A 54843-nucleotide genomic window follows, 5' to 3' on the forward strand; every position below is an offset into this window, starting at 1 on the left:
ACGCGCCCATTCTGCAAATTGGCTCAACTGGGAGCCATCAGCACACTCAAAGTCGCTTTAAGCAGAGCATCCCTAGCACCTGACCCCTCGGTCACCGGACGGCCCAACAGCTGTGCTGTTGGGTACGCTCCAGCCTGCGGCTTCTGCCCGCCGGTTACGTCGAACGTTGGGCTGGGCTTGACTCTGCGTTCCGGTGGAACGCGCGTGCGGTGCGCCCCTCAGCTTGGTCGGCGCCTCTGATTTTTCTGGGGAATGCCACGCCTGGTATGTCCTTCCGCAGACCGCCGATCAATGCCCCGCGCTGGCAACCCCCGGCGGCTCCCCCTTTGACTCCGCCGCAGGCACCATCACCACTGGCGGCACACCCTGCCAGCGCCGCACCACGCGCTGGAACACCAGGGCATTGGGAATCTGCAGCCAGCACGGCTGGCCCCGCACGGCGTCGTGGTCGAGCAGCGTGGTGTAGAGCAGGTTGATGTCCACCACCTGGCCCTTGGCGCCGGGCTTTTCGGCGGTGTCGAGCACCTCGATGTGGTCGCCGATGCGAAACGGCCGCACGGTGAGGATGAGCAGCGCGCAGAACAGGTTGGACAGCACGCTCCACGCCGCGAAGAAGGCCACCGCGCCGACGGTGGCAAAGCCGGTGAAGGCGGTCCACAGCACGGTGGCCGAGACGCCCAGGCGCTCAAGCACCAGCAGCAGCGCGCTGCCCATGATGAGCCAGCGGATCAGCCCGGTCAGGGGCGCCAGCAACTTGCTGGGCAGTTGGTAGCGGGCGCTGGCGCGGCGCACCAGCCGGCGCAGCAGGTACTGCAGCACCCAGGCGGCCAGCAGGATCAGCAGGATCTGCAGGCTGGGGACGATGAAGTCCAGCCAGTCCTGCACCCAGTCGGGCAGGCGGGATTTGAACTGCTGCAGGTGCGACGCCATGCCGGTCGTCGGTAGCGGCCCGCTCACTCGCGCCGCAGGGCGGGGAACAGGATCACGTCGCGAATGCTGGGGCTGTCGGTCAGCAGCATCATCAGCCGGTCGATGCCGATGCCGCAGCCGCCAGCCGGGGGCATGCCGTATTCGAGCGCGCGCACGAAGTCGTGGTCGAAGTACATGGCTTCGTCGTCGCCGCTGTCCTTGGCGGCCACCTGCGCGTGAAAGCGCGCGGCTTGGTCCTCGGCGTCGTTCAGTTCGGAAAAGCCGTTGCCGAATTCGCGCCCGGTGATGTAGAGCTCGAAACGCTCGGTGACTTCGGGTCGCTGGTCGTTGGCGCGCGCCAGCGGGCTGATTTCGGTCGGGTGCTCCATGATGAAGGTGGGCTGCCAGAGCTGGTCTTCCACGGTTTCCTCGAAGTACAGCACCTGCAGGCTGGCCAGGCTGCGCGCCGAGAGTCGGTTCTTTTCCTCGTTCATGCCCAATTTTTTCAGCGCGCTGATGAGCCAGGCAGTGTCGTCCACATGCGCGCCGGCCTCGGTGTACTGGAAGATGGCTTCGCGAATGGTCAGGCGCGCGAACGGTTGGGCCAGGTCGACCGCCCGGCCTTGGTAGGACAACTGCAGCGTGCCCACGGCCTTCTGCGCGGCATCGCGCACCAGTGCCTCGGTAAAGCCCATCAGGTCCTGGTAGTTCCAGTACGCCGCGTAGAACTCCATCATGGTGAACTCGGGGTTGTGGCGCACCGAAATGCCTTCGTTGCGGAAGTTGCGGTTGATCTCGAACACGCGCTCGAAGCCGCCGACCAGCAGGCGCTTCAAGAACAGCTCGGGCGCGATGCGCAGGTACATCTCCTGCTCAAGCGCGTTGTGGTGCGTGACGAACGGCCGGGCGTTGGCGCCGCCCGGAATCGGGTGCAGCATGGGCGTTTCGACTTCCAGGAAATCGTGCTGCACCATGAAGTCGCGAATACCGCTGACGGCTTTGCTGCGCGCGACAAAGCGCTGGCGCGCGGCCTCGTCGGTCATCAGATCGACATAGCGCTGGCGGTATTTCACTTCCTGGTCGGCAATGCCGTGGAACTTGTCGGGCATGGGCCGCAGGCTCTTGGTCAGCAGGCGCAGCTGGGTGACCTGAATCGACAGTTCGCCGGTACGCGTTTTGAACAGAGTGCCTTCGGCACCGATGATGTCGCCCAAATCCCAGTGCTTGAAGGCGGCGTACAGGTCTTCGCCCAGCGCGTCGCGCGTGACATACAACTGGATGCGCCCGCCGTGGCTGCCCAGCGACCCGTCCTGAATGGTGGCAAAACTCGCTTTGCCCATGACGCGCTTGAGCATCATGCGGCCGGCCACGCTGACCGTTACGGGTGCTGCCGTGAGCTGTTCGGCGTTGCTGTCGCCATGCAGCGCGTGCAGATCGGCCGCGTGGTGCAAGGGCTTGAAATCGTTGGGGAAGGCCACGCCGGCACCTTGGGCCTGGGCTTCGCGCAGTGCGTGCAGTTTCTCGCGCCGCTCGGCGATCAGCTGGTTCTCGTCAGGAGCGGTAGGGGCAGAGTTTTGGTCAGACATGGACAAAGCACAGAAGGTGGAGCAGGCTGGCTGCAAGGGGCGGGGCGCATGCGCCGAACCGCGTATTTTAGATTTGCTGGAGCGCGCCGGGGCGAAGGCTGTGCGCACGACCCGAATACGCTCAAGCGTCGGGAGCGATTCCTGTGCGATCCAGCATATCGCTCACCAGCTCCAGGCGCAGCAAGGGGTTGTCCAGCTCCATCATTTGCTGCTTGAGCGACAAGGGCATGGGCAGCAGTTCGCACCAGCGGTTGGCGACCCAACCGCTGTCGTGCAACCGCTTGGGCGTCGGCACGCTGACAGCACCAGGGCCGTGGCGCTCGCGCAGGGCGGCGAGCACCGGGGCCAGGGCGGTTGCGGTGGCGGCCAGGTGCTCCGGCACGGGAATAGGCAGGTCGTCGGGGATCTGCTCCACGTCGGCCACCCACAGGCCGTGCGGCAGCAGGGAGTGGCGCTGAATGCGAAAGCGTGCACTGCCGAGACACCGTGCCAGCAGCAGACCCGGCTGGGGAGACTCCAGGCTTTCGATGTGCGCCAGGGTGCCTACATGGCACAGTTGCTCGGGGCTGGCGCCTGCGCGGCGCACCTCGGTGCCGCTTTGCAGGCACACTACGCCGAACGGCGCCCCGGCCTCGTGGCACTTGCGCACCATGGTGAGGTAGCGCACCTCGAAGATGCGCAGCGCCAGCGTGCCGCCAGGGTAGAGCACGGCTTCCAGCGGAAACAGGGGCAGTGAGGTGAGCGAGAGCGGTGCGTTCATCGGGGTGGCTATCATCGTACGTCAGAGATTTACCGACCGAACCACATGCTCTACCAGATTGTCTCGTTTTTGCTTGATGTGGCCGGTGGCCTGCTGACCGGCGCCTGTCTGCTGCGCCTGTACATGCAGTGGCAGCGTGTGCCCTTTGGCAACCCGGTAGGGCGATTGGTGTTTGCACTGACCGACTGGCTGGTACTGCCGCTGCGCCGCGCTGTTCCTGCCGTGCGCGGTATCGACTGGGCCAGCCTGCTGGCGGCTTTGCTGGTGCAATTGGTGCAGTACCTGGTTCTGTGGATCATCCTTGGTGCCGGGGCCGGCTGGGCCTGGCTGCCGTGGCTGGCGCTGTTTGGGCTGCTGCGCGTGGCGGTGAGCGCGGTGATGGGGCTGGTCATCGTCCACGCCGTGATGTCCTGGGTGCAGGCGCGCTCGCCAATCGCCAACGTGATCGACCGCCTGGCCGAGCCCATCCTGCGCCCGGTGCGCCGTTTGCTGCCGCCGCTGGGCGGAGTGGATCTCTCGCCGCTGGTGCTGATCGTGCTGCTGCAGGTGCTGCTCATGGTGCTGGGCAACCTGCAGATATCCTTGTGGCGCTAAAAATATTGGTTGAAATGGCCCGCAGCGCTTATGTGTAAAGCGCTTATAGCTATTAATAGAGTAGCAAGAAAACCGCCAAGGATGGCGGTCTTTTTAGGGGTGGCGTTGCTGCCTCAGGCTACCGCGTCCGCCGGCAGGCGCTGCAGAACGGCCAGACTTTGGGCGATGGTGTTGCGCAACTCGCGCCGGTCGCTGATGAGGTCCACGGCACCTTTTTGCATCAGGAACTCGGCGCGCTGGAAGCCTTCGGGGAGGGTGACGCGCACGGTGGATTCGATCACGCGGGGGCCGGCAAAGCCGATCAGCGCCTTGGGCTCGGCGATCACGATGTCGCCCAGAAAGGCAAAGCCTGCGCTCACGCCGCCCATGGTGGGGTCGGTCAGCACGCTGATATAGGGCAGTTTTTTCTTCGCAAGCCGGGTCAGCGCTGCGTTGGTCTTGGCCATCTGCATGAGCGAGAGCAGGCCCTCCTGCATGCGTGCGCCGCCCGTGGCAGTAAAGCAGATGAAGGGCACTTTCTGCTCGATGGCGGTTTCCACCCCGCGCACGAAGCGTTCGCCGACCACGCTGCCCATGGAGCCACCCATGAAATCGAACTCGAAGCAGGCGACGACAACGTTGATGCTTTTGACCGCGCCGCCCATGACGATGAGTGCGTCGGTCTCGCCGGTGTTCTCCAGCGCTTCTTTCAGGCGCTCGGGGTATTTGCGGCTGTCCTTGAACTTGAGCGCATCGACGGGAATGACCTCTTGGCCGATCTCGTAGCGGCCTTCCGGGTCAAGAAAGGCGTCAAGACGGACGCGGGCGCCAATGCGGTGGTGGTGGCCGCACTGTGGGCAGACATTCTGGTTCTGCTCCAGGTCGGCCTTGTAGAGCACGGTTTCGCAGCTCGGGCACTTGATCCACAGGCCTTCGGGCATTTGCCGGCGCACATTGGGGTCGGTTTGCTGGATCTTGGCGGGGAGGAGTTTTTCTAGCCAGGACATGGGGTTCCTTTCAATCAATTTGCCGTTTGCGCGCTGCCGTGCCACCCGCGCTGCCCAAGCCAGGGCCGCCGCGCAAGGGCCGCCCCGCCGCGCTGGCGGCGTCCCCCTTCCGCAGCGCGCCGCGCTGCAAGAGAAGGGGGAAGCGGCGCAGCCGCTCAGGGGGTTGGTTCTTATTATGCGTCGAGCGCCTTGCGGATTCCGCGCAGAAAATCGACCGCCACGGGCACCACTTTTTCATGGGGCTGGCCGTCGAGCAACTGGATGATGCGGCTGCCAATCACCACGGCATCGGCCACTTTGCCGATCGCCTGGGCGGTGGCGGCATCGCGGATGCCGAAGCCGACGCCTACCGGAATGCTGACGTGCTTGCGGATGCGCGGCAGCATGGCTTCGACAGCCGCGGTGTCGAGCGTGCCCGAGCCGGTGACGCCCTTGAGCGACACGTAGTACACGTAGCCGCTGGCCACCCGCGCTACCTGGGCCATGCGCTCGGAGGTAGAGGTAGGGGCCAGCAGGAAGATCAGGTCCATGCCCTGCGCGCGCAGTGCCGTGGCAAAGGCTTCGCATTCCTCTGGCGGGTAATCAACGATGAGCACGCCATCGACGCCAGCCGCCGCCGCGTCGCGCACAAAGGCGCCAGCGCCATGGATCTGGTTGTAGCGCTCCACAGGGTTGGCGTAGCCCATCAGCACCACTGGCGTGCTCTGGTTCTCTTCGCGGAACTCGCGCACGTAGCCGAGCACTTGCTTGAGGCCGACGCCCAGCGCCAGGGCCTTCTCGCCCGCCTTCTGGATCACCGGGCCATCGGCCATGGGGTCGGAGAACGGCACGCCCAGCTCAATCACGTCGGCGCCGGCGCTGACCATGCCGTGCATCAGCGCGGGGGTGATGTCGGCAAAGGGGAAGCCGGCCGTGACATAGGGAATGAGCGCCTTGCGGCCGCGTGCGGCAAGCTGCTCAAACGTGGTGGCAATGCGTCCTGGGTTCATGGTTTTCCTCCCGCGCCCTTGACCGTCAGGCCGCGCATGGACGGCCGGTCGTAGAAGTCTTCGCCCGACAGGTCGGCCACGGTGCCGATGTCCTTGTCGCCCCGGCCCGAGAGATTGACCAGGATGGACTGGTCCGGCCGCATCTCCTTGGCCAGCTTCATGGCGTAGGCGAAGGCGTGGCTTGATTCCAGCGCCGGGATGATGCCTTCGGTGCGGCACAGGTGGTGGAAGGCGGCGAGCGCCTCGGTATCGGTGATACCCACGTATTCGGCGCGGCCGATCTCCTGCAGCCAGGCGTGCTCGGGGCCCACGCCGGGGTAGTCGAGCCCTGCGCTGATGCTGTGTGTCTCGGTGATCTGGCCGTTTTCGTCCTGCAGGATGAAGGTGCGGTTGCCGTGCAGCACACCGCTGGAGCCGCGCTGCAGGCTAGCCGAATGCTTGCCACTGTCCAGGCCTTCGCCGGCTGCTTCGACGCCAATCAGGCGCGTTTTTTCAAACGGGATATAGGGGTAGAAGATGCCCATGGCATTGCTGCCACCGCCCACGCAGGCAACCACCACGTCGGGCTGCTCGGCGGCGATTTTTTGCTCGGCCAGCATGGCTGGCATCTGCGTCAGGCACTCGGTGCCGATGACGCTCTGGAAGTCGCGCACCATCATGGGGTAGGGGTGCGGGCCGGCCACGGTGCCAATGATGTAGAAGGTGTTGTCCACATTCGCCACCCAGTCGCGCATGGCTTCATTCAAGGCGTCTTTCAGAGTCCTGCTGCCCGAATCCACCGGCACCACGGTGGCGCCCAACAGCTTCATGCGGTAGACGTTGGGGCTTTGGCGCTTGACGTCTTCGCTGCCCATGTAGACCACGCATTCGAGTCCATAGCGGGCGCAGATGGTGGCCGTGGCCACGCCGTGCTGGCCGGCGCCGGTCTCGGCAATGATGCGCGGCTTGCCCATGCGCTTGGCGAGCATGGCCTGGCCGATGACGTTGTTGATCTTGTGCGCGCCGGTGTGGTTGAGGTCTTCGCGCTTGAGGTAGATCTGCGCGCCGCCCAGCTCCTGGCTGGTGCGCGCTGCGTGGTACACGGGCGAGGGCCGGCCGACGAAGTGGTTGAGTTCGTAGGCGAATTCGGCCAGAAAGTCCGGGTCATGCTGGTAGCGCGCATAGGCTTCCCTGAGCTCTTTCAGGGCAAAGGTGAGCGTCTCGCTGGCGAAGCTGCCGCCGTAGCTGCCGAAATGGCCCGACGCGTCGGGCTGCTGGTAATCAAACATGGGTGTTCCTGGCAAGGTGCTCGTCGGCCGCACGCACGGCGGCGACGAAACGTTGGATCTTGTCGGCGTCCTTGATGCCCTTGTGGGTTCCTCCCCCAGGGGCATCGCATTCGACGCCGGAGCTGACGTCAACCGCGAGCGTGGTGCAGCGCGGCCGGAGCGCCAAGATCCCATCGCCCACGTTTGCAGGCGAGAGTCCACCACTTAAGACGAGGTGAGCGTTTACGCTTGGAGGAAGAAGTGACCAATTGAATGCCTTGCCGCCACCGCCGTACGCTTCGACATGGGCGTCGAGCAAGATGGCTTGGGCGCGGGAGAATTGCTGAGCATATTCTACGAGGGGGAAGCGTGCCCCGCCTTCGCCCAGGGGAATGCGTGCGGCGCGCAGGAAGGCCCGGGCGCCTTGGCCGCTGGCAGCCCAGCAGTCTTCCGGCGTTTCGTCTCCATGAAACTGAAGCGCAGCGCCTGCTACATAAGCGCTTGCAGCTATCACATTGGTAGTACTTTCATTGACGAACAACAGCACAGGTGTGACAAACGGCGGCAGGCGCGCCGCCAGCTCTGCGGCACGCGCTGGCGTCACGGAACGCGGGCTCGGTGCATACATCACAAAACCGATGGCGTCGGCTCCGGCGGCGACAGCCACGTCCACGTCCTCTTCGCGCGTCAGTCCGCAGATCTTGATGCGCGTGCGGGCCGGGGTGGGTGTGGGGGCAAGCGGTGCTTTCATGGCAGCCAATCATACGCAGCGGTTCGTGCGGGCAGGCCCCACGATGGTGCGTACACCGGCCCCAGAAAATACAGCCCGTCGGGCGAAAAGGTCGGCGCCGCCACCTTGCGCGAGCGCGCCTGCAGCACCTGTGCCATCCATTCAGGGGGCTGGCTGCCCTGGCCAACAGCAATCAGGCAGCCCATGATGTTGCGGATCATGTGGTGCAAAAAAGCGTTGGCTTCGAATTCGAAGCGCCAGTAGCAGCTTGCGCTGTCGCTCCCGGCACTTCCCACTGGCATGCTGCTGCGGGTGATGCGGATGGGCGCCAGGGTCTTGACGGGAGAGAGCGCCTGGCAGGCAGCGGCGCGAAAAGAGCTGAAATCGTGCTCGCCTTCCAGCAGGCGCGCTGCAGCAACCATGGCCGCACCATCCAGCGGGCGGAATACCCAGCCGACCCGGCCGGCCTCGACACTGGGGCGTACCGGCGACTGCAGCAGCACGTAGGCATAGCGACGTGCCGTGGCGCTGGCGCGGGCGTGAAAGCCGTCAGGCACGGCGCGCGCCCATTGCACGGCGATGTTGGAGGGGAGAAAAGTGTTCGTGCCGCGCACCCAGGCAGCGACTGGACGCTGCACCGGCGCATCGAAATGCACCACCTGCATCAGGCCGTGCACGCCGGCGTCGGTGCGGCCTGCACACAGGGTGGTGATGCGGGCATTGCCCTCGCCGGCAAAGCGCGCCAGCGCGGCCTCCAGGTGGTCCTGGATGGTGTTGCCCGAGGACTGGCTTTGCCAGCCGCTGTAATGCTGGCCAGCGTAGCTCAGGCCCAAGGCGATCCGGGAGCCCAATACCGCGAGCCCGCTCAGCTCAACTCGCTCAACATGCGTTGCGCGCGGGCCTTGAGTTCACCGCTGGACTCGGCGATGACTTCCTCAATCAGGGTGCGTGCACCGTCGTTGTCGCCGATGGCATCGAACTCATGGGCAAGCGCCAGCTTGGTGGCCAAGGGGTCTTCTTCTTGGGCTACTGAGGCTTCGTGCGTTGCTTCCACTGCCTCTGCCTTTGCTTCAGCCTTGGTGTTCAGGTCCAGCGACAAGTGATCCAGGTCGAAATCCATCAAACCGGAATCCGAAGGAATGAACGGTGCCTCGGCTGGCGCCAGTGCTTGCGGCTGGGTGTCCATGGCAGGTAGATCGAGTGGGAAATCATGCAGATCTTGCTCTTGCTCTGGTGCAGCGGCTTCGGGCGCTGGCTCCACTTTCTCGGGCGCCTCCCAGGCCAAGGTGCCAGAACCAGTGGGCGGGGACCAGGCCGGCTCTTCCTGTGCAGGTGCAGCAGCCGTATCCAGCGGAGTGCGTGCGGTCGCACTTGCCACAGCTGCTGCCGCCGCTGCGGCGGCGAAGCTGCCGGCCACTGCTGGCGCCGGTGCGGGTGCCTCTGTCAGTGCATCGTCGGGCAGATCAAGGTCCAGGTCCAGGTCCAGATCAGCGGGCAGCGATGGGGGTCCTTCGGAGGGGCCAAAGGTGCTGACAAAGTGGCTCGGAGGGGTCAACTCAGGGGCAGGGGTTTGCTGTCCACCTGGGTGGTAGAAGCTGTTTTCTGGATCCAGGTCGCGGCCAAGTTCCGTAACGCGGTTCCAGTCGGCACCTTCTCCGTTGGTAATGCCAAAAATATCCTTGGCCACGGCTTCCAGCGATTTGCGGTCTTGTCGCTTGGCGTAGATTTCGGCCAGCTTGGCGTGGACGGACACCCGCTCCGGGTTGTGCCGGATCGCCTCCTTGAGGATTTCTTCGGCTTGCAGGTCACGGCCGTAGGCGAGGTAGACATCGGCTTCTGCCACTGGATCCACGTCGCCGCCCGCGTCCAGCTGGCTGGGCGAATATGCCATGGAGGAGCCGGTGGAATCGGTGCCTGCTGTATCGACGCGCTGGCCGCCACTGGCGCCGAAGAAGGAGTCGGGCTGCAAGCGACTTTCGAGGAACGAGCTGTCGACGCCTGATTGGTTGCGACGGCGCTGGGCGATGCGGTAGCCACCGTAGCCAAGCAACAGCAGCAGTGTCAGCGCGCCTGCGGGAATCAGGGGCTGCTCCAGTAAACCCGCGATGAAACCAGGTTCTTCTGCAGGCGCTGGAGCAGGAGGCACAGCGGCGGCCTTCGACGCTGCCGGCGCAGGGGCGGCAGGTGCCGAAGCAGGCACCATTTCGCTGGCGGCGATCGTGCTGGCCGCAGCGGGTGGGGAGGCTTCAGCGCTAGCGCTAGCGCTAGCGGTGGCGGCAGGCGCTGTCGCCTGCGGAGCGGGGGCCGATGCTGCGATGGCCGGACCAGATGCGCTTGCCGGGGTGGCGGCTGGTACGGCTGGGGGAACCGCAGCCGTGCTTGTCACGGCTGGGCCTGCTCCCGTTGCTGTGGACGCGGCAGGTGCGCTGGGCACTGCGCCAGCGGCAGAACCGGAAGCACTCGCCAGCTTGTTGAGATCGCTGATGTTCTTGGACAGCTCTTCCACCCGTGCGGACGTTTCACTGGCCTGCTTGCGCGTCGCCAGTGCTTCCGGCGTGGCCTTGGTGCCTTTGACGGCGCCCTTGGAGAGGGTGAGTTTGTCGGGTGAGGTGCTTGTCGTCTTTTGCTCCTGCACCTGCGTTTGCACGCGCCCGCTTTCGCTGCGCCCGGCACTGGTGGTTTCGGCAGTGGGTGCTGCAGCGGCCAGCTTGTGGCGGAAAGCGTTGAAATCACGGCTTTGCGCTGCGATGGTCTGGCGCGCCTCGGCTGCTGGAGTGGCTGCTGCCTGGCTCGCGCTTGGCAGATCCAGCACCACGCCGGCCTTGAGTCGGTTGACGTTGCCGCCAATGAACGCTTCGGGATTGGCGCGCAGCATGGCCACCAGCATCTGGTCAAGCGACACATCGTGCGGACGGTGGGCACTGGCAATACGGCCGGCGGTGTCGCCTGCCTTCACGGTGACATTGCCTGACGATTCGGCTGTGGCAGGCGCAGCCGAACGCGGCGGCGCTGCCGGGCGCGTGGGCACTGCCGAGGCTTGCGCGGAGGGTGCGGCTGGAGCCAGTGCACGCACCTGGGGAGCCGCCGTCACGCTGGGTGCGGGCCGACGCATGGCCGGTGGATCAAACAGCATGGTGTAGCTGCGCGTGATGCGGCCGGTCGCCCAAGTGGCATCAATGATCAGGTCCACGAAAGGGTCGTTGACAGGCGTGTTGCTGCTCAGGCGCAGCACACTGCTGCCATCCGGCCTGCGCTGCAGCGCCATATGCACCTGTCCCGCAGCACTTGAATATTCCATGCCCTGGGCACGGAAGGTTTCGGGTGCTGCCGTAGTGACTTTCAGCGAATCGGCTTCTGCCGGCGTGATGCTCGGCAAGGCGATTTCTGCACGCAGGGGCTCGCCCAGTGCCGATTGCACCGTGACGGGCCCCAAGGCAAGTGCGAGTGCGTCGGGCGCATACAAAGCCACGGACGCGAGCGCGGCAGCCGCCAGCGCAGAGTATTTCCAACGGTGCATGGTTGCCATTAGCGGATAGGAGTGGGGGACGTTGCCGAACGGGATATCGTTTTTCATGGTCTGAATGCCCAATCCGCTCCGGCATAGAAAATAGGTAAAAGCACCATAGCAGCAATGTTTTGCAGTGACAAGCTAAGGCAATGGGGAAGCTTCTGGCAGGCAAGCCGAAGGGTTCCCAGCACGCGGGGCTGTTGTCTCGCCACAACGAGCGCCGCGTGCCCTGACCGTGCTTTGTACCCGTTCAGGCATCCAGCAGGATGCGCAGCATACGCCGCAGCGGCTCGGCCGCACCCCACAAAAGCTGGTCGCCGACGGTGAATGCTCCAACGTATTCCGGCCCCATGGCCAGCTTGCGGATGCGGCCCACGGGAATCTGCATCGTGCCGGTGACGGCCACAGGCGTGAGAGCCTTGATGGTGGCTTCGCGGGTGTTGGGCACCACCTGCACCCATTCGTTGTCGGCAGCGATCATGGCTTCAATATCGGCCACGGGGATGTCTTTCTTCAGCTTGAAGGTCAGTGCCTGGCTGTGGCAGCGCATGGCGCCGACGCGCACGCAGAAGCCATCGACGGGAATCGCAGCGGAGTCGAAGCCCTCGCCCATGCCCAGAATCTTGTTCGTCTCGGCCATGCCCTTCCATTCTTCCTTGGACATGCCGTCGCCGAGGTCTTTGTCGATCCAGGGAATCAGCGAACCCCCCAGGGGTACGCCGAAGTTGGCCGTTTCGGCGCTGGTGAGCGCGCGTTGCTTGGCGATGACCTTGCGGTCGATCTCCAGAATGGCGCTCTTGGGGTCGTCCAGCAGTGCCTTGACCTCGGCGTTCAGTGTGCCGTACTGCGTCAGCAGCTCGCGCATGTGCTGGGCGCCGCCGCCCGAGGCCGCCTGGTAGGTCTGCGTGCTCATCCACTCCACGAGCCCTGCCTTGTAGAGCGCGCCCACTCCCATCAGCATGCAACTGACCGTGCAGTTGCCGCCGATCCAGTCTTTGCCTCCCCGCGCCAAGGCGTTCTTGATCACGGGCATGTTCACCGGGTCCAGCACGATGACGGCGTTCTTCTCCATGCGCAGGGCGGATGCGGCGTCAATCCAGTGGCCAGCCCAGCCTGCAGCGCGCAGCTTGGGGTAGACCTCGTTCGTGTAGTCGCCCCCTTGGGCCGTGATGATGATGTCGCAGCGCTTGAGGGCGTCGATGTTGAAAGCGTCTTGTAGCGTGGCTTCGTTCTTGGCCTGTGCGGGGGCCTTGCCGCCGGCATTCGACGTGGAGAAAAACAGCGGCTCGATCAGGTCGAAGTCTTTTTCTTCGGCCATGCGGTCCATCAATACCGAGCCGACCATGCCGCGCCAGCCGACGAGTCCTACCAACTTGCTCATTTCAACGCCCCTATCAAGTTAAAAAAACAGTGCAGACCAGACTGTTTTGCCCCGGCTCGTCTGGCCAGGGAGGGCGCACGACGAACCGGAGCTGGATCAGCCCTTAATGGTCGTGGTTTTGGTGGTGCTTGCGCGCGTTGCTACATCGGCCAGGGTGGCGGATGTGGGGTTCAATGCGAACGGGCAAGCGGCGAGCATGGGGCTGAATTGTACTGGATGGTGAATTTCACCCGGCAGACGACCCGCCGGGTTTTGGAGCCGGTTAGCCCAGTGCCGTCACCACCGCATCCCCCATCTGCGCTGTGCCCACCTTGGTGGTGCCTGCGCTGTAGATATCCGGCGTGCGCAGGCCTTGGGCCAGCACGCTTTGCACGGCGGCCTCAATGCGCTGGGCGGCGGCTTCCTGGTTCAGGCTGAAGCGCAGCATCATCGCGGCGCTGAGGATGGTGGCCAGCGGGTTGGCCACACCTTTGCCGGCGATATCCGGTGCGCTGCCGTGGCTCGGTTCGTATAGGCCCTGGTTTTTGGCATTCAGCGATGCCGAAGGGAGCATGCCAATCGAGCCGGTGAGCATGGAGGCTTCGTCCGAGAGGATGTCGCCAAACATATTGCCGGTGACGATCACGTCAAACGCCTTGGGCGCCTTGACGAGTTGCATGGCCGCGTTGTCCACGTACATGTGCTGCAGCTCCACGTCGGGGTATTGCTGGCCGACTTCGGTCATCACGTCTTTCCAGAACTGGAAAGTCTCCAAGACGTTGGCTTTGTCCACGCTGGTCACGCGTTTGCTGCGCTTGCGCGCCGCCTGGAAGGCGATGTGGGCGATGTGTTCGATCTCGGGGCGGCTGTAGCGCATGGTGTCGAAGGCTTCTTCGGCACCGGGGAAGTGGCCGTCCACGGCGGTGCGGCGGCCGCGCGGCTGGCCGAAGTAGATGTCGCCGGTCAGCTCGCGGATGATGAGGATGTCGAGGCCTGCAATCAGCTCGGGCTTGAGGCTCGACGCCCCCACCAACTGCTCATAGCAGATGGCAGGGCGGAAATTGGCAAACAGGCCCAGGTGCTTGCGCAGGCCCAAAATGGCTTGCTCGGGGCGCAGGGGGCGGTCGAGTTTGTCGTATTTCCAGTCGCCCACGGCGCCAAACAGGATGGCGTCGGACTCCTTGGCGAGCTTCAGGGTGGACTCGGGCAGAGGGTGGCCGTGCGCCTCGTAGGCAGCGCCGCCCACCAGGGCCGATTCCATCTCGAAGGGGAGGCCCAGCGCATCCAGGACCTTGATGGCCTCGGCGACGATTTCTGTGCCAATGCCGTCACCCGGCAACACCGCGATTTTCATCATGAGAATACTCTTATTTTGATAGCTGTAAGCGCTTGATGGATAAGCGCTGTAGGCCTATTTTGTGTGTAAATTTTCAGGACGCCATCGAATGCGCCAGCCAGGGCTTGGTGGCCAGGCGCTCGGCTTCAAACGCCTTGATCTTGTCCGACTGGCGCAGCGTCAGGCCGATGTCGTCCAGGCCGCCCAGCAGGCAGTACTTGCGAAAGGCCTGCACTTCAAACGCAATTTCTTGTCCCTGCGGGCGCACGATCACTTGGCGCTCCAGGTCGATGGTGAGCTGGTAGCCGGGGAAGGCCAGCACCTCGTCGAACAACTGGGCCACCGTGGCTTCTGGCAACTGAATCGGCAGCAGGCCGTTCTTGAAGCAGTTGTTGTAAAAGATGTCGGCATAGCTGGGCGCGATCACGCAGCGAAAGCCGTATTGGTCCAGCGCCCAGGGCGCGTGCTCGCGGCTTGATCCGCAGCCAAAGTTCTTGCGCGCCAGCAGGATGGAGGCGCCTTGGTAGCGCGGGTGGTTCAGCACGAAATCGGGGTTGGGCTTGCGGCTGGCCGGGTCCTGGCCGGGCTCGCCGTGGTCAAGGTAGCGCCATTCGTCAAACAGGTTGACGCCAAAACCCGTCTTCTTGATGGATTTGAGGAACTGCTTGGGAATGATGGCGTCGGTGTCGACGTTTTCGCGGTCCATGGGGGCGACGAGGCCCTTGTGGGTGTTGAATTTCTGCATGCTGGGCTTTCTTATTTGGCGGCGCGCTCGATGGCGCTGCCGGCTCGGCCAATGTCCTGGCCCATGCCCTTGACCGTGTTGCAGCCGGCAAGAAAGAAGGCCAGGGCGAGCGTGAGGAGGGTGGCGGTGGTTTTCATGGTGATGCTCCTTAGGCAATAGCGCAGTCGGACAAAACGACAAGCAGCTTAGGCGAACTTGCGAATATCCACGAAATGGCCGTGCACGGCAGCTGCGGCGGCCATGGCAGGGCTGACCAGGTGCGTGCGCCCGCCTGCGCCCTGGCGGCCTTCGAAGTTGCGGTTGGAGGTGGATGCACAGCGTTCGCCCGGCTCCAGGCGGTCGGCGTTCATCGCCAGGCACATGGAGCAGCCGGGTTCGCGCCATTCAAAGCCGGCGGCCTTGAAGATGGCGTCCAGCCCCTCGCGCTCGGCTTGCTGCTTCACGAGGCCCGAGCCCGGCACCACCATGGCGAGTTTCACGTTGCCCGCCACCTTGCGGCCGAGCTTCTTCACCACGGCAGCAGCTTCGCGGATGTCCTCGATGCGGCTGTTGGTGCACGAGCCGATGAACACCTTGTCGATGGTGATGTCGTCCATGGCCTTGCCGGGCTGCAGGCCCATGTAGGTAAGTGCCCGCTCGATCGCGCCGCGCTTGCTGGCGTCCTTTTCCTTGTCGGGGTCGGGCACGTGGCCGTCCACGCCCAGCACCATTTCGGGCGAGGTGCCCCAGGTGACTTGCGGAACGATGTCTGCCGCGTTCAGGGTAACCACTGCGTCGAACGCAGCATCCGGGTCGGAATGCAGGGTGCGCCAATAGGCCACGGCCTGGTCCCATTCGGCGCCGCCGACAAAGCGCCCGGTTCTTGCGTCGTAGCCTGGCGCCAGGGGCTTGCCGCGCAGGTAGTCGATGGTTTTTTCGTCCACCGCCACCAAGCCGGCGCGGGCACCGGCTTCGATGGCCATGTTGCAGACCGTCATGCGGCCTTCCATGCTGAGCGCGCGAATGGCTGGGCCGGAAAACTCAATCGTGTAGCCCGTGCCGCCCGCAGTGCCAATCTTGCCGATGATGGCCAGCACGATGTCCTTGGCGGTGATGCCGGGCGCCACCTGGCCGTTGACCTGCACCAACAGGTTCTTGGCCTTCTTGGCCAGCAGGGTTTGCGTGGCCATCACGTGCTCGACCTCGCTGGTGCCGATTCCGTGGGCCAATGCGCCAAAGGCGCCATGGGTGGAGGTGTGCGAATCGCCGCAGACGACGGTCATGCCGGGCAGCGTGGCGCCGTTTTCCGGGCCGATGACGTGCACGATGCCCTGGCGCTGGTGCATGAACGGGAAGAACGCCGCCGGGCTGATCTGCGCCATGTTGTCGTTCAGCGTGGTGATCTGCTCCTTGCTGATCGGGTCGGTGATGCCGTCGTAGCCCTGCTCCCAGCCGGTGGTAGGGGTGTTGTGGTCAGCCGTGGCAACTATGGAGCTCATGCGCCAGACCTTGCGCCCGGCCTGGCGCAGGCCCTCGAACGCCTGGGGGCTGGTGACTTCGTGCACCAGATGGCGGTCGATGTAGAGGATGGACGTGCCGTCTTCTTCGGTGTGGACGACGTGCTCGTCCCAGATCTTGTCGTACAGGGTGCGTCCCATGGGGTGCTCTTCTTTCAGGTGGGGAGATGAATTTTAGGTTTTGTCGCACTCGTCCGCAGCAGCTGGGGCCAGGTGCTGCGCGAGCAAGTGGGCCGTGACCGGCAGGGCGCCAAAGTCGCGCGCCACCAGCGTGAGGGCGCGCTCGGCCCAGGGCTCCAGCAGGGGCACGGCCCGGAGCTGGCCCACGCCGCGCAGCAGGGCAAAGGCGCGATCGGGCAGCAGGCCGATGCCCAGGCCGTTGTCGATCATGCGGCACATGGCGTCCACGCCTGTCACCTGGATGCGCTGGCGCAGCGTGCGGCCCGCGGCGGCGGCCGCTGTGCGCATCGCCAGGCTGATGCTGCTGTTGGCGTGCAGGCCGACGATGTCGTGGTCGAGGATTTCGCTGAACTGCACGCCGTCCCGCGCCGCCAATGGGTGCCCTGTTGGCACGGCCAAGACGAGCCGGTCGCTGCGGTACGGTCGGGTTTGCAAGTCGGCGGCTGTGCTGCTCGGGCCCAGATGACAGATTCCCAGATCGGCCGCACCCTCGCTGACGGCATGCTGCACGGCGCTGCTCAGGTGTTCCTGCAGGTCGATCTTGATGTGGGGATGGGCGCGTGCAAAGCCGCCCAGGTCTTCCGGCAAAAAACCCACGATGGCGGAAATATTGGCATGCACGCGCACGTGGCCGCGCACCCCGCCCGCGTATTCGCCCAGTTCGCCCTGCATGCGTTCCAGGCCGAACAGGACAGTGCGTGCATGGTGCAGCAGGCTCTCGCCGGCGGGGGTCGGCCGCACGCCGCGGCTGTGGCGGTAGAGCAGGGGGGTTTCCACGGCGGCTTCCAGGTCCGCCAGCCTTTTGCTGACGGCCGAGGCCGCCAAGAACTCGCGCTCCGCCGCCCGCCCGATGCTGCCCAGCTCGCATACCGCAACAAAAAGCTGCAGCGAGGTCAGGTCGATACGGCGCGCAAAGTTGCGCTCGGAGCGGGACATGGACGCAAAGACCACTTGAAAAACGAAGTCTTTGTATTTTCTTCGAATAAATATTCCTTAGACATCGCAAAACGCGATGTCTAAGGAATTCAAATACGCGCGGGCCGAACCGCACCTACAGCGAATGAACGGCGCCTTGCTCGGGCACCAGCGCTGGCCAGCGCAGTTCGTGGGCGATGCGTTCGCGCAAGCGGTCGGCAGCGGCCATCTCACCATGCACCACGAACACCTGGCTCGGGGCGTGGTCCAGGCGGCGCAGCCAGGCCAGGGTCTGATCGCCATCGGCATGGGCGGAAGCTGAGGTGATCTGTACCACCTGGGCGCGGATAGCCACCTCCTGGCCATGGATGCGAATGCTTTTCTCGCCGGCCGCGAGGCGGGCGCCGCGGGTTCCGGGGGCCTGGTGGCCGGTGAGCACGATCAGGTTGCGGTGGTCGCCCGCATACAGCGCGAGATGGTGCAGCACGCGCCCGCCCGTGGCCATGCCGCTGGCCGACAGAATCACCATCGGCCCGTGGCGCTTGGCCAGCGCCTTGGAGTCTTCGGTGGTCTGCACCATGGTCGCGCTGTGCGACAGCGCATGCACTTCATCCGTGCTGAGGCGGTGCTCCTGCGGGTGATGGGCAAACAAGGCCGTGGTGTTGACGGCCATGGGGCTGTCAAGAAACACCGGTAACTGCCGGGGCAGTAAGCCGCGCTCTTTGAGCAGGTTGATGGCGTGCAGCACCGACTGCGCGCGGCCCACAGCAAACACCGGCACCACGGCCACACCCCCACGCTTCGCGACGGGCGCCAGCGCTGCGCCCAGCTCGTCCACCATGTTCACCGGAGGGTGCTGGCGGTCGCCATAGGTCGATTCGATGAGTACCGTGTCGGCTTGCGGCGGGGCCTCGGGTGGCGCCATCACGAGATCGTCGTCCCGGCCCAGATCGCCGGAAAAGAGAATGCGATGGCCGCCGACTTCCAGCAGGATGCTGGCGGCGCCCAGGATGTGACCGGCGGAACTGAACGTGGCGCGCCAGCCTGGCACCGGCTCGAAGCTGCGGTGCAGTGCGTGGGTGTGGAACTGGCGCAGGCAGTGCTGCGCATCAAGCCGCGTGTACAGCGGCAGCGCAGGCGAGTGCTTGCTCAGGCCGTGGCGGTTGAGATACGCCGCGTCTTCTTCCTGTAAATGGCCGCTGTCGGGCAGCAGAATGCCGCAGAGATCGCGGGTAGCGGCAGTGGCATGGACCGCGCCGTGAAAGCCATCACGCGCCAGCAGCGGCAGGTAGCCGCTGTGGTCCAGGTGCGCATGGGTCAGCAGCACCGCGTCGATGTGCGCCGGGTCGACGCTCAGAGGCTGCCAGTTGCGCAACCGCAGCTGTTTGTAGCCCTGGAACAGACCGCAATCCACCAGGACACAGCGCCCATCGTGGCGAACGAGGTATTTGGATCCGGTAACGGTGCTGGCGGCACCGAGAAACGTGATGCTGGGGGCCATGGGTGCTCCGATGCGTTCTGGAGCCCCATGGTAGCCAACTTAACTGAAGAAGCTCTTGAGCTTGTCGGTCCAACTCTCGCCGCTAGGCGAGTGGCGGGCGCCGCCCTTTTTCAGCGATTCTTCGAGCTCCCGCAAGAGCTTGCGCTGGTGCTCGGTCAGCTTGACCGGGGTCTCGACCGCAATGTGGCAGTACAGGTCGCCGGGGTAGCTGGCGCGCACGCCCTTGACGCCCTTGCCGCGCAGGCGGAACTGCTTGCCGGCCTGGGTGCCCTCGGGGATGTCGATGGCCGCTTTGCCGTCGAGGGTGGGCACGTCGATTTCGCCGCCCAGCGCCGCGGTGATGAAGCTCACCGGCACCTGGCAGTGCAGATCGTCGCCGTCGCGCTCGAAGATGTCGTGCTTCTTCATGCGGATTTCGATGTACAGGTCGCCGGGCGGCCCGCCATTGGTGCCGGGCTCGCCGTTGCCGGTGGAGCGAATGCGCATGCCGTCGTCGATGCCGGCCGGAATCTTCACTTCCAGCGTCTTCTGCTTCTTCACGCGGCCCTGGCCCTGGCAACTGGGGCAGGGCTCGGGGATGATCTTGCCCGTGCCGCGGCAGTGCGGGCAGGTCTGCTGCACGCTGAAGAACCCCTGGCGCATCTGCACGGTGCCGGAGCCACTGCAGGTGCCGCAGGTTTTGGCGCTGGTGCCAGGCTTGGCACCGTTTCCGTGGCAGGTCTCGCAGGCTTCCCACGAAGGGATGCGGATCTGGGCGTCTTTGCCACGTGCGGCTTCTTCCAGCGTGACTTCCATGGCGTAGCTCAGGTCGCTGCCACGGTAGACCTGGCGCCCGCCCTGGCCGCGCCCGCGCCCGCCCTGGTTGAACATGTCACCAAAGATATCGCCAAAGGCTTCGGCAAACCCGCCAAAGCCCTCAGCGCCCGGACCACCGGGGCCGCGCATGTTGGGGTCAACGCCCGCGTGTCCGTACTGGTCGTAGGCCGCGCGCTTCTGCGAATCCGACAGCATTTCGTAGGCCTCTTTGGCCTCCTTGAAACGGTCTTCTGCTGCCTTGCCCGTATCGCCCTGGTTGCGGTCGGGGTGGTGCTTCATCGCCAGCTTGCGATAGGCCTTCTTGATCTCATCCTCGGAGGCGTTCTTGGGAACGCCAAGGACTTCGTAAAAATCTCTTTTCGACATGGAGTTGTCAGCCCGGTTGGAACAGGAACGCCGCGCGAAAGCCTTTGGGGCTCCCAGCACGGCGGCTTGGTCGGGGCGGCTGCGCCCTGGCGCGCAGCGCCTGGGCTTAGCCCTTCTTCACTTCCTTGACTTCGGCATCCACCACGTTGTCGTCGTCCGCGGCTGCAGAACCTGCACTTTGCTGGGCCGAAGCGTCCGGGCCACCAGCGCCCTGCGCTGCCTGGGCCGCCTGCTCATTGGCGTACATCTTCTCGCCCAGCTTCTGGCTGGCGGTCATCAGGGCCGTGGTTTTCGTCTCGATATCCGCCTTGTCTTCGGTCTTGAGGGCTTCTTCCAGGGCCTTGACTGCCGCAGTGATGGCGTCTTTTTCGCCAGCATCAAGCTTGTCACCATGCTCGGCCAAGCTCTTGTTCACGCTGTGCACGGCCGCCTCGCCCTGGTTGCGGGCCTGCACCAGTTCGAGTTTCTTCTTGTCGTCTGCCGCGTTCACCTCGGCGTCCTTGACCATTTGCTGGATTTCGGCTTCGGAGAGACCCGAATTGGCCTTGATGGTGATCTTATTTTCCTTGCCCGTGCCCTTGTCCTTGGCGCCTACGTGCAGGATGCCGTTGGCATCGATGTCGAACGACACTTCGATCTGCGGCGTGCCACGCGATGCTGGTGGAATGCCTTCGAGGTTGAATTCACCCAGCAGCTTGTTGCCCGCGGCAATCTCACGCTCGCCCTGGAACACCTTGATGGTCACGGCTGGCTGGTTGTCGTCGGCGGTGGAGAAGGTTTGTGCGAACTTCGTCGGAATCGTGGTGTTCTTGCTGATCATCTTGGTCATCACACCACCCAGGGTTTCAATGCCCAGCGACAGGGGCGTCACGTCCAGCAACAGCACGTCCTTGCGGTCGCCCGACAGCACCTGGCCCTGGATCGCCGCGCCCACGGCCACGGCTTCGTCGGGGTTCACGTCCTTGCGGGGTTCCTTGCCGAAGAATTCCTTGACCTTCTCCTGCACCTTGGGCATGCGGGTCATGCCACCGACCAGAATGACGTCGTTGATGTCGGACACGCCGATGCCTGCGTCCTTGATGGCGGTGCGGCAAGGGGCGATGGTGCGTTCGATCAACTCGTCCACCAGACTTTCGAGCTTGGCGCGGGTGAGCTTGATATTCAGGTGCTTGGGCCCCGAGGCGTCTGCCGTCACGTAGGGCAGGTTGATATCGGTCGCAGCCGAGTTGGACAGTTCGATCTTGGCCTTTTCAGCGGCTTCCTTCAGGCGCTGCAGGGCTAGTACGTCCTTCGACAGATCCACGCCCTGGTCCTTTTTGAACTCGGAAATGATGTAGTCGATGATGCGCTGGTCGAAGTCTTCGCCACCCAGGAAGGTGTCGCCGTTGGTGGAGAGCACTTCAAACTGCTTCTCGCCATCGACATCGGCAATTTCAATGATGGATACGTCGAATGTGCCGCCGCCCAAGTCGTACACCGCGATTTTGCGATCGCCCTTGGACTGCTTGTCGAGGCCAAAGGCCAGTGCCGCAGCCGTGGGTTCGTTGATGATGCGCTTGACGTCCAAGCCTGCAATGCGGCCGGCGTCCTTGGTGGCCTGGCGCTGGGCATCGTTGAAGTAGGCTGGCACGGTGATGACGGCGTCGGTCACGGGTTCGCCGAGAAAGTCTTCCGCGGTCTTCTTCATCTTGCGCAGAATGTCTGCGCTGATCTGTTGTGCCGAGAGTTTCTTGCCGTGCACTTCCACCCAGGCGTCGCCGTTGTCGGCCGCCACGATGGAGTAGGGCATCAGATCGATGTCCTTTTGCACTTCTTTTTCGGTGAACTTGCGTCCGATCAGGCGTTTGACGGCGTAGAGCGTGTTCTTGGGGTTGGTCACGGCCTGGCGTTTGGCCGACGCGCCCACCAGCACTTCACCGTTTTCCAGATAAGCGACGATGGAAGGCGTAGTGCGCGCGCCTTCGCTGTTTTCGATCACGCGGGTGGTGTTCCCCTCCATGATGGAAACGCAGCTGTTGGTCGTGCCGAGGTCAATACCGATGATTTTTCCCATTTTTTTCTCCGCGAGGCAGTTAATTGGTGTGAATGGCTGCTATTTGTGGCCTGCGTCGCCGGCTTCAAGCGGGCAGGCGCACTTTTGTGCTTATTTGGGCGCAGTGACCGTTACCAGAGCGGGGCGCAGCACCCGATCGGCAATCAGGTAGCCTTTTTGCAGCACTGAAACGATGGTGTTGGGTTCCTGGTTGGCAGGCACCATGCTGATGGCTTGGTGGCGATGAGGATCGAACTTTTCGCCCGCCGGAGGCGTGATCGCCAGCACCCGGTTGCGCTCCAGCGCCGAGTGCAGTTGGCGCAAGGTGGCTTCAGAGCCTTCGCGCAACTGCGCCGCGGTGGCGTTTTGAATAGCGAGCGCGGCGTCCAGGCTGTCGGCCACAGGCAGCAGGCCTTCGGCAAAGTTCTCGATGCCGAATTTGCGTGCCTTGGAAATTTCCTCTTCGGCGCGGCGGCGGGCATTTTCGGCTTCCGCCTTGGCGCGCAGGAACTGGTCCGCCAGATCTGCGCTTTTCGCCTTCAACTCGGCCAGTTCGGTCTGCAGGCGCTGCAGTTCGTCGTTGGCGTTGGCTGCCATCGCGGCTTCAAGCTCTTCGGGGGGGAGGTTCGGGGACGGCGTGGCGGGATTGTGGTTGTTGTCTTGCATGTCGGTCGTCTCAAATGCGAAGGAGCGGATGAAAGGTAGGTATGCCGGCGCACGTGGGGGCGACGGGGCCTAATTCAAGGATTTTGCATGACGCGGTATGTGGTGGCGTGTTCCAGCAGCAGGTGTCGGCTGCGTACTATAATTGCCGGCTTTGCCTTGCCACACTGCTACGGACGCAGCGGGTGGCTTTCAACCACAAGGAGTATGCATGCGTCATTACGAAATCATTTTGTTGATCCATCCGGATCAAAGCGAGCAGGTTCCTGCCATGCTCGAGCGCTACAAGGGCATGATCACCGCCGGCGGTGGCCAGGTGCACCGCGTGGAAGACTGGGGCCGCCGCCAACTGGCGTACCTGATCAACAAGCTCGCCAAGGCGCACTACTTGTGCATCAACATTGAAGCCGATCAGGCTGTCATGGCTGAACTGGAGCATGCCTTCAAGTTCAACGACGCCGTGCTGCGCCACCTCACCGTGCTGAAGAAGAAGGCCGATACCGGCCCTTCGTCGATGATGAAGACCGTCGAGCGCGAGGAAGCCCGCAAGGCCAGCCAGGCCGAATACGCTGCCTCCAGTGAGCGCGGCGAGCGCCCTGACCGTGGTGAGCGCAGCGAGCGTACCGAGCGCGCATAACGCTACGCACAGCGCTTGGCCCGGGCAGTGGAGAACCACGTCGCCTTGACCGCCTGCATCGCCGAGGCCCAGCCTTTGCGATTCACGCCCGCCGGTCTTCCCGCCATCGAATTGCGGCTTGAGCACAGCTCGCAGCAGCAAGAGGCAGGACAGAATCGAGATGTCAAGGCAGCGATGAAAGCGGTGGCTTTTGGTGCGATGGCCGAGCGATTGGCCAAGCAGCCCATAGGCAGCCTCTGGCGCTTCAACGGCTTTCTGGCCACGCCTCGCAATGGCAAGCATGCTGTGCTGCACGTTCAGGATATTCAACCCGATTAATTTTTAAGAGGTCCGAAAATGGCCGCATTCAAGAAATTCAACAAAGACAAGCGCCCCAAGCGCAATACCCAGTCGCTGCTGTTCAAGCGCAAGCGCTTCTGCCGTTTCACCGTCACTGGCGTCGAAGAAATCGACTACAAGGATGTGGACACGCTGCGCGACTTCATCGCTGAAAACGGCAAGATCATCCCCGCGCGCCTTACTGGCACGCGAGCGATCTTCCAGCGCCAGCTCAACACCGCCATCAAGCGCGCGCGCTTCCTGGCCCTGGTGCCTTACAGCGACCAGCACAAGATCTAAGGAGCACCCGTCATGCAAATCATCCTGCTCGACAAGGTTGTGAACCTTGGCAACCTGGGCGATCTCGTCAAGGTCAAAGACGGCTACGCCCGCAATTTTCTGATTCCTTCGGGCCGAGCCCGCCGTGCCACGGCTACCGCCAAGGCCGAGTTCGAAGCCAAGCGCGCCGAACTGGAAAAGGCCGCGGCTGAAAAGTTCGCCGCCTCGCAAGCCGAAGGCGCCAAGCTTGAAGGCAAAATCGTCAAGCTGACGCAAAAAGCCGGCGTGGACGGTCGTCTGTTTGGTTCGGTCACCAACGGTGATATCGCCGAAGAGCTGAACAAGCAAGGCTTCAAGGTGCTCAAGTCGCAAGTGCGTATGCCCAGCGGCCCTATCAAGACCATCGGCGACAGCACCGTGAGCGTGAACTTGCACCACGATGTGGCCGTCGAAGTGACGGTCTCGGTCTACGGCGAAACCGCCTGATAAGCCGGTTTTTCGTCTCTCAGAAAAAACCGCCTTCGGGCGGTTTTTTCTTTTTCTGAATGGACGGCGGAAGGTGAAGGGGCTGGTGGCTACCGGGTTGCGGGAGCGCGCGGGGGGCGCGGGCGTACCCCAGGCTCGACTTCGAGGTCGAGCATGTGCTCGCCCCGCTGCACGCGCAGGCTGGCCATTTCGCCAGGCTTGAGGGCTGCGACCGCACTCAACAGTCCGGCCACGCTCGTGACGGGTTTGCCTGCGACTTCGGTGATGACATCGCCGGGTCGCAGCCCGGCACGCGCTGCCGGCGCATTCTGCAATACCCCGGTGATGATCACGCCCGAAGGGGCCTTGACGCCGAAGGTTTCCGCCATTTCAGGCGAGAGCTCGCCTGGCTCGACGCCGATCCAGCCGCGCGTCACCTGTCCGTGGGCTGTGATGTTGGCGAGCACCATCTTGGCGGTGGACACCGGGATAGCAAAGCCAATCCCCAGGCTGCCGCCCGAGCGCGAGTAGATCGCCGTGTTGATGCCTAGCAGGTTGCCATTGGCATCGACCAGTGCACCACCGGAATTGCCGGGGTTGATGGCGGCGTCTGTCTGGATGAAGTTCTCGAAGGTGTTGATGCCCAGCTGGCTGCGCCCCAGCGCGCTGACGATGCCACTGGTGACGGTCTGTCCCACGCCAAACGGGTTGCCGATGGCGAGCACCCGATCACCGACCTGGGCGGCATCCGAGTTGCCGAGCACGATGACCGGCAGCTTATCGAGCTCAATCTTCAGGATGGCCAGATCGGTGTCTGGATCGGTGCCGATGACGCGTGCGCGTGCCTTGCGGCTGTCGCTCAGGGTGACGTCGATCTCGTCGGCCCCTTCGACCACATGGTTGTTGGTCAGGATGTACCCCTCCGGGCTGACGATGACACCGCTGCCCAGGCCAGCCTGCGGCTGACTGCCTTGGTTGCCAAAGAAGAACTGGAACCATGGGTCGTCGCTGCGCGGGTCGCGTACCGGCGCCTTGCTGGTGTTGATGCTGACCACCGCGGGCGCGGCTTTGCGGGCGGCTGCGGCAAAGCTGCCGGGCATGGGCGCCGTTGTGGTACTTGTAGGCGCCTCAACGAGCGAAATACTCGTCCGCCCTGGGAAGGACACGCCGTGCAGCCACCCTGGCTGCAGGGTGGCGACCACAAACCATGCAGCAAGCAGGACCGTAATGGTTTGTGAGAAAAGCAGCCAAAGGCGTTTCATGAAGGAAAGGCAGTAAGTGAAAGAAGGCAACCCAGCCCGTGTTGAGCGCTGCCACGCTATTGTCGCGCAGTGCGCGCCACAATAGTGCCATGAGCATATCGCGCGAGAGCTTGCTGCACGCCTTTGATACCCTGCTGCAGCCCGACCGGTTCAAGGACTATGGCCCGAATGGGCTGCAGGTGGAGGGGCGGCCGTCCATTGAGCGGGTGGTCAGTGGTGTGACCGCCAGCCAGGCTTTGATCGATGCCGCCATTGACGCTGGTGCGGACGCCATCTTCGTGCACCACGGGCTCTTCTGGCGTGGCCAGGATGGGCGCGTCACCGGCTGGATGAAGCAACGTCTGCAACGCCTGCTGGCGCATGACATCAATCTGTTTGCCTACCACTTGCCGCTTGATGCGCACCCTGAACTGGGCAACAACGCATGCCTGGGAAAAGCGCTTGGGTGGAGGACGGATGCCCATTTTGGCGACCAGGAACTTGGCTGCCTGGCGAGCGTGCAGTATGCGAGCGCAGCAGCCTTGTGTGTCCATGTGGCCCAGGTGCTTGGCCGAGAGCCGGTGTGTGTGCCTGGCCATCAAGGCGCAGTGACCCGGGTGGGTTGGTGCACTGGCGGCGCGCAAGCTTATTTTGAGGCAGCGGCCGCAGCCGGTGCGCAGGTGTACCTGACGGGTGAAATTTCCGAACCGCAGGCCCATCTTGCGCGCGAAATGGGAACGGGATTCATTGCTGCGGGCCACCATGCGACGGAGCGCTACGGGGCGCCGGCCGTGGCGGCCCACGTAGCGCAGCAACTGGGCCTCACACACCGCTTCATTGACATTGACAACCCCGCCTAAGCGGTTCCAACCGCATTTTGTAGACTATCAAATTAATAGCTTATAGCGCAATACCAATAAGCGCTACAGGCCATTTTTCTTCATATTTCCATGGACACACGTCTACCACTTGCCATTACCCAGGGCGACCCAGCGGGTATCGGGCCTGAAATCATCGCCAAGGCTTTCCGCGACGCGCCCGAGCAGATGCGCGGCGCGTTTGTCGTTGGCGAGCTTGGCACCCTGCGCCGCGCAGCTGCCTGCGTGCGCCGGCCAGGCATTCCGGACTTGCCCGTGGCGGTCCTCCAGTCCGCGCAGGAGGCCTGGGATATGCCGCCGCGCTGCCTGCCTGTGCTGCCCCTGGCCGGGCTGCCGGCGGCCATCCCCATCGGCAGGGTGAGTGCCGAGGGCGGCCGCGCCGCAGCAGACTGCGTGGTGTGGGCCGCTCAGGCGGCGCTGCGGGGCGATATCGCCGGTTTGGTCACGGCGCCGCTGCACAAAGAGTCGCTGCATGCGGCGGGAGTGGGCTTCCCTGGCCACACCGAGCTGCTGCAGGCGCAGGCAGCCGCGCACGCTGGTGTGCCACTGAGCGACATGCCGGTGCGCATGATGCTGGCGAGCGATGAGCTGTGCACTGTGCTGGTGAGTATTCACATGGCGCTACGGGACGCGATAGCTGCTGTTACGCCGGACAACCTGTTGCAAACCCTGCGCATTGCGCATTCCGCGCTGTTTAAAAGCCTGGGACGGGTCCCGCGCATCGGTGTGGCAGGCCTGAACCCGCATGCGGGTGAGGGCGGTTTGTTCGGGCGCGAGGAAATCGAGGTGATTGCCCCAGCCATCGCACGGGCGCGCAGCGAGGGCATAGACGCAACGGGCCCCTGGGCGCCCGATACCGTGTTCATGCGCGCCCGCCACACGCCTGCGCGGCCAGGTGAGTTCGACGCTGTGGTGGCGATGTACCACGACCAGGGCCTCATTCCCGTCAAGTACCTGGGGGTCGATAAGGGCGTGAACGTCACACTGGGGCTTCCCTTGGTGCGCACCAGCCCGGACCACGGAACAGCGTTCGACATTGCCGGCACCGGCCAGGCCGACCCCGCAAGCCTGATTGAGGCAGTGCGCTGGGCGCGCCGCCTCTCAAGTACCTGATATCTCAGGCGCCTGGCGTGCGGCCTTTCAAGCTGTCGCGAATTTCGCGCAGGAGCACGATGTCCTCAGGCGTCACGGCAGGCGCTGGTGCAGGTTCCGGATGGCTGCGTTTTAGGCGGTTGATCTGCTGAATCATCAGGAAAATGATGAAGGCCAGAATGAAGAAGTTCACGGCCACGGTAATGAAGTTGCCATAGGCCAGTACAGGAACACCGGCCTTCTTGAGCGCGTCGAGAGTCATCGCCGTGCCGGTTGGGACCGTACCCAGAACGACAAAGAGATTGGAAAAGTCGAGCTTGCCGAACACCAGCCCGACTACCGGCATGATCAGATCGCTGACCACCGAGTCGACGATTTTTCCGAAAGCCGCTCCAATGATCACGCCTACCGCCAGATCGATCACATTGCCCTTGATCGCAAACTCGCGAAATTCTTTCATCATTCCCATTGAATTCTCCCGTGGTTTTGGATACTTCGCAGTATCTCCTGAAGCGCGCCGTTCGTGCTGAAGCTTGCCAGGGGTCAAACACTGTGCGGTCTTCACTGAGCGTGTGCGGGGTTGGACGTTTTCACTCCGCTACAATTTCGGGCTGTCTCCCCAACCCCAGCGATGTACATCGAGGACCCCCATGAGTGACACTCCAATCGACTCCAGCAAGCGGACGTGGCTGATCGCGACCGGCTGTGCTGGCGCGGTGGGTGGCGTAGCAACCGCCGTTCCCTTCGTGAGTTCTTTCCAGCCATCCGAGAAGGCCAAAGCCGCAGGCGCTGCAGTTGAAGTGGACATTTCTGCCTTGAAGCCGGATGAAAAAATGGTTGTCGCGTGGCGTGGCAAGCCCGTGTGGATCATGCGTCGCACGCCGGAGCAGGTCGCCGAACTTGCCAAGAACGACGACAAGCTGGCGGATCCCAAGTCGCTGCGCAAACCCGACGAATTCACGCCCCCTTACGCCCGCAACGAGCAGCGCTCGATCAAGCCCGAGTATTTCGTGGCAGTCGGCATTTGCCCGCACCTGGGATGCTCACCCTCCGATCGATTCACCCCAGGCGCGCAGCCATCTTTGCCCGATGACTGGCCGGGTGGCTTCCTTTGCCCTTGTCACGGTTCCACCTTTGATCTGGCTGGCCGCGTGTACAAGAACAAGCCCTCGCCAGACAACCTGGAAGTGCCTCCGCACATGTACCTCTCGGATACCCGCCTGCTCATCGGCGAAGACAAGAAAGCTTGAGGGACTGAACTATGGCTGTGTTCAAGGAAATTTCCCCCAACGCTTCGGCGGGCGCCAAGCTCACGAACTGGTTTGAGAACCGGTTCCCGACGGCATTCGATGCTTACCGCGTCCATATGTCGGAGTACTACGCCCCGAAGAACTTCAACTTCTGGTACATCTTTGGCTCGCTGGCCCTTCTGGTGCTGGTGATCCAGATCGTCACCGGTATTTTTCTGGTGATGCACTACAAACCGGACGCCGCGCTGGCGTTTGGCTCGGTCGAGTACATCATGCGTGACGTGCCATGGGGCTGGTTGATTCGCTACATGCACTCTACGGGCGCATCGGCGTTTTTCATCGTCATCTATTTGCACATGTTCCGCGGCCTGTTGTACGGCAGTTACCGCAAGCCGCGCGAGTTGGTCTGGATCTTTGGCTGTGCGATCTTCCTGGCACTCATGGCCGAGGCCTTCATGGGGTATTTGCTGCCCTGGGGTCAGATGTCGTACTGGGGTGCCCAGGTGATCGTGAACCTGTTCTCCGCCATTCCTTTCGTCGGCCCCGATCTGGCACTGCTGATTCGGGGTGACTACGTGGTGGGAGACGCCACGCTCAATCGCTTCTTCAGTTTCCACGTCATTGCTGTGCCGCTGGTTCTGCTGGGCCTGGTCGTGGCGCACCTGCTGGCGCTGCACGATGTGGGTTCGAACAACCCTGACGGCATCGAAATCAAGGGTCCGAACGCACCGCGCGACGAGAAGGGCCATCCGCTCGACGGCATTCCGTTCCATCCGTACTACACGGTGCACGACATCCTGGGGGTCTGCCTGTTCCTGATGGCGTTCTCGGCGGTGATCTTCTTTGCGCCGGAAGCGGGGGGCTATTTCCTGGAATACAACAATTTCATTCCCGCCAATCCGTTCCAGACGCCAGCGCACATTGCACCAGTGTGGTACTTCACGCCGTTTTACTCAATGCTGCGCGCTGTCACCACCGAAATGGTGTACGCGCTGATCGCTTGTATCGTCGCAGCCGCCGGTTTTGGCGTCATCAAAGGGAAGTTGCCCAGTATTTTCAAGGGCGTCATTGTGGTGGCCGCTGCGGTGGCGATTGTGCTCATGCTGAATATCGATGCCAAGTTCTGGGGTGTGGTGGTGATGGGTGGCGCTGTGGTCATTCTTTTCTTCCTGCCTTGGCTTGACCAGAGCCCGGTCAAGTCCATTCGCTACCGTCCAAGCTGGCACAAATATATGTTTGGTGTGTTTGTATTCATGTTTATGGTCCTTGGTTATCTGGGCATTCAGCCACCGGGTGCCTGGGGTGCATGGGCGGGCCAAGATCTTGCTCAGCGCGTGTCTCAGGTGTTCACACTCGGGTACTTTGGCTTCTTCCTGCTCATGCCTTGGTGGAGTCGCCTGGGTGAGCCCAAGCCTGTGCCCGACCGCGTAAACTTTGCTGCGCATTGAGCCAGGAGATGCAGATCATGAAAAAAATCATCCTCTCGTTCATTGCAGCACTCGGTCTTGTGGCGGGTGTGGCCCATGCATCTGGTGGTGCCCTCGCCTGGGACAAGGCGCCCAATCGAATCAACGACCTGCCGGCGCTGCAAAATGGTGCCAAGCTGTTCGTCAATTACTGCGTGGGTTGCCACTCTGCAGCGTTCATGCGCTACAACCGTTTGACCGATATTGGCTTGACGCCCCAACAGATCAAGGACAACCTACTCTTCACGACCGACAAGATCGGCGAGACCATGGTGGCCGCGATTGATCCGAGCCAGGCCAAGGAGTGGTTTGGCGCAAACCCGCCGGACCTCACAGTGATCGCGCGTTCGCGTGCCGGGCACGGCGGTACCGGGGCGGACTATCTCTACACCTTCCTGCGCAGCTTCTACCGCGACGATACCAAGGCGACGGGGTGGAACAACCTTGCCTTTCCGAATGTTGCCATGCCCAATCCTCTGTGGCAGCTGCAGGGTGATCGTCAGCCGGTCTTCGCAGAGCACGAAAGCCATGGTGAGACTGTGCATGTCTTTAAGGCTTGGGAGCAGAAGGCCGCGGGCACGATGACCACGGCGCAGTACGATGAGGCCATTGGCGATCTCGTGGGCTATCTGCAATGGATGGGCGAGCCTGCACAGAAGACGCGCATCCGCGTAGGCGTAGGGGTGCTGATTTTCCTTGCATTCACCACAGTGCTGGCCTGGAGGCTTAATGCGGCCTTCTGGAAAGACGTCAAGTAGTCCCAGGTTTCACCATGCTGCATCTGCGGATGCAGCGTTTTTGCAAGAGTGGGCGCCGCTGGCGTTCCACTCTTTTGGTTTTTAGGAGTTTCGCTACATGATGGTGCTTTATTCGGGTACGACTTGCCCCTTCTCTCACCGTTGCCGCTTCGTTTTGTTCGAAAAAGGCATGGACTTCGAGATCCGCGACGTGGATCTCTACAACAAGCCCGAAGACATTGCCGTGATGAACCCGTACGGCCAAGTCCCCATCCTGGTGGAACGCGACCTGATTTTGTACGAGTCGAACATCATCAATGAGTACATTGATGAGCGCTTTCCTCATCCCCAACTGATGCCCGGCGACCCGGTGGACCGCGCCCGTGTGCGCCTGTTCCTGCTCAACTTTGAGAAGGAGCTTTTTGTACACGTCAACAGTCTTGAATCGCGTGCCAGCAAAGGCAACGAGAAGGCACTGGAGAAGGCCCGTGCGCACATTCGCGACCGCTTGACCCAGCTAGCGCCGGTTTTTCTGAAGAACAAGTACATGCTGGGCGACAACTTCTCCATGCTTGACGTGGCGATCGCTCCGCTGCTTTGGCGCCTGGACTACTACGGCATCGATCTGAGCAAGAACGCTGCTCCTTTGCTCAAGTACGCCGAGCGCATCTTCTCCCGGCCAGCCTACATTGAAGCACTTACGCCTTCCGAAAAGGTCATGCGCAAGTAAATAGGCCCGCGCAGTTGTCAGCAGGAAACGTGCCATGAAGCCTCAGGAATCCAACTCGACCCGTCCGTACCTCATTCGGGCGCTGCACGAATGGTGCAGCGACAATGGGTTTACCCCCCATGTCGCTGTGAAGGTGGACGACTCCGTCCAGGTACCGCGCGAATACGTGAGCAATGGGGAAATCGTACTCAACATTGGCCTTGACGCGACAAGTGGGCTGCAGTTGGGCAATGATTTCATTGAGTTCAAGGCGCGCTTTGGTGGACAGCCTCGCGACATTCTGGTGCCAGTGGGGCGTGTCATCGCCATCTATGCACGAGAAAACGGCCAGGGCATGGCGTTCCCTCCACCCGTGGATCTTTTGTCTGGCGCCGTGCAACCGACCCAAGCAATAGAGCCCGAGCAAGTCGACCCTGCGGAAGCTAGATCGGTCGTCCAGCTGGTGCCGGAGATGGCTAACCCCGCCTCCGAGCCAGCACACGAACATCCTCAGCCGTCGCCTTCTAGTGGCGGGCCTAGGCGCGCTTCGCTCAAGCGGGTGAAGTAAGCAGGGTTCGTCGAAATCTACGCGGTTCCCGATTAAAATCACATCTTTGCCGATTTAGCTCAGTGGTAGAGCAACCGCCTTGTAAGCGGTAGGTCGTCAGTTCAATCCCGACAATCGGCACCATTCCATGCGCCAATGTGCTTTTTGAAAAAAAGAGTGTGTAGTTTTTCTCGATACTCATACGAGGCAAAAATTCACGCTATAATTTAAGACTTGGCGGCTGTAGCTCAGTTGGATAGAGTACTTGGCTACGAACCAAGGGGTCGTGGGTTCAATTCCTGCCAGCCGCACCAAAAAGGTAAGCCCTGATACTGCAAGGTATCAGGGTTTTTTCCTTTGTGCTTAGCTTGGGCGCCAACAGTGATACAAGCTTTGAGGACTGCGAGGAGAATTCATGAGCAAGGCGTTCACCCGCGAAACCGATGAGGAGCCTGTGGAGCCTTCGTCCTCGGCGACGCCTCTCGGCGACACCCGCAACTACATCACCTCAGCTGGCTATGCTCGCTTGCGCGATGAGCTGTTGCAGTTGATGGATGTCGAGCGCCCCAAGATCGTGGAGACGGTGCATTGGGCGGCAAAAAACGGCGATCGCTCGGAAAATGGCGACTATCTCTATGGGAAAAAGCGCCTGCGTGAGATTGATCGTCGCATCCGGTTTCTCACTTCCCGCATGGAGGCAGCGGAAATTGTCAACGCTGCCATCCATGCAGGAAATCAACAGATATTCTTCGGCGCCACAGTCCACTATGTAGACGATCAGGGCGCAGAAGCCGTGGTGACCATCAAAGGCATAGACGAAGTGGATACACGTCATGGTGAGATCAGCTGGATTTCGCCCGTGGCGCGGGCGCTTCTCAAGGCGCGCGTTGGCGATGAGGTGCAGCTCGCGACGCCATCGGGCACGCGCTACCTCGAAATCCTTGATGTGACGTATCCAGATTCAGAGCAGTAGGATTCACCTACTCAGCACCTGTTCATGCGGTCGGCAGGGCGCGCACCGCGCGCAATACGGCATGGGTCCGCCGAAGACTGCGTAGCGCTGCCTCCAGATGCGTGGTGTCGCGCACCCCAATCACCAGACGCAGATTGACGGTATCCAGCGCCACTTCATCGTCCATGTCGATGTGAATAATATCGGCCTCGACGCTGGCCAAATCGGCCGCGACGCGCGCAAGAACCCCTTTGCCGTTGTTCACGGTGACGACAATTCCCGTCTCGAACATACGGGTAGGTTCTTCGCTCCAATCAACCGAGATGAAGCGTTCGCTGTCCTTGGCCTGCAAGCGCCGTGCGATTGCACAGGACGCCGCATGGACCACCAGACCTTCGCCGCGCCCCAGGTAGCCCACGATCTCGTCGCCCGGGACCGGCCGGCAGCAGGGCGCGTACTTCACGGACGCGTTCTCGCTGCCATCCAGCGACACGCCGCCCTGCGAGATTCTTTCGTGCGACGAATAGCGTTCGCGTGTCAGCAAAAGGGCATCGGGGCGATAGCCATGCTCTGCCATCAGCCCGAGCAGGCGCTTGGCAACGATGGTCGCAATGCGCTTGCCCAGCCCGATGTCGGTCATCAGCTCGCTGCGGGCGCGGCTCCCGGTGAAGCGGAGTAATTTGTCCCACAGAGGCTGCATCTCTTCCGTATTGGGGGGGAGCCGTTCCAGGCCCTCTGCGCGCAAGGCCTGGGTGAGCAACTTCTCGCCAAGCGTTTCCGAATCCGCCTGTGCCAGCGACTTGAGGTGGCTGCGAATTTTGGAGCGTGCTCGGCCGGTGCGCACAAACCCCAACCAAGCCGGATTGGGTGTGGTGGTGGGTGTGGTGATGATCTCGACGATATCGCCGTTGTGAATTTCGGTGCGCAGCGGAACTTGCTCGTTGTTGACCTTGGCGGCTGCTGTGTGATTGCCGACATCGCTGTGAATGGCATAGGCGAAATCGACCACGGTGGCACCACGTGGCAGCGCCAGGATCTGGCTTTTTGGCGTGAACACGTAGACCGCGTCGGGAAACAGATCGACCTTTACGTGGTCCCAAAATTCGGCGGCGTCGCGGGTTTCGTTCTGGATGTCCAGGAGCGACTGCAACCACTTGGTTCCAAGACGCTCGGCTGAGCCGCCGTCGACATCCTTTTCCTTGTAGAGCCAGTGCGCTGCAACGCCGGCCTCAGCGATCAGGTGCATTTCTTCTGTGCGCATCTGAAATTCGATGTTCACGCCAGAAGGGCCGACGAGCGTTGTGTGCAGGGACTGGTAGCCATTGACCTTGGCAATAGCAATGTGGTCCTTGAACTTGCCCGGCACCGGTTTGTACATCTGATGCAGCACCCCGAGGGCCGTATAGCACTCGGTTACGCTGCCTACGATCACACGAAAACCGTACAGGTCCGTTACCTGGGCGAAGCTCAGGTGTTTTTGCGTCATCTTCTCGTAGATCGCAAAAAGTGTTTTTTCCCGACCTGCCAGGCGTGCGGGCAGGCCCACACGCACAAACGCAGCGTCGACATCCATCTGCACTTTCTGCACCAGATCGCGCCGGCGACTGCGGGCCTTGGCAACGGCTTTCGACAGCGTGGCGTATCGCCAGGGGTGTAGGTAGCGAAACGATAGATCCTGCAACTCGCGGTACGTCTGGTTCAGGCCCAGTCGGTGTGCAATGGGCGCATAAATTTCCAGCGTTTCCGAGGCGATCCGCCCCCATTTGCTGCGCGGCATGTCCGCCAGCGTCCGCATGTTGTGGCTGCGATCCGCCAGCTTGATCAGAATAACGCGCACGTCGCGTGCCATGGCCAGCAGCATTTTCCGAAACGACTCGGCCTGGTTTTCTTCCCGCGTGTCGAACTGCAGCTTGTCCAGCTTGGTGAGTCCGTCGACCAACTCGGCCACACTGGCGCCGAAATGCTCCACCAGGTCGCCCTTGGTGACCCCGCAGTCTTCCATGGCGTCGTGCAGCAGCGCCGCCATCAGCGCTTGTGCGTCGAGCTTCCATTGTGCGCATTGCGCTGCGACGGCAATCGGGTGCGTGATGTAGGGCTCGCCGCTGTTTCGCAGTTGCCCCAGATGGGCGGCATCAGCAAATCGGTAAGCCTGGCGCACCAGGTCGACCTGAGCCGGCTCCAGATAGTCGAGGCTGTCGGTCAGCGCAGCAAAGCTTGCCGCGGCCGCGTTGGCGGCGGCGGTGGCATTGCTGATTTCCTGCGTGCGCTCGGGCGCTTGCCCTTCGCTGGCAGAAACCTGATTCGACTCCGCGTTCATACCTTAAATGTAGCGCGCGACAGAGCGGCAGCCGGCCGAAATGAAAAAAGGCACCGCAATGCGGTGCCCTTTTCATAGGCAGACGCTGGGTCGGTCAGCCTGGAACTTTCTTGAGCATCTCGATGCCCACCTTGCCGGCGGCGATTTCGCGCAAGGCCGTCACGCCCGGCTTGTTTCTGCTTTCGATGCGCGGGGTGTGGCCCTGGCTGAGCATGCGCGCGCGATAGGTTGCTGCCAGTACGAGCTGGAAACGGTTGGGGATCTGCACGAGGCAGTCTTCGACAGTAATGCGGGCCATGAATTCTCCAGGTGGGTCAAGCGACGTTCAGCGCTTTGAACGTCTCTGAGCGCGCGCGGCGTTGCGCTGCGTACTTGAGTCGCTGGGCGTGTGCAATCGCCTTCAGGTCAAAAAGTGCGCGCTCAAATAACTCATTAATTATAACGAAGTCGAATTTGTGCACTTGCGCCATCTCTGTAGCGGCATTTGCCAGCCTTCTTTCGATGACTTCGGGCGAGTCTTCGCCGCGTCGCTCCAGGCGCGAGCGCAATTCTGCCCAGCTGGGCGGCAAGATGAAAATCAGGACCGCATTGGCAAATGCCTGCTTGATCTGCAAGGCCCCCTGGAAATCAATCTCCAGGATGATGTCGTTGCCCTGCGCGATGCGCTCTTCGATGGAATTTTTCGAGGTGCCGTAACGGTTGCCGTGCACAACTGCCCATTCGACAAAGGCATTGCTGGCGATCATGGCGTCGAACTCGGGCTCGGAAGTAAAAAAGTACTCCCGACCGTGCTTTTCCTGCCCGCGTGGCGCACGGGTAGTGTGCGATATCGAAGGGTGCACGTGGGAGTCGAGCTCCAGCAGGGCCTTGACCAGGCTGGATTTGCCGGTGCCGCTGGGGGCGGCGACAACAAAGAGATTGCCGGGGTATTCCGTGGTGGCAGTCATGAGGGGTGGTACCGAATGAGGCATTTATTCTAAGTTTTGTACCTGCTCACGCATTTGCTCGATCAGGACTTTCATGTCGACGCTGATACGTGTCAGCTCAAGTGCGGACGATTTGGACCCCAAGGTGTTGGCTTCGCGATGCAGTTCCTGAATCAGAAAGTCCAGCCGCTTGCCGACTTCGCCGCCCTTGGTCAGCAGGCGTTCGATTTCCGTGATGTGGGATTCGAGACGCGTGACCTCTTCGGCTACATCGATGCGGATGGCAAAGGCCGTCGCTTCGGAGAGCGCGCGATCCTGCGCAGCCTCCGGAGTGGCGCTGCCCTCAGCCAGGCCCATGGCTTCGCGCCAACGGTCCATGAAGCGCTGGCGTTGTTGCTCCACCAATTGCGGCACCAAGGGGCCGGCCTGCTCGGTCAACCCGCGCAGCAGTTTGAGATGGCCGCGCAGCATGGCCACAAGGCGCACGCCTTCCTGCGCCCGCGCAGCGAGCAAGGCGGCCAGCACGGCTTCCGCCAATTGGGTCACTTCATCCGCAGGCGTATCAGCGGTGGGCGCTGCAGCGCCGCAAAGGCGCAGAATTTCGGCAACGGAAAGCGGTGCAGCGTCGGGAAGCCAGGATTGGACGGTGTCTTGAACCGACGCGAGTCGCTGGAGCATGCGGGGTGCCGGGTCTGGCAGGGCGTTGCCATCCTGGCCTTCGATAGCAGCGCGCACTTCTATCTTGCCGCGTTTGATTTTGGCGGTGACAAGCGATCGCAGTGTCGGCTCGAAACTGCGCAACTCGTCAGGCAGCCGGAACGACAAGTCCAGGAAGCGGCTGTTGACCGAGCGCATTTCCATGCCCAGCCGGCGCTGTGGACCGGTGCGCGGCTCGCCTTCTGCGGACGCCGCAGCGGCGCCGATTTGGGCGCTGGCGTAGCCGGTCATGCTGTAAACTGCCATGGGACTTTTCTTGTTAGCTAGCGAACCGGCGATTATCCGGCTTCTCGTCCGCCCTCGAATCACACGCGAAGAATATGTCCAAAATCAAACCGGCGCCGCTGCCACCCGACACCGTCATTGGTGGCTACCGGGTGATTCGGCGAGTGTCTTCGGGCGGTTTCGGTGTGGTTTATCTGTGCATGGACGCTGAAGGCCAGCAGGTTGCCATCAAGGAATACCTGCCTTCTTCGCTCGCCACTCGCACCCCAGGCGAGTTGCTGCCCAAGGTGCAGCCGGAAAAGCTCTCGCTCTACCGGCTTGGCCTGAAGAGTTTTTTTGAAGAGGGCCGCGCGCTGGCGCAAATTTCGCATGCCTCCGTGGTGAGCGTGCTCAACTTCTTTCGCGAAAACGAAACCGTCTACATGGTGATGAACTACCTTGAGGGGGCCACCCTGCAGGACTTCATCATCACGGCGCGCGACCTCAAGCAGCAGAAGGTGTTCCGCGAATCCACCATCCGCTCGCTGTTCGACGAGGTGCTGCGCGGCATGCGCATCGTGCACCAGCACAAGATGCTGCACCTGGACATCAAGCCGGCCAACATCTTCATCACCGACGACAACAAGGCCGTGATGATCGATTTCGGCGCCGCGCGCGAGGTGCTGTCCAAAGAAGGCAACTTCATCAGACCCATGTACACGCCCGGCTTTGCCGCCCCCGAGATGTACCGGCGCGATTCGGCCATGGGGCCGTGGACCGACATCTATGCCATCGGTGCCTGCATCTACGCCTGCATGCAGGGGTTTCCGCCCAACGAGGCGCCGCAGCGCCAGGACAAGGACCGCCTCTCGCTGGCATTGGCCAAACTGCGTGGCGTGTATTCCGATAATCTGATTGAAGTGGTCGAGTGGTGCATGGCGCTCGACCCGCTCTCGCGTCCTCAGTCGGTGTTTGCCTTGCAGAAAGAGCTCTCGCGCGAAGGCGAGAGGCGCTACACCAAACTCACCGTCACGGAGAAAATGCGCATGCAACTCGATACGCTGGTGGCGGAAACCCGCAAGAGTGTGACCAAGCCTGGTGACGCGTCCTTCGCCGCGGGAGCCAAACCCAAATGAAATTCTCCATATTTCAGATCAGCCGGCGCGGCGGGCGCGAGCGCAACGAAGACCGCATGGGCTACTGCTACACGCGCGAATCGGGGCTTTTCGTGTTGGCCGATGGCATGGGTGGGCACCCAGAGGGCGAGGTCGCCGCCCAGATTGCCTTGCAGACCGTGGCCGTGATGTTCCAGCGCCAGGCCAAGCCGCAACTGCCGGATGTCTCCGAATTTCTATCGAACGCCTTGCTTGCGGCGCACCACCAGATCCTGCGCTACGCCAGCGACAAAGGCATGATCGATTCTCCCCGCACCACGCTTGTGGTGGCGGTGGTGCAGGCGGGCTGCGTGCATTGGGTGCACTGCGGCGACTCGCGCCTGTACATGGTGCGCGGCGGCGCGCTGCTGACCCGCACGCGGGACCATTCCTATCTGGAGCTGCGCAACATGCCCGAGGGGCTGGAGCGCATCAACCGCAACATATTGTTCACCTGCCTGGGTTCGCCCACCAAGCCCATTTACGACACCACCGGCCCGGTGCCGCTGGAGCAGGGCGATCGCCTGCTGCTCTGCTCGGACGGCCTGTGGGGCACGTTGAGCGACGAGGAGATTGCGGGCGAACTGGGCCGCAACGCCGTTTCGCAGGCTGTGCCCGAGCTGGTCGAGTCGGCGCTGCGCAAGGCGGGCGACAGCAGCGACAACGTGACCGTCCTGGCCATCGAATGGGAAACGCCCGATGCGTTCGAGTCCACCCAGGGTGTCTCGACCGACAGCATCAGCGACGACGTGTTTGCCTCGACCATCCAGGCTGGCCCGCTCGATGGCCTGGCGGATGACCTGGACGACGCTGCCATCGAGCGCTCGATTGCCGAAATCAACGAAGCTATTCGGCGCTCTGCAGAACGCAGGCGCTGAACGCAGCATCTGACCGCCACGCCACCGACGCTTTGGTGGCTGCGCAGGTCCCCGACCGAAAGACAAGCATGACCCCCGTTTCACGCTCTGGCGACCGCGCCAGCCATGCGCTGCGCTCCGTGCGCATCACCCGCCACTTCACCATGCACGCCGAAGGTGCTGTGCTGATCGAGTTCGGCAACACCCGTGTGCTGTGCACTGCGACGGTCGAAGAAAAGGTGCCGCCGCACCAACGCGGCAGCGGCAAGGGCTGGGTGACGGCTGAATACGGCATGTTGCCGCGTGCTACCCACAAGCGCAGCGACCGCGAGGCCGCCAAGGGCAAGCAAACCGGCCGCACGCAGGAGATCCAGCGCCTCATCGGCCGGTCGTTGCGCGCGGTGTTTGATCTGGAGCTGTTGGGCGAGCGCAGCATCGTGCTTGACTGCGACGTGCTCCAGGCCGACGGCGGCACGCGTACTGCCGCCATCACTGGTGCCTGGGTGGCCGCGCAAGACGCTGTTTCGTCCCTGATGGCCCGCGGTGTATTGGCCCGCTCGCCCATCCGCGACGCCGTGGCCGCCGTATCGGTCGGCGTGGTGCAGGGCCAGCCGCTGCTGGATCTGGACTATGGGGAAGATTCCGCCTGCGACACCGACATGAACGTGGTGATGACGGGCGCCGGCGATTTCGTCGAAGTGCAGGGCACGGCCGAAGGCGCGGCATTCAGCCGCAGCGAGATGGATGCCTTGCTCGATCTGGCCCAGGCCGGCATTGCCGAGCTGGTGCGCTTGCAGCGCAGTGCGCTCCTTGATTGATAGCTGTATGCGCTTTGTGGATAAGCGTTAGAGGCCATTTTGACTATGAAAATCGTACTGGCGTCCAACAACCTGGGCAAACTCGCCGAACTGCAAAGCCTGTTCGCGCCGCTGGGCGTGGAGCTGGTGCGCCAGGCCGACCTGGGCGTAGGCGAAGCCGAAGAGCCGCACCGCACTTTCGTCGAAAACGCGCTGGCCAAGGCACGCTTTGCCTCGCAGCACACGGGCCTGCCCGCCGTGGCCGACGATGCTGGCCTGTGCGTGGACGCATTTGGCGGCCTGCCCGGTGTTGACACGGCGTACTACGCCACGCAATTCGGTTACCCCAAGGGCGACGACAACAACGTCCGCGCCTTGCTGGAGCAAATGGCGGGCCTGGACAATCGCCGCGCCGCGCTGGTCAGCACGCTGGTGGCGCTGCGCAGCCCGCAAGACCCGGAGCCGCTGATCGCGGTGGGCCGCGTCGTCGGTGAGATTGCGCGCACGCCGCGCGGTCGCCACGGTTTTGGTTTCGATCCGGTAATGGTCATTCCCGAACTGGGCAAGACGTTTGCCGAGCTCGATCCGGCGGTCAAGAACAGCCTGAGCCACCGTGGCCGCGCCGCGCAGGCCATGCTGGCGCTGATGCGCGCCAACTGGATGGGATGACCGCCTGTTTGAACTACTGCGCGCCGCAACACCATGACCATTCCCATCCTTCCTGCCAACGAGGCTGCGCCAGCGCTGCAGCGCGACATCCAGCACTACATGCGCCCCGGCCTGCTGCAGCTATCCGCGCTGCCGCCGCTCTCGCTCTATGTGCACCTGCCCTGGTGCCTGAAAAAATGCCCGTACTGCGACTTCAATTCGCACGCGGTAGGCGGTGCGGGCGCCTTGCCCGAAGCGCGTTACCTCGACGCCTTGCACGCCGACCTGGAGGCTGCGCTACCGCTCATCTGGGGCCGGCCGGTGCAGACCGTGTTCATCGGTGGTGGCACGCCCAGCCTGTTTTCGCCCGCGTCTATCGACCAGCTGCTGGGCGATATCCGGGCGTTGCTGCCGCTCGCGGCGGGCGCTGAAATCACCTTGGAAGCCAACCCCGGCACCTTCGAGAAAGACCGCTTTCGCGCCTACCGCTCCGCTGGCGTCACGCGCCTCTCGGTCGGGGTGCAAAGCTTCAACGACACCTACCTTGCAGCGTTGGGGCGCGTGCACGATGGCGCCCAGGCCCGCGCGGCGGTGGAAGAGGCCGCGCAGGCCTTCGACACCTTCAACCTTGACCTGATGTACGCACTTCCCGGCCAAGGTATCGCCGCGCTGGATGCCGACCTTGACATCGCGCTGGCCCTCGCGCCGCCGCACCTGTCGATCTACCACCTGACCATCGAGCCGAACACCTTTTTTGCCAAATACCCGCCAGCCATCCCTGAGGACGACCTGGCCTACGCCATGCTCGACCGCATCACCGAACGCACTGCTGCCGTGGGTCTGCAGCGCTACGAGGTCTCGGCCTATGCCCAGCCGGGGCACGGGTGCGCGCACAACCTCAATTACTGGCAGTTTGGCGACTACCTGGGCATCGGTGCCGGCGCGCACAGCAAGATCAGCTTTGCGCACCGCGTGGTGCGGCAGACGCGTTTTCGTGACCCGGTGCTCTACATGGATCACGCGCTGGCCGGTCACGCCATGGCACGGGACGACGAGGTGCGCCGCGCCGACCTGGCGTTTGAATTCATGCTCAACGCCCTGCGGCTGCGCGGAGGTTTTGCGCTGCAGGATTTCGTCGAGCGCACCGGCCAGAGCGTGGCTTCCATCGCACCGGCGCTGGACAAAGCCGAGGCCCAGGGCTTGATTGCGCGCGACATGGCGCATGTGCGCCCCACGGAGCGGGGGTTTGACTTCTTGAGCAATCTGCAGGAGCTGTTCCTGCCTGGTTGATCGGGCTGCTTCAGCCGCAGCGCGCCGCGACGATGCGCCCGCTGGCGTCCACGTCCAGATTCAGTCGCTCGGCGTCGTATTCCTTGGTCACCATTTGCCCAGGCCGAAGGGTGCGCGCCACGCGCGCCCCTGCGGCAACCCGCGCTGCTTCCACGTTGCGCGCGGTGCTGATCTGGCCAATAACCGACTGCGCTGGGCCCGCGTTGCAGCGCCCGCCATGCGGAGGAATGTTGGGGCGCACGTCGATAGGTGTGGGCGGCGCTGGGCTGGCGCAGGCAGCCAGCAGGGCAGCGGTCGCCAGCGTGGGCATCAGGCGTAGGGTCATGCACGTTCTCCTTGGAACAAAACCTGAACCATAGCGCGCCCGGCCGGTCGCCCACGTCAGCAGGCGTAACCGCGTGCGCACCAGGTGCTGCCCGTGCCCAGCAGGCCGCGCGCCACGATGAAGTCCACCACCTGCGGCAGCCCATCAAGCGTCTTGAGGGTCGCCATTGCGAAAGGTCGCAGGCCTTGCGCGGTGGTGCGCATGCGCCCGGTGTCAGCACGCATCACGGCCAGGTCGGCGCCTGCGTGGGGCGCCGGGTTTGGCCGTCGAGCAGGGCACGTGCCGCCTCACCTTCCGGCTGCATCAGCAGGTGGACGACAGCGCGGGCGGCGGCGGCTGGTTGCAGATGATGGCGAGGTGTCCGACGCCAGGATCATCGAGTCCATGGGCCTGTCGTTCAAGCTCACTGCGCGCGAGGCCGAGGTGCTGTACTGGGCGCTCAAGGGCAGGATCAACCACGGGATTGGCGGCATTCTCGGTGCCAGCCCCGCTACGGTGAAGACGCACCTGGAGCGTGCGTTCGCCAAGTTGGGGGGTGGAGACACGCACGGCGGCGACCATGGCGATGAACCGGATCCGGCAGCTGCACCCGCAGTTTGAAGGGTGACTTTGACGTTGTAACGTTGGGAAGATGGGTTGCAGGCGCAGAACTTGTGAGTCTGGGCCTACCACGATTGCACCGTGGTCGCGGATGGGATGCTGCGGATTGACAAGCCACCGGGCTGGCGTATCGTGCCTCCCATCCAGAGGGGGCGTGAGATGGGTGTTGTTTATCACTACGGGCTGGTAGATTTTCAATCGATTGCGGCGGGTGCTGCCGTGGTGGCCAGTGGTGGGGGCGGTAGCTACCACGACGCCTGTTCGATTCTTCAGGAGCTGGTTCATCAGGGCTGGAGTGGCACGGTCACGGTGCAGGACTATGACGGCGCCACCAATGCCTGTGTGCTGGCCATCATGGGCTCGCCCGATGCGGCCGATGGCCTCACGCTGTCGGCGGTGCAGAACGCAATCAGCAACACCGTGGCCGTGATGGAGGCCAGCACGGGCGCCGCGCTGGGTGCCCTGATTCCCGTGGAGATCGGGCCGATCAACTCGCTGGTGCCGCTCCTTGGCGCGGCCATGTCGCAGGGCGCGGTCTGGGTGGTGAACGGCGATGGCGCCGGCCGTGCGGTGCCCGAGCTGCCCCAGACCACCTATACCGGCGGAGCGCAACTCGCGCCATGCCCCGCCGTCCTGGCCAGCGATGCCTCTACCTTGGTGGATATCGAATCCGCCGTGCTGGGGGCCTCCACCGCCGCGCGTGTCGAGAGCCTGGCGGGCGGGGTCGTGGCCGGGTTTGGTGGGTATTCGGGCATTGCCATGTGGCCCTCCAACGCGGGCAACGGCTTTGCGTTGTCGGGCGGCTACATTGCGGGCACGCTGGAGCAGGCGCGTGGGTTGGGGCAGTTTCTGCTGCAGGCCGAGACGCCGCCTGCCACTGCTGCCGTGGCAGATGCCATCACCCTGATCACCAGCCGCTCTGCCTGCGCGGTGGTGACCAATTTTTTCATCACCTCGGTCACGCAGGCTACGTCCAGCGCGTCGCTCGATTCGGGCATCATCCGCCTGGACAACACGCAGGACCCGGCTCAGAGTACCGAGACGCACTACCTGTACAACCTGAACGAGAACCTCATCATGTACTCGTCTGCAAGCACGAGTCCCGACGTCGTTGCCCCGGACTCCATCTGCTACTACTCGGAAAGTACGGGGCGCGGCTTCTCCAACGCCAGCGACGACCTGGCCCTGTACTTTGACGCCACCACGGGAAAAAGCACGGGCCAGATGGTGAGCGTGATCGCTGTGAAAACGGCGCCCCAGCTCTACAACACACCCGGTGTCGTGGCGTCGTTTGCCGCGCTGCTGCGCAATATGGGCTATGCGGGCGCCATGCCGACGGCCTGATGGATCTGCTGGTTTGGTGCCATGGGTGATGACGCAGATCTGAACAAGGAGCGGCTGGAGCTGGTGCTCGAAGCCGCCGGGCTGGACCTGTGGGAGAACGACCTGGTGAGCGGCCAGGTTACCCACAAGGCTACCAAGACGTTTCTGGAGCTGGGCTTCACCGAGGACGAAATCGTCTCGGGCGTGCAGGACATCTTTGGCCTCTTCCACCCCGGCGACCTGGACATGGTGCGGCAGGCGGTGGCTGACCACGTGGCGGGCGTCACGGCGCAGTACCGCGCCGAGTTCCGATTGCGCTCCAAGGCGGGCGAATGGGTGTGGTTCGCCAACTATGGCCGCATCATGGACCGCAGCAGTGACACCCCGGGCAAGCGGTTGATCGGCGTCACCTTCAACATCCACGACCGCAAGCAGAAGGAAGACGAAATTGCGCACATCAACCGCCAATTGACAGAGCAGAACAAGCTGCTGCAGGAGTTGAACGCTGCACTGGAACTATTGGCGGCCAATGATTCGCTGACCGGCCTGGCCAACCGGCGTACGCTCATGGAGATGGGGGCCAACGAATGCAAGCGCACCGAGCGCTTCAATCACCCCCTGTCGCTGATGGTGGTGGACATTGACCTGTTCAAGGCGGTCAACGACGCCTGGGGGCACCTTGCGGGCGACCGCATGATCTGCGCCGTGGCCCAGGCCTGTGCGGCGCGCAAGCGCAGTGGTGTCGACATCGTGGCGCGCTTTGGGGGCGAGGAATTTGTCATCGTGTTGCCCGAAACCGATGGCGTCAGCGCCTTGCGCGTGGCCGAAGCACTGCGCCAAGAGGTGGCCGCGCTGCGCGTGTCCGTCAACGACGAGGGGGTGAGCGTTTCAGTCACCGTGAGCATTGGTGTGGCCACGCTGCACAAGGGCTCCGGGCTCAGCTTTGAAGAATTGGTGAACCGGGCCGACAAGGCCCTCTACCGCGCCAAGGAAACCGGGCGCAACGCCGTGTACTGCGCGGATGTGCAGCATGGTTGCGTTCCTGTGGTGCATATGCTCATCGACCCCGGTGAAGGCAGGAACGGCGCGCTGCTCACCTGAGCCAATTTGTCACGGTAAGGCAGGGCAGGGTGGTACGGAGTGAGACAAAAAAAACGCTCCCCTTGGATGGCGGCGGGTTTTGCGGTGTTCTGATACGTCGTGAGATGACGTTCTGGCGGAGACTGTGTCCGCCTAACGCAACATCCCACAACATCCCAGTTCGTTTCTAAATAGTTGTTTAAAAACAGATATTTAGGATTCCACCCGTCCCACGTCATTTCAAGAAATTCCAGTCAATTTCGATTTCCTGCGGGGGACAGATCGTGGGACAATATTGCCAGTCCCCCGCAGATGAAAGTTAAGGCAACTATCTATTGACGTTGCTCCACCATGGGTCTAGGCATCAATCGACTGACCGCACTGAAAGTGCAGCGTCTCAAACAGCCCGGTTACCACGCCGACGGGGCAGGTCTGTACCTCTGCGTCAAGCCCAGCGGTGCCAAAAGCTGGATCTTTCGCTACCGCTTTGCCGGGCGCGAACGCGAGATGGGCCTTGGCAGTCTGGTCACCTTCGGTCTGGCCGACGCGCGCGAACGCGCCCTGGCGCAAAGGCGCCTGTTGGCCGATGGCAAGGACCCCCTGGATATCAAGCACGCCGCCCAGGCGCAGCAGCGCCAGAGCCGGGCGGACGTGCTGACGTTTGACGCGGCAGCTGCGCGCTACATCGCCAGCCACCGTGCGGGCTGGAAGAACGCCAAGCATGCCGAGCAATGGACCAACACGCTCGCCACCTATGCCTCCCCGGTGCTCGGTGCGCTGGCGGTATCGGAGATCCAGACGCACCATGTCATGCGGGTGCTCGAACCCATCTGGGTCGACAAAACCGAAACGGCCAGCCGCTTGCGTGGGCGCCTGGAGCGGGTGCTCGACTGGTGCAAAGTGCAGGGCTACCGCACGGGAGACAACCCGGCAGCCTGGCGAGGGCATCTGGAGAACCTGCTCAGCGCACCCAAGAAGACCATGGTGGTCAAGCACCATGCGGCCTTGCCGTGGCGAGAGATTGCTGCGTTCATGGCGGAACTGCGCCAAAAGCCGGGAATGGCAGCACTGCTTACTGAATGGATCATTCTGACCAATTGCCGCACCGAGGAAGGCCTCAAGGCGCGCTGGGAAGAGATTGACCTGGAGCGTGCCGTGTGGACCGTACCGGCCAATCGAATGAAGGCCAAGAAGGAGCACCTGATTCCGCTGTCCGAGCATGCTCTGTCGGTGTTGCACAAGGTGCGCGCAGTGGTGGAGCCGGTGGGCTATGTGTTTCCAAAACCGCCCAACAAGAACAGTCTGCTGGAGCAGCCACTGTCCAATGCAGCGTGCATGGCCTTGCTCAAGCGCATGGGGCATGCGGATCTGACGGTCCACGGGTTTCGCAGCAGCTTTCGAGACTGGGCAGGTGAATCGACAAACCACCCGCGTGAGGTGATTGAGCATGCCATGGCGCACCAGCTCCAGGACAAAGCTGAGGCTGCGTATGCGCGGGGGACCTTGCTCGAGCGCAGGCGGGTGCTGATGGCCGATTGGGGGCGGCACTGCTCGGGGGGATAGCGCCAAGCACAAAGACCCGACCAAGCTCCCGCAATGCACTTGCAGGGGTGTACGTGCTGACGCTGCAAGCGCCTGCGCTTTGACACCGGGATCGGCGTCGCGATTCAAGCCACCATGTTGGCGCCGACCTAAAACTGACCCGCGCTGACATGCGGTCGGCTGTTCGCGCTGATCGCCCAATGCAGGGTGGGCAGTCGGCCCGGCCGCATCGAGCCGCGAATGCGAAAACGGCGACCCAAACCCTACCCGTGGTTAAAGGTCCCGCATGCCCATGCTCGCCGAAAAATCAAGATACATGGTCTCGACTGGGAGCCAAAGTAAGTGCCATTCCCCTTAATCCAAGTGCGCGCAGCCAAGCATCGACCTGACCGAAGGCGTCTTGCTGCCATTGCTCTGGGCTACGGTCGCCCAGCACATTCGTATCTTCGACGAAGCGGCGTACACAGGTCGGCCCGAAGCCGTCAACGGTATCGAACTTACCAGCGATGAAGCTGTAGCCTGCAGCATCACTTGCATGTTCGAGCAGTGGGCGGCATGCTTCGGCGAGTGCTTCAGGTCCGTCGGGGTAGTTACGGATGCAGTAGTAGATGTCGTAGGCATCTTTCTGCTTGTAGCGACCTTCCACCGCGTGACCTTTCATCGCGAGGAGGGCAGGGATGGAGCAGACCGCGATTTCGACCCGGTTCGTGCCACCTGCAGGCATCGGCCCGCTGATTGCCACCATTTGGTTGAAGCGCATTGCCAAGTCAGCGCCATCCGCTCTTTGCACCGCGAAGTCACTGATCAACGGTGGGATGTTTTTGACGATTTCGGCATCCCGCGGCATCAGGAAGTCAACGATTATGTCGATCGGAGCCCCATCATCTTGAGTGGGAACCTGACGCACGAGCTGAAACCGCCGCAACTCCCCGCGTTGGTGATAACCGTGGCCGCGTAAAGCATCAATGAGTGTGGCGTATTCACCATCACCCAATGCCTCTTCATCCAACCCGACATCCACGTCGAGCGTGCCGACGTGCGGCATGTCCTCGTTGCCTAGCAGCAGCCACGGTACCGCGCCGCCGACGATGGCAAACTTACCTTTGAAGCTTCCGAGGATCTGGCCGATTTCGATCAGCACCGTCTTCACGGCCGTCGTCGTGCGATCGTCGTAATCGGCGGCGGACTGTGGCTCACCTGGGGTCATTTCGGCCATATCAGCCTTTTTCGCCGTAGATGATCAGCGGCCTCTCGCCCTCGTTCACCGGCGTTGGCAAGATCAAGATAGGTTTGGACAGGGCTCGTGCAGATTGCTCCAGGAGCCGGTTCCTCCGTGTCGCGCAACAAGCCAGAATCCTTGAGCAGGGTTACCACCACGTTTTCGCCTTTGGGAATCGCGGACAGCTTCAAGACTGACTGCAATTGTTCAAGACCTGTCTCGTCCGCATAGAAATACTGTGTACCTGTCCGGCCATACGGAGCGAGCCAATGTGCCGCCGAGAAGGATGCAAATGCCGCCAGGCCTGCCTCGCCACCCGAACGGAGCACTCGCCGCGCCGCTTCCTCAAACGCGCTGCCGTGCAGGGTCGTATAGAAGGCCAGGCGCTTTCCAACTGGTGGCTCGTAGGCGTCGCGCCATTCATTCAGAAGCGTGTCGGGTTCGGATAAAAACAGGCCTTCTTCGGACACTTGTGCCCACTCCCGATCGAGCAAGCCAACACGGACGTTGCTAACGTGACCAAGGCTGACAGCGGCGGCCTGCGCAAGATCCGTGACGCGCCACGCCTGGCGGGGATTGCGAAGCATCGCGCGTAACACCTGCGCGGATTTCGGCTTGAACAGCGACCTGAGCTCACGCCGATCGGCAACGGGTTTGCTCGCGACTTGGCGTTCGATAAAGACGCTGTCGAAGATCAGACGGGCGTTGCCTTCGAGGTCAAGAAAGCCCACATCTTGCTCGCGGCACAGGGCTTGAGCGTCAGAGGACAGATAAGGGGCAATGAAAACAGGCGTGGCATCTTGCGCATGATGAGCCATGTAGTTGCGCAATTGGAGTAATGCCATCCGGACATGGCGCGGCTGGCCAGTGGATCTCACTTCGCAGACCAGTGCATGGCGCCTGCCTGACACGTCGATATGTGCCACGATGTCCACGCCTTGGTCAGGCCCTGACTCTTCGTGCCCAATGTCCAAAAGCTTGATTGCAGGCACTTGCCCCAACAGCAAACGAAGCGCCTGCGTTGCTTGGCGCTCTATGTCTTTCATCAAATTATCTGGTTTCAGCATTTGTTGAAAATAGTGCTTTCAGTGAAATTGTCAAGATGTTTTCACTAAAATAACCATTTTCAGTGTTTGCTGAAATTAAGTTTTCTGGTGGAAATTGGCCAACTTAATTGTCTATCTGCAATACGACAATCTCCTCACCCGGAGAGGCCACTTCGCCCAATCATTCTGCCAGTTCCCTGTTGCGCTGCGCTTCCACCACCGACTTGCGCCGGTTCGCCACCAGTTCGGCGGCTTGCCGCACGGGACCACACCTCGGTGTGGACATAGCGCATGAACATTGCCACCGTCCTGTGAGCGGTGAGTATCATGCCCACCTTCACCGGAATGCCAGAGTTGGCGATGTCCGTGGCCGAACGATGGCGGACGCCGTGTGTGCCGACGTGCGTCACCCCGGCGGCCTTCAAGGCGCGGCTCCAGCCGTTGTAATAGTCGCCGGTGGTCAGGTGCTTCATCGGGTCGGGCGGTGAAGGCAGCACGTAGAGCGCCCCCTCGTAACGGGGTGCTGTCGAAAGCAGCCGGTAGGCTTCCTCGCTGATGGGTTTGGACATGCCGCCGGTCTTGCTGTCGGGCCAGATCACGCGCCATTGCTCCAGATCGACCCATGCCCATTCAATCAGGACAATTTCGGAGCGACGGGCGGCGAACTCGAACTGCAAGCGAATCGCCAATGGGATGATGCAGGACTCCAGCCCCTCTGCCTCCAACGGGTCAAGATGCTGGAACAGCTTGCCCATTTCCTCATCGCTGATGAGGTGTGTGAATTTTCCGGCAGGGAACATCGGTACATGGCGGCAGGGATTCGTGCCATCGGTCCGGTGTCCCCAGGCCTCGGCCAGGTTGAACATCTTGCGCATGACGCTGAAGGCGCGGTTTGCATCAGCTGGCTTGTGGGCCATCTTTTTCATCATCCCCTGGCTCAGTTTCCGGTCGGCGCCGACAGCAAGGCGCAGAACGGCGAGTTTCGAGAAGCTCAGGCGGTTCTAACCTCGTTGAGTAAATCTGGATGGCGATCTAGCAGCTTGAACAGCTTGACCAAGGCCAGCGGCGGCTTGGTCTTGCCGTTCTCGTATCGCGAGAAGGCATTGACGCCGCCACCGAAAATTTCGGCGGCTTCGCGCTGACCAAGGTCTAGCTTCTTGCGCACGTTGATGATGAAGCTGGGGTCAACAATGGCCGCGTTCACCTGCTTGTTGAACGCTTGCATCTCACGCATGACGCGCTCGGTTTCGGCCATATCAGTGATGGATTCATCACAGGCAGGACAAAAGTCAGCCGTCACCGCAGGAATGGTGGTGGTTTCACCTTTGTAGGTGTAGGGCAGGTCGCGCGTGTCATGGATCAACTCCGCCGCGCCGCAAACAGGACATTTCATGGTCATAGCTCCTTGAAGGACACGATCAGTACGTCATCAATGACCGTCAGTTTTAGGTAGACGTCGCCCGCCTGCGTGCTTGGACGGTACACGTCCTGCCATACCGTGTGATCGGCATGGGTGGTCATGCTCTTGTAAAAATCTGCTGGCGCGAGCGCCATCACCACGGCCAGCATGTCGGGGAGCTCCAATCCCAATGCCGTGGCTCCCAGCCTGGCTGAATGGGTCGCACGTACTTTGCCAGCTTCAATGAAGGCTTTGACCACGGTCAGCTTGCAATGGGGTGCCAGTTTCTCCATAGCTGCATCCTAACCTAGTTGGTTTTTATTGGCAAGTAGGTTAGTGGCAGAAATTTCGTCGACTCCAGCTTAACGCACGACTTTTCCCGAATTCCTGGCGCTCAAGCGCCGTGCCGCACCCGGAGTGGATGGCGTGACTTGGCAGGAATACGAAGTTGGCAGGAATACGAAGCGTCCTTGGAAAACAAGCTTCAAGATTTGCACGCATGCGTCCATCGTGGCACCTACCGGGCGCTACCGGTTCGACGACGGTTCATTCTGAAGTCGGACGGAAAGCAACGCCCGCTCGGAGTCACTGCGCTGGAGGACAAAATCGTCCAGCGCGCCGTGGTCAACGTGCTCAATGCGATCTACGAGGGGGGACTTCCTCGGGTTCTCGTATGGGTTCCGGCCTGGGCGCAGTCAGCACGATGCGCTCGATGCAGAAAACGCGCTCTCCTCGGGAGTTCAGGTGGTAGCAGGCCGCCAAGGTGCGCCCGGAACCATCGATGGACAAAGCGCTTTATTGCGATGGGACCGGGAATCCGAGCAACATCACACGATTCACGGGCCACTGCCGCACAGTCTCAAGCTTTGGAACTTTCCAAATCTGAGGCGACGTCCTTGGCCACACTGCCCTGCGACCCATAGTACGCACTCGTGACGCCAGGCCTGCTGTGCCCCATCTCCTCAGCTACGATGCGCTTCGCATGCAGCTCTTCAGCCTTAGGCAACTGCCCCTTGGCGCCGCCACGGGTTGGCGGAACCAAGCCGAGCTCAATGGCCCGGTTCTCGGCAAATGCGGCGCGCAACCCATGTCCGGTTATCCCCAGGTCCTTGCGGGTCAGTCCGAGCTTTTTCATGAAGTACTTGTACCGGTCCAAATTGACATCCAACAAGGTGCGACCTTCCGGGCGCTTGCCCGCTTCAGGCCAACCCAAATGCTCACCCAGTGACACCAAGCTTTTCGCAAGGTCGAGTGCAGCACGCTGGCCTTCGTTGACGATTTGAATCGTGCGCGAACGTCCCCCCTTGGCAGTGCCTGGACGAAGATTCAAGTAATCCACCTTGTCGTCGAGGTGCGGCTTTAAGTGCAGAACCTCCTTGCGCCGTAAGCCGCAGGTATGTTGCAGTTGCACCATGGCGCCAAATCGCCGGTCAATGCCCTCAGCCTTTTCAAACAACTCATACGGGTCTATTCCATTTCCCTCCGGGCTTTTGGATTTCATCGCAACCGTCTGGCGTTTCAGCACCTCGGGGGCGACATCTGGCAGATACTTTGAAACGTCTTTGAGAAGATAGGGTTTATTCAGCCAGCGCAGCATTTTTCTCAGTTGGGTCATCCATACGGTCAAGGTGCCTGGAGAATTATCCGATTTCGACAACCAGGTTAGCAGGCTCTTAATATGGCGCTCGGCAATATTTTCCGGTTTCTCTATTTGATATCCCAGGCCCCACAGTGCTTCGCCAATACGCTTGGCGTAGTAAATAGCATCCTCGATCGTCTTGTCACTTGCTTGCTTTTGATTGTCTGCGCGCTTGGACGCATTTTTCTTTGCAATCGCCTGGAGCTGACGAGAGAAGCGCCGGGCGCCGGGGGAGCAGGAGAGGGTTTCATTCAATTTGATAGCCATGATATTTGCCTTTTGCGTTACCGAGCTGCAGAGACCGCAAACCTCACCATGAGGCTTGTGGGACGGATCCTTAAACAACCAGATCAGCCATATTCCAGCGTCACCTGAAATAAGACCACCCGGGCCGAAGCCACAGGTGATTGAGGTCTCGCGCGCATTCCTTTGAATGCCGCACAAGCCCTCGCTGCCTATCCACCGTCTGGCACGGCTCGGCATTCCTCCCCTCAGGGAGCCCGCTGCCGTCGGCGGGGATCTGGACCAAAAGTCTGCTGGTGGCCAACGGGGCAACTGCCTCGGGATACCTACCAGCCTGCACAAGCGCGCAGACGACTTTCTTCTTCAAGTTATTGGGAGAATCGAGGTCCAGCCGATTTCCCCTTTTTGCTCACAAAGTTCTGCACAAGGGAAAATCCCCTCGCAAGCCGCATAAACACAGGACATCCTTTGCACTCAGTGTTGAGAACCGCACTGGGGACAAAGGAGACATCGCTGATGGCACTCTTGGCGCAGACCGGAGAGATCCGGCTGGGGGTACACATGCAGATGCAGATGCAGATGCAGATGCAGATGCAGATGCGGGTGCATCGCTATCGCTTCTCTATTGGTGTTGGTGTTGGTGCGTTGCTCTTGCGAGCAAGCCTTGGGTCACGGAGGCATCGGTTGCCTCTTGTCTGGGTAGTGCCGGCGTGAGGCGGCATCCGACGTGCTCGGGAGAAGCCACGAATGGCCGCTTCCGTGCTGAATACAGGTAGGCATTGCACCCACCTCTTTATTGCGTCTCTTGCCAGAGTCCTGGCGATAGAAACTGCATTCCCTTGCGCCCTGCAAACGAGGCGCGCATGAGATTGAAGTTTCAATGGCATTGCTGCCCTGATACCACGGGAGTGAAGGAACCCCCCGACCCGTTGTATTGGGTCGGGGAGAATCGATCATTTGCGTAGAGCCGTCGTTACGGCGGTCGTCCGCTGGCGGATAAACTCTTCCAGTTGAGTGTCTTCTATCCGCTTGCCACGTGGCCCGAAGGCATGCGTCGGGCGCAGCAGTGGCTCGGTTTTGAGCAAACGGTAATACGTCGAATGTTTCAGGCCCAATATTTCACGGACCTCACGTTGCGTATAGAACCGCTTTGTGCTCAATGAGAACGTCATACAAAAACCCCTTGCCCCAGCAGTCTGGTGATGGGAGGGGCACCGTCCGCGCGGCACCAAGGGCGCACGGTGGGCCATGGGCCTGCGTGCTTTTAAATCATGTTTTTGTAGTTCGGCCAGGATTGGCAGATTTGCGGCGCATGCCGTTTTATGGCGGACGCGGATATTTTTAGCGCTATGCTTCTAGAACCACAGGAGTGGGACGACCGTTATGGCAAATGCAGTTCGATATGGAATTCATATCGCATGAGCAACATCAAAATATCAGGGAGGATCGCCGCAAGAACTGCGGGATCATGAAGGCAAGACCTGAGGACGCAAGGCGAGCACACGCGGAGTGCTGCTGTCAGACTTAGCGCGCCGTGGGCGCTGGTCGGGTGACTGCCGGGGCAACAAAAAACCCAACCTCGTCTGTGCGACAGGCTTTTTGGACGGCGCGCCGACACGCAAGTGCGGCGCGCGGACTCAGTGCCCAAAGGTTTTGGACACGATAACGATGCCCAATGACTCGGGCCATGGCGCGCCGCACTTGCGTGTTGGCGCGCCTCAATAATTCTCAATCTTCTGTGGCCATGGCTCGCGCCAGTGCCCTAGTTCTACCGCATTTTTAGCGTTGCCATCCAGGGTGGACATGGCAACGTATTCATGGAATCCCAGACGGGCCGGGATCTCCATTGTAGGAGCATTGCGCGGAAGTGCAAGAAAAAGTAACGCCTACTGGTTGCGCGGTGTGGGGCGGCGTCCCATCAGCGTGGCGGCGGTCCCGCAGGCGCGGCTGCCGAATCGCTCCCGCCAGCTCAATCCTGCGTCCCCCATGCTCGAATTGCTGTATAAAAGATCAGTTATTGGATTCCACCCGGGCCCATGCTCCCCGTCCACCGCTACTACTACCTGCACAACTTCCAGCGCGCACTGGCGTGGATTGGCGAGCGCTATGGCGACCTGCTGGTCGAGGCGGAGCAGCGTTTTCTTGTGCAGTTTGGCCAGTTGCCTCTGTATTCGCAGGCGTTGATGGTGCGCATGCTGATGCGCCGCGGGCCCTGGTTTCGTGCAGG

The 54843-nt window shown here is 62.1% G+C and carries 56 protein-coding genes, 2 tRNA genes and 3 pseudogenes (1 of these 61 only partly in view); 27 read left to right on the forward strand and 34 right to left on the reverse strand.

Features of this window, described 5'->3' with window-relative positions; translation table 11 throughout:
* Nucleotides 1-288: 288 nt before the first annotated feature.
* The 3 genes from AC07ZH_RS13300 to AC07ZH_RS13310 form a co-directional block, all read right to left on the reverse strand.
* Nucleotides 289-930: a mechanosensitive ion channel family protein gene (locus AC07ZH_RS13300; RefSeq protein ID WP_495200149.1), complete on the reverse strand. Its 642-nt coding sequence runs from the start codon at nt 928-930 to the stop codon at nt 289-291.
* Between the two features lie 23 nt (nt 931-953).
* The gene (gene lysS, locus AC07ZH_RS13305) at nt 954-2495 is read right to left on the reverse strand and encodes a lysine--tRNA ligase (RefSeq protein WP_495200150.1); all 1542 of its coding nucleotides are present in this window, start codon (nt 2493-2495) and stop codon (nt 954-956) included.
* Nucleotides 2496-2616: 121 nt separating this feature from the next.
* Entirely contained in the window at nt 2617-3255 is a 639-nt protein-coding gene (locus AC07ZH_RS13310; RefSeq protein WP_495200151.1) for an LON peptidase substrate-binding domain-containing protein, read from the reverse strand.
* 45 nt (nt 3256-3300) lie between these two features.
* On the opposite strand from AC07ZH_RS13310, the gene AC07ZH_RS13315 reads away from it, so the two are divergent.
* Nucleotides 3301-3849, forward strand: coding sequence for a YggT family protein (locus AC07ZH_RS13315; RefSeq protein WP_119108327.1), 549 nt, complete (start codon nt 3301-3303; stop codon nt 3847-3849).
* Between the two features lie 113 nt (nt 3850-3962).
* On the opposite strand, the gene accD is transcribed toward AC07ZH_RS13315, so the two are convergent.
* The 16 genes from accD to grpE all read right to left on the reverse strand — a co-directional run bounded on the left by accD (nt 3963) and on the right by grpE (nt 22722).
* The gene (accD, locus tag AC07ZH_RS13320) at nt 3963-4835 is read right to left on the reverse strand and encodes an acetyl-CoA carboxylase, carboxyltransferase subunit beta (RefSeq protein ID WP_119108326.1); all 873 of its coding nucleotides are present in this window, start codon (nt 4833-4835) and stop codon (nt 3963-3965) included.
* A gap of 173 nt (nt 4836-5008) precedes the next feature.
* A complete protein-coding gene (gene trpA / locus AC07ZH_RS13325; RefSeq protein ID WP_495200152.1) occupies nt 5009-5824 on the reverse strand; it encodes a tryptophan synthase subunit alpha in 816 nt (271 codons plus the stop codon).
* On the reverse strand, nt 5821-7092 hold the full coding sequence (gene trpB, locus AC07ZH_RS13330; protein WP_495200153.1) for a tryptophan synthase subunit beta: 1272 nt from the start codon (nt 7090-7092) through the stop codon (nt 5821-5823). Before trpB ends, trpA begins: the two co-directional genes overlap by 4 nt.
* On the reverse strand, nt 7085-7822 hold the full coding sequence (locus AC07ZH_RS13335) for a phosphoribosylanthranilate isomerase (protein ID WP_495200154.1): 738 nt from the start codon (nt 7820-7822) through the stop codon (nt 7085-7087). Before AC07ZH_RS13335 ends, trpB begins: the two co-directional genes overlap by 8 nt.
* Nucleotides 7819-8652, reverse strand: coding sequence for a tRNA pseudouridine(38-40) synthase TruA (gene truA, locus AC07ZH_RS13340; protein WP_495200155.1), 834 nt, complete (start codon nt 8650-8652; stop codon nt 7819-7821). Before truA ends, AC07ZH_RS13335 begins: the two co-directional genes overlap by 4 nt.
* 14 nt (nt 8653-8666) lie before the next feature.
* Nucleotides 8667-11318, reverse strand: a complete 2652-nt coding sequence (locus AC07ZH_RS13345) for a motility hub landmark protein FimV (RefSeq protein WP_495200156.1) — start codon at nt 11316-11318, stop codon at nt 8667-8669.
* A 241-nt stretch (nt 11319-11559) separates the two neighbouring features.
* A complete protein-coding gene (asd, locus tag AC07ZH_RS13350) occupies nt 11560-12690 on the reverse strand; it encodes an aspartate-semialdehyde dehydrogenase (RefSeq protein ID WP_495200157.1) in 1131 nt (376 codons plus the stop codon).
* 262 nt (nt 12691-12952) lie between these two features.
* Nucleotides 12953-14023, reverse strand: coding sequence for a 3-isopropylmalate dehydrogenase (gene leuB / locus AC07ZH_RS13355; protein WP_495200210.1), 1071 nt, complete (start codon nt 14021-14023; stop codon nt 12953-12955).
* Between the two features lie 76 nt (nt 14024-14099).
* A complete protein-coding gene (gene leuD, locus AC07ZH_RS13360) occupies nt 14100-14750 on the reverse strand; it encodes a 3-isopropylmalate dehydratase small subunit (RefSeq protein ID WP_495200158.1) in 651 nt (216 codons plus the stop codon).
* An 11-nt stretch (nt 14751-14761) separates the two neighbouring features.
* On the reverse strand, nt 14762-14887 hold the full coding sequence (locus AC07ZH_RS13365; protein ID WP_119108319.1) for an entericidin A/B family lipoprotein: 126 nt from the start codon (nt 14885-14887) through the stop codon (nt 14762-14764).
* Nucleotides 14888-14935: 48 nt separating this feature from the next.
* Nucleotides 14936-16387 (reverse strand): 3-isopropylmalate dehydratase large subunit, encoded by a 1452-nt coding sequence (leuC, locus tag AC07ZH_RS13370; protein WP_495200159.1) that lies wholly within the window; start codon nt 16385-16387, stop codon nt 14936-14938.
* A gap of 33 nt (nt 16388-16420) precedes the next feature.
* Complete coding sequence (locus tag AC07ZH_RS13375; protein WP_495200160.1) at nt 16421-17362, reverse strand: LysR substrate-binding domain-containing protein; 942 nt, start codon at nt 17360-17362, stop codon at nt 16421-16423.
* A gap of 115 nt (nt 17363-17477) precedes the next feature.
* The gene (locus tag AC07ZH_RS13380; RefSeq protein ID WP_495200161.1) at nt 17478-18842 is read right to left on the reverse strand and encodes an MBL fold metallo-hydrolase; all 1365 of its coding nucleotides are present in this window, start codon (nt 18840-18842) and stop codon (nt 17478-17480) included.
* Nucleotides 18843-18881: 39 nt separating this feature from the next.
* Entirely contained in the window at nt 18882-20024 is a 1143-nt protein-coding gene (dnaJ, locus tag AC07ZH_RS13385; RefSeq protein ID WP_119108315.1) for a molecular chaperone DnaJ, read from the reverse strand.
* A 106-nt stretch (nt 20025-20130) separates the two neighbouring features.
* Nucleotides 20131-22077 carry a molecular chaperone DnaK gene (gene dnaK, locus AC07ZH_RS13390; RefSeq protein ID WP_495200162.1) on the reverse strand — a complete coding sequence of 649 codons (1947 nt, stop codon included), beginning with the start codon at nt 22075-22077 and terminating at the stop codon, nt 20131-20133.
* 90 nt (nt 22078-22167) lie between these two features.
* A complete protein-coding gene (grpE, locus tag AC07ZH_RS13395; protein ID WP_119108313.1) occupies nt 22168-22722 on the reverse strand; it encodes a nucleotide exchange factor GrpE in 555 nt (184 codons plus the stop codon).
* Nucleotides 22723-22930: 208 nt separating this feature from the next.
* Between grpE and rpsF the strand changes: the two genes are divergently transcribed.
* The 4 genes from rpsF to rplI are packed head-to-tail and all read left to right on the forward strand — an operon-like array spanning nt 22931 to nt 24439.
* On the forward strand, nt 22931-23356 hold the full coding sequence (gene rpsF, locus AC07ZH_RS13400; protein WP_119108312.1) for a 30S ribosomal protein S6: 426 nt from the start codon (nt 22931-22933) through the stop codon (nt 23354-23356).
* A gap of 27 nt (nt 23357-23383) precedes the next feature.
* Entirely contained in the window at nt 23384-23674 is a 291-nt protein-coding gene (priB, locus tag AC07ZH_RS13405; protein ID WP_119108311.1) for a primosomal replication protein N, read from the forward strand.
* Between the two features lie 18 nt (nt 23675-23692).
* The gene (gene rpsR / locus AC07ZH_RS13410) at nt 23693-23974 is read left to right on the forward strand and encodes a 30S ribosomal protein S18 (protein ID WP_119108310.1); all 282 of its coding nucleotides are present in this window, start codon (nt 23693-23695) and stop codon (nt 23972-23974) included.
* A 12-nt stretch (nt 23975-23986) separates the two neighbouring features.
* Nucleotides 23987-24439, forward strand: coding sequence for a 50S ribosomal protein L9 (gene rplI, locus AC07ZH_RS13415; protein ID WP_119108309.1), 453 nt, complete (start codon nt 23987-23989; stop codon nt 24437-24439).
* Between the two features lie 89 nt (nt 24440-24528).
* Here rplI and AC07ZH_RS13420 read toward each other — a convergent pair whose 3' ends face one another.
* Nucleotides 24529-25680: a S1C family serine protease gene (locus AC07ZH_RS13420; protein ID WP_119108308.1), complete on the reverse strand. Its 1152-nt coding sequence runs from the start codon at nt 25678-25680 to the stop codon at nt 24529-24531.
* An 89-nt stretch (nt 25681-25769) separates the two neighbouring features.
* Here AC07ZH_RS13420 and AC07ZH_RS13425 point away from each other — a divergent pair, with 89 nt between their 5' ends.
* Both AC07ZH_RS13425 and pdxA read left to right on the forward strand, forming a co-directional pair.
* A complete protein-coding gene (locus AC07ZH_RS13425) occupies nt 25770-26519 on the forward strand; it encodes a Nif3-like dinuclear metal center hexameric protein (RefSeq protein WP_495200163.1) in 750 nt (249 codons plus the stop codon).
* A gap of 90 nt (nt 26520-26609) precedes the next feature.
* The gene (pdxA, locus tag AC07ZH_RS13430; protein WP_495200164.1) at nt 26610-27650 is read left to right on the forward strand and encodes a 4-hydroxythreonine-4-phosphate dehydrogenase PdxA; all 1041 of its coding nucleotides are present in this window, start codon (nt 26610-26612) and stop codon (nt 27648-27650) included.
* A gap of 4 nt (nt 27651-27654) precedes the next feature.
* Here the strand turns inward: pdxA and mscL are convergent, their stop codons facing one another.
* Nucleotides 27655-28098: a large conductance mechanosensitive channel protein MscL gene (gene mscL / locus AC07ZH_RS13435; protein ID WP_119108305.1), complete on the reverse strand. Its 444-nt coding sequence runs from the start codon at nt 28096-28098 to the stop codon at nt 27655-27657.
* 181 nt (nt 28099-28279) lie between these two features.
* Between mscL and petA the strand changes: the two genes are divergently transcribed.
* The 8 genes from petA (at nt 28280) to greB (ending at nt 33311) form a co-directional block, all read left to right on the forward strand.
* The gene (petA, locus tag AC07ZH_RS13440) at nt 28280-28879 is read left to right on the forward strand and encodes a ubiquinol-cytochrome c reductase iron-sulfur subunit (RefSeq protein ID WP_119108304.1); all 600 of its coding nucleotides are present in this window, start codon (nt 28280-28282) and stop codon (nt 28877-28879) included.
* A gap of 11 nt (nt 28880-28890) precedes the next feature.
* On the forward strand, nt 28891-30327 hold the full coding sequence (locus AC07ZH_RS13445) for a cytochrome b (protein WP_495200165.1): 1437 nt from the start codon (nt 28891-28893) through the stop codon (nt 30325-30327).
* A 17-nt stretch (nt 30328-30344) separates the two neighbouring features.
* Complete coding sequence (locus tag AC07ZH_RS13450; protein ID WP_119108596.1) at nt 30345-31103, forward strand: cytochrome c1; 759 nt, start codon at nt 30345-30347, stop codon at nt 31101-31103.
* 97 nt (nt 31104-31200) lie between these two features.
* Entirely contained in the window at nt 31201-31812 is a 612-nt protein-coding gene (locus tag AC07ZH_RS13455) for a glutathione S-transferase N-terminal domain-containing protein (RefSeq protein ID WP_119108302.1), read from the forward strand.
* A gap of 34 nt (nt 31813-31846) precedes the next feature.
* Nucleotides 31847-32359 carry a ClpXP protease specificity-enhancing factor gene (locus AC07ZH_RS13460; protein ID WP_495200166.1) on the forward strand — a complete coding sequence of 171 codons (513 nt, stop codon included), beginning with the start codon at nt 31847-31849 and terminating at the stop codon, nt 32357-32359.
* A 48-nt stretch (nt 32360-32407) separates the two neighbouring features.
* A tRNA-Thr gene (locus tag AC07ZH_RS13465) sits at nt 32408-32482 on the forward strand.
* A 93-nt stretch (nt 32483-32575) separates the two neighbouring features.
* Nucleotides 32576-32652, forward strand: a tRNA-Arg gene (locus AC07ZH_RS13470).
* Nucleotides 32653-32753: 101 nt separating this feature from the next.
* Nucleotides 32754-33311 (forward strand): transcription elongation factor GreB, encoded by a 558-nt coding sequence (greB, locus tag AC07ZH_RS13475; protein ID WP_495200167.1) that lies wholly within the window; start codon nt 32754-32756, stop codon nt 33309-33311.
* Nucleotides 33312-33333: 22 nt separating this feature from the next.
* On the opposite strand, the gene AC07ZH_RS13480 is transcribed toward greB, so the two are convergent.
* From AC07ZH_RS13480 to AC07ZH_RS13495, 4 genes are all read right to left on the reverse strand, one after another.
* A complete protein-coding gene (locus AC07ZH_RS13480) occupies nt 33334-35607 on the reverse strand; it encodes a RelA/SpoT family protein (protein WP_119108299.1) in 2274 nt (757 codons plus the stop codon).
* 94 nt (nt 35608-35701) lie between these two features.
* Nucleotides 35702-35905, reverse strand: coding sequence for a DNA-directed RNA polymerase subunit omega (rpoZ, locus tag AC07ZH_RS13485; RefSeq protein WP_119108298.1), 204 nt, complete (start codon nt 35903-35905; stop codon nt 35702-35704).
* A gap of 16 nt (nt 35906-35921) precedes the next feature.
* Nucleotides 35922-36554: a guanylate kinase gene (gene gmk / locus AC07ZH_RS13490; RefSeq protein ID WP_119108297.1), complete on the reverse strand. Its 633-nt coding sequence runs from the start codon at nt 36552-36554 to the stop codon at nt 35922-35924.
* 24 nt (nt 36555-36578) lie between these two features.
* Complete coding sequence (locus AC07ZH_RS13495; protein WP_495200168.1) at nt 36579-37496, reverse strand: YicC/YloC family endoribonuclease; 918 nt, start codon at nt 37494-37496, stop codon at nt 36579-36581.
* A 74-nt stretch (nt 37497-37570) separates the two neighbouring features.
* Between AC07ZH_RS13495 and AC07ZH_RS13500 the strand changes: the two genes are divergently transcribed.
* From AC07ZH_RS13500 to hemW, 5 genes are all read left to right on the forward strand, one after another.
* Nucleotides 37571-38590 (forward strand): serine/threonine protein kinase, encoded by a 1020-nt coding sequence (locus tag AC07ZH_RS13500; RefSeq protein ID WP_119108296.1) that lies wholly within the window; start codon nt 37571-37573, stop codon nt 38588-38590.
* Complete coding sequence (locus AC07ZH_RS13505) at nt 38587-39486, forward strand: PP2C family protein-serine/threonine phosphatase (RefSeq protein WP_495200169.1); 900 nt, start codon at nt 38587-38589, stop codon at nt 39484-39486. The genes AC07ZH_RS13500 and AC07ZH_RS13505 overlap by 4 nt, the downstream gene beginning before the upstream one ends.
* 68 nt (nt 39487-39554) lie before the next feature.
* The gene (rph, locus tag AC07ZH_RS13510) at nt 39555-40283 is read left to right on the forward strand and encodes a ribonuclease PH (RefSeq protein ID WP_495200170.1); all 729 of its coding nucleotides are present in this window, start codon (nt 39555-39557) and stop codon (nt 40281-40283) included.
* A gap of 45 nt (nt 40284-40328) precedes the next feature.
* Nucleotides 40329-40931, forward strand: coding sequence for an RdgB/HAM1 family non-canonical purine NTP pyrophosphatase (gene rdgB, locus AC07ZH_RS13515; protein ID WP_495200171.1), 603 nt, complete (start codon nt 40329-40331; stop codon nt 40929-40931).
* A 33-nt stretch (nt 40932-40964) separates the two neighbouring features.
* Nucleotides 40965-42200 carry a radical SAM family heme chaperone HemW gene (gene hemW / locus AC07ZH_RS13520; protein WP_495200172.1) on the forward strand — a complete coding sequence of 412 codons (1236 nt, stop codon included), beginning with the start codon at nt 40965-40967 and terminating at the stop codon, nt 42198-42200.
* Nucleotides 42201-42210: 10 nt separating this feature from the next.
* Here hemW and AC07ZH_RS13525 read toward each other — a convergent pair whose 3' ends face one another.
* Complete coding sequence (locus tag AC07ZH_RS13525) at nt 42211-42525, reverse strand: I78 family peptidase inhibitor (protein WP_119108291.1); 315 nt, start codon at nt 42523-42525, stop codon at nt 42211-42213.
* A gap of 56 nt (nt 42526-42581) precedes the next feature.
* Nucleotides 42582-42749 carry an urease accessory protein UreG gene (locus tag AC07ZH_RS13530; RefSeq protein ID WP_147414701.1) on the reverse strand — a complete coding sequence of 56 codons (168 nt, stop codon included), beginning with the start codon at nt 42747-42749 and terminating at the stop codon, nt 42582-42584.
* Between the two features lie 29 nt (nt 42750-42778).
* Here AC07ZH_RS13530 and AC07ZH_RS13535 point away from each other — a divergent pair.
* The 5 genes and pseudogenes from AC07ZH_RS13535 to AC07ZH_RS13555 all read left to right on the forward strand — a co-directional run.
* A pseudogene (locus tag AC07ZH_RS13535) lies at nt 42779-43132 on the forward strand (helix-turn-helix domain-containing protein); the annotation flags it as partial.
* Between the two features lie 152 nt (nt 43133-43284).
* The gene (locus tag AC07ZH_RS13540; protein WP_495200173.1) at nt 43285-44469 is read left to right on the forward strand and encodes an S-methyl thiohydantoin desulfurase domain-containing protein; all 1185 of its coding nucleotides are present in this window, start codon (nt 43285-43287) and stop codon (nt 44467-44469) included.
* 21 nt (nt 44470-44490) lie between these two features.
* Complete coding sequence (locus AC07ZH_RS13545) at nt 44491-45549, forward strand: sensor domain-containing diguanylate cyclase (RefSeq protein ID WP_495200174.1); 1059 nt, start codon at nt 44491-44493, stop codon at nt 45547-45549.
* Between the two features lie 330 nt (nt 45550-45879).
* Entirely contained in the window at nt 45880-47091 is a 1212-nt protein-coding gene (locus AC07ZH_RS13550) for a tyrosine-type recombinase/integrase (RefSeq protein ID WP_495200175.1), read from the forward strand.
* A gap of 153 nt (nt 47092-47244) precedes the next feature.
* Nucleotides 47245-47412: pseudogene (locus AC07ZH_RS13555) on the forward strand (IS4 family transposase); the annotation flags it as partial.
* On the opposite strand, the gene AC07ZH_RS13560 reads toward AC07ZH_RS13555, so the two are convergent.
* The 6 genes and pseudogenes from AC07ZH_RS13560 to AC07ZH_RS13585 all read right to left on the reverse strand — a co-directional run bounded on the left by AC07ZH_RS13560 (nt 47378) and on the right by AC07ZH_RS13585 (nt 52640).
* Nucleotides 47378-48286 carry a nucleotidyl transferase AbiEii/AbiGii toxin family protein gene (locus AC07ZH_RS13560; protein ID WP_495200176.1) on the reverse strand — a complete coding sequence of 303 codons (909 nt, stop codon included), beginning with the start codon at nt 48284-48286 and terminating at the stop codon, nt 47378-47380. The pseudogene AC07ZH_RS13555 and the gene AC07ZH_RS13560 sit on opposite strands and share 35 nt — an antisense overlap.
* On the reverse strand, nt 48274-49356 hold the full coding sequence (locus AC07ZH_RS13565) for a type IV toxin-antitoxin system AbiEi family antitoxin (protein ID WP_495200177.1): 1083 nt from the start codon (nt 49354-49356) through the stop codon (nt 48274-48276). The genes AC07ZH_RS13560 and AC07ZH_RS13565 overlap by 13 nt, the downstream gene beginning before the upstream one ends.
* A gap of 160 nt (nt 49357-49516) precedes the next feature.
* Nucleotides 49517-50264: pseudogene (locus AC07ZH_RS13570) on the reverse strand (tyrosine-type recombinase/integrase); the annotation flags it as partial.
* Between the two features lie 62 nt (nt 50265-50326).
* The gene (locus tag AC07ZH_RS13575; protein ID WP_495200178.1) at nt 50327-50728 is read right to left on the reverse strand and encodes a type II toxin-antitoxin system MqsA family antitoxin; all 402 of its coding nucleotides are present in this window, start codon (nt 50726-50728) and stop codon (nt 50327-50329) included.
* A gap of 2 nt (nt 50729-50730) precedes the next feature.
* Nucleotides 50731-51027 (reverse strand): type II toxin-antitoxin system MqsR family toxin, encoded by a 297-nt coding sequence (locus tag AC07ZH_RS13580; protein ID WP_495200179.1) that lies wholly within the window; start codon nt 51025-51027, stop codon nt 50731-50733.
* Between the two features lie 566 nt (nt 51028-51593).
* Nucleotides 51594-52640, reverse strand: coding sequence for a phage integrase N-terminal domain-containing protein (locus tag AC07ZH_RS13585; protein WP_495200180.1), 1047 nt, complete (start codon nt 52638-52640; stop codon nt 51594-51596).
* A 492-nt stretch (nt 52641-53132) separates the two neighbouring features.
* Between AC07ZH_RS13585 and AC07ZH_RS13590 the strand changes: the two genes are divergently transcribed.
* Nucleotides 53133-53330: a hypothetical protein gene (locus AC07ZH_RS13590; RefSeq protein WP_495200181.1), complete on the forward strand. Its 198-nt coding sequence runs from the start codon at nt 53133-53135 to the stop codon at nt 53328-53330.
* 239 nt (nt 53331-53569) lie between these two features.
* Here the strand turns inward: AC07ZH_RS13590 and AC07ZH_RS13595 are convergent, their stop codons facing one another.
* Nucleotides 53570-53788 carry a helix-turn-helix transcriptional regulator gene (locus AC07ZH_RS13595; RefSeq protein WP_495200182.1) on the reverse strand — a complete coding sequence of 73 codons (219 nt, stop codon included), beginning with the start codon at nt 53786-53788 and terminating at the stop codon, nt 53570-53572.
* Between the two features lie 864 nt (nt 53789-54652).
* On the opposite strand from AC07ZH_RS13595, the gene AC07ZH_RS13600 reads away from it, so the two are divergent.
* On the forward strand, nt 54653-54843 hold the beginning of the coding sequence (locus AC07ZH_RS13600; protein ID WP_495200183.1) for a VRR-NUC domain-containing protein. The gene runs 1468 nt beyond the window's last position; the window shows 191 of its 1659 coding nt (coding positions 1-191); its start codon is at nt 54653-54655; its stop codon lies beyond the right edge, outside the window.

The sequence above is a fragment of the Simplicispira sp. GW247-4R2A genome (genome assembly GCF_059424465.1).

Coding starts and splice junctions, on each gene's coding strand:
- AC07ZH_RS13565 (WP_495200177.1), bottom strand. CDS start 49,356: ATGCTGAAACCAGATAATTTGATGAAAGACATAGAGCGCCAAGCAACG.
- AC07ZH_RS13455 (WP_119108302.1), top strand. CDS start 31,201: ATGATGGTGCTTTATTCGGGTACGACTTGCCCCTTCTCTCACCGTTGC.
- AC07ZH_RS13525 (WP_119108291.1), bottom strand. CDS start 42,525: ATGACCCTACGCCTGATGCCCACGCTGGCGACCGCTGCCCTGCTGGCT.
- grpE (WP_119108313.1), bottom strand. CDS start 22,722: ATGCAAGACAACAACCACAATCCCGCCACGCCGTCCCCGAACCTCCCC.
- rpsF (WP_119108312.1), top strand. CDS start 22,931: ATGCGTCATTACGAAATCATTTTGTTGATCCATCCGGATCAAAGCGAG.
- AC07ZH_RS13550 (WP_495200175.1), top strand. CDS start 45,880: ATGGGTCTAGGCATCAATCGACTGACCGCACTGAAAGTGCAGCGTCTC.
- AC07ZH_RS13445 (WP_495200165.1), top strand. CDS start 28,891: ATGGCTGTGTTCAAGGAAATTTCCCCCAACGCTTCGGCGGGCGCCAAG.
- petA (WP_119108304.1), top strand. CDS start 28,280: ATGAGTGACACTCCAATCGACTCCAGCAAGCGGACGTGGCTGATCGCG.
- greB (WP_495200167.1), top strand. CDS start 32,754: ATGAGCAAGGCGTTCACCCGCGAAACCGATGAGGAGCCTGTGGAGCCT.
- AC07ZH_RS13420 (WP_119108308.1), bottom strand. CDS start 25,680: ATGAAACGCCTTTGGCTGCTTTTCTCACAAACCATTACGGTCCTGCTT.
- rpoZ (WP_119108298.1), bottom strand. CDS start 35,905: ATGGCCCGCATTACTGTCGAAGACTGCCTCGTGCAGATCCCCAACCGT.
- AC07ZH_RS13590 (WP_495200181.1), top strand. CDS start 53,133: ATGGCACTCTTGGCGCAGACCGGAGAGATCCGGCTGGGGGTACACATG.
- AC07ZH_RS13545 (WP_495200174.1), top strand. CDS start 44,491: ATGGGTGATGACGCAGATCTGAACAAGGAGCGGCTGGAGCTGGTGCTC.
- hemW (WP_495200172.1), top strand. CDS start 40,965: ATGACCATTCCCATCCTTCCTGCCAACGAGGCTGCGCCAGCGCTGCAG.
- AC07ZH_RS13310 (WP_495200151.1), bottom strand. CDS start 3,255: ATGAACGCACCGCTCTCGCTCACCTCACTGCCCCTGTTTCCGCTGGAA.
- AC07ZH_RS13530 (WP_147414701.1), bottom strand. CDS start 42,749: ATGCGTGCTGACACCGGGCGCATGCGCACCACCGCGCAAGGCCTGCGA.
- dnaJ (WP_119108315.1), bottom strand. CDS start 20,024: ATGTCGAAAAGAGATTTTTACGAAGTCCTTGGCGTTCCCAAGAACGCC.
- AC07ZH_RS13450 (WP_119108596.1), top strand. CDS start 30,345: ATGAAAAAAATCATCCTCTCGTTCATTGCAGCACTCGGTCTTGTGGCG.
- AC07ZH_RS13425 (WP_495200163.1), top strand. CDS start 25,770: ATGAGCATATCGCGCGAGAGCTTGCTGCACGCCTTTGATACCCTGCTG.
- AC07ZH_RS13540 (WP_495200173.1), top strand. CDS start 43,285: ATGGGTGTTGTTTATCACTACGGGCTGGTAGATTTTCAATCGATTGCG.
- rdgB (WP_495200171.1), top strand. CDS start 40,329: ATGAAAATCGTACTGGCGTCCAACAACCTGGGCAAACTCGCCGAACTG.
- lysS (WP_495200150.1), bottom strand. CDS start 2,495: ATGTCTGACCAAAACTCTGCCCCTACCGCTCCTGACGAGAACCAGCTG.
- AC07ZH_RS13580 (WP_495200179.1), bottom strand. CDS start 51,027: ATGGAGAAACTGGCACCCCATTGCAAGCTGACCGTGGTCAAAGCCTTC.
- AC07ZH_RS13345 (WP_495200156.1), bottom strand. CDS start 11,318: ATGCACCGTTGGAAATACTCTGCGCTGGCGGCTGCCGCGCTCGCGTCC.
- leuB (WP_495200210.1), bottom strand. CDS start 14,023: ATGAAAATCGCGGTGTTGCCGGGTGACGGCATTGGCACAGAAATCGTC.
- mscL (WP_119108305.1), bottom strand. CDS start 28,098: ATGGGAATGATGAAAGAATTTCGCGAGTTTGCGATCAAGGGCAATGTG.
- AC07ZH_RS13585 (WP_495200180.1), bottom strand. CDS start 52,640: ATGGCTATCAAATTGAATGAAACCCTCTCCTGCTCCCCCGGCGCCCGG.
- trpB (WP_495200153.1), bottom strand. CDS start 7,092: ATGTTTGATTACCAGCAGCCCGACGCGTCGGGCCATTTCGGCAGCTAC.
- rpsR (WP_119108310.1), top strand. CDS start 23,693: ATGGCCGCATTCAAGAAATTCAACAAAGACAAGCGCCCCAAGCGCAAT.
- dnaK (WP_495200162.1), bottom strand. CDS start 22,077: ATGGGAAAAATCATCGGTATTGACCTCGGCACGACCAACAGCTGCGTT.
- AC07ZH_RS13460 (WP_495200166.1), top strand. CDS start 31,847: ATGAAGCCTCAGGAATCCAACTCGACCCGTCCGTACCTCATTCGGGCG.
- AC07ZH_RS13495 (WP_495200168.1), bottom strand. CDS start 37,496: ATGGCAGTTTACAGCATGACCGGCTACGCCAGCGCCCAAATCGGCGCC.
- rph (WP_495200170.1), top strand. CDS start 39,555: ATGACCCCCGTTTCACGCTCTGGCGACCGCGCCAGCCATGCGCTGCGC.
- AC07ZH_RS13595 (WP_495200182.1), bottom strand. CDS start 53,788: ATGACGTTCTCATTGAGCACAAAGCGGTTCTATACGCAACGTGAGGTC.
- AC07ZH_RS13335 (WP_495200154.1), bottom strand. CDS start 7,822: ATGAAAGCACCGCTTGCCCCCACACCCACCCCGGCCCGCACGCGCATC.
- AC07ZH_RS13300 (WP_495200149.1), bottom strand. CDS start 930: ATGGCGTCGCACCTGCAGCAGTTCAAATCCCGCCTGCCCGACTGGGTG.
- AC07ZH_RS13365 (WP_119108319.1), bottom strand. CDS start 14,887: ATGAAAACCACCGCCACCCTCCTCACGCTCGCCCTGGCCTTCTTTCTT.
- AC07ZH_RS13315 (WP_119108327.1), top strand. CDS start 3,301: ATGCTCTACCAGATTGTCTCGTTTTTGCTTGATGTGGCCGGTGGCCTG.
- AC07ZH_RS13575 (WP_495200178.1), bottom strand. CDS start 50,728: ATGAAATGTCCTGTTTGCGGCGCGGCGGAGTTGATCCATGACACGCGC.
- accD (WP_119108326.1), bottom strand. CDS start 4,835: ATGTCCTGGCTAGAAAAACTCCTCCCCGCCAAGATCCAGCAAACCGAC.
- AC07ZH_RS13500 (WP_119108296.1), top strand. CDS start 37,571: ATGTCCAAAATCAAACCGGCGCCGCTGCCACCCGACACCGTCATTGGT.
- trpA (WP_495200152.1), bottom strand. CDS start 5,824: ATGAACCCAGGACGCATTGCCACCACGTTTGAGCAGCTTGCCGCACGC.
- leuC (WP_495200159.1), bottom strand. CDS start 16,387: ATGGGACGCACCCTGTACGACAAGATCTGGGACGAGCACGTCGTCCAC.
- gmk (WP_119108297.1), bottom strand. CDS start 36,554: ATGACTGCCACCACGGAATACCCCGGCAATCTCTTTGTTGTCGCCGCC.
- leuD (WP_495200158.1), bottom strand. CDS start 14,750: ATGCAGAAATTCAACACCCACAAGGGCCTCGTCGCCCCCATGGACCGC.
- asd (WP_495200157.1), bottom strand. CDS start 12,690: ATGAGCAAGTTGGTAGGACTCGTCGGCTGGCGCGGCATGGTCGGCTCG.
- AC07ZH_RS13375 (WP_495200160.1), bottom strand. CDS start 17,362: ATGTCCCGCTCCGAGCGCAACTTTGCGCGCCGTATCGACCTGACCTCG.
- rplI (WP_119108309.1), top strand. CDS start 23,987: ATGCAAATCATCCTGCTCGACAAGGTTGTGAACCTTGGCAACCTGGGC.
- AC07ZH_RS13560 (WP_495200176.1), bottom strand. CDS start 48,286: ATGGCCGAAATGACCCCAGGTGAGCCACAGTCCGCCGCCGATTACGAC.
- AC07ZH_RS13505 (WP_495200169.1), top strand. CDS start 38,587: ATGAAATTCTCCATATTTCAGATCAGCCGGCGCGGCGGGCGCGAGCGC.
- AC07ZH_RS13380 (WP_495200161.1), bottom strand. CDS start 18,842: ATGGCCCCCAGCATCACGTTTCTCGGTGCCGCCAGCACCGTTACCGGA.
- pdxA (WP_495200164.1), top strand. CDS start 26,610: ATGGACACACGTCTACCACTTGCCATTACCCAGGGCGACCCAGCGGGT.
- AC07ZH_RS13480 (WP_119108299.1), bottom strand. CDS start 35,607: ATGAACGCGGAGTCGAATCAGGTTTCTGCCAGCGAAGGGCAAGCGCCC.